General features: G+C 59.4%; 48 protein-coding genes and 2 pseudogenes. 27 read left to right on the plus strand and 23 right to left on the minus strand.

Annotated features, from left to right (window positions below):
• The first annotated feature begins 134 nt into the window (after window positions 1-134).
• The gene (locus ACSFE6_RS17385) at window positions 135-809 is read left to right on the plus strand and encodes a DNA-3-methyladenine glycosylase I (RefSeq protein WP_435428788.1); all 675 of its coding nucleotides are present in this window, start codon (window positions 135-137) and stop codon (window positions 807-809) included.
• Between the two features lie 100 nt (window positions 810-909).
• Here the strand turns inward: ACSFE6_RS17385 and ACSFE6_RS17390 are convergent, their stop codons facing one another.
• Genes ACSFE6_RS17390 through arsC form a run of 3 tightly spaced genes read right to left on the minus strand, consistent with a single transcriptional unit; the run spans window position 910 to window position 2,284 of the window.
• Entirely contained in the window at window positions 910-1,335 is a 426-nt protein-coding gene (locus ACSFE6_RS17390; protein WP_435428789.1) for a DUF2069 domain-containing protein, read from the minus strand.
• A 2-nt stretch (window positions 1,336-1,337) separates the two neighbouring features.
• Window positions 1,338-1,934: an NAD(P)H:quinone oxidoreductase gene (gene wrbA, locus ACSFE6_RS17395; RefSeq protein WP_435428790.1), complete on the minus strand. Its 597-nt coding sequence runs from the start codon at window positions 1,932-1,934 to the stop codon at window positions 1,338-1,340.
• On the minus strand, window positions 1,931-2,284 hold the full coding sequence (gene arsC / locus ACSFE6_RS17400) for an arsenate reductase (glutaredoxin) (RefSeq protein WP_435428791.1): 354 nt from the start codon (window positions 2,282-2,284) through the stop codon (window positions 1,931-1,933). The genes wrbA and arsC overlap by 4 nt, the downstream gene beginning before the upstream one ends.
• A gap of 114 nt (window positions 2,285-2,398) precedes the next feature.
• On the opposite strand from arsC, the gene ACSFE6_RS17405 reads away from it, so the two are divergent.
• A complete protein-coding gene (locus tag ACSFE6_RS17405) occupies window positions 2,399-2,866 on the plus strand; it encodes a redoxin domain-containing protein (protein WP_435428792.1) in 468 nt (155 codons plus the stop codon).
• A gap of 64 nt (window positions 2,867-2,930) precedes the next feature.
• Here the strand turns inward: ACSFE6_RS17405 and ACSFE6_RS17410 are convergent, their stop codons facing one another.
• The 4 genes from ACSFE6_RS17410 to ACSFE6_RS17425 all read right to left on the minus strand — a co-directional run bounded on the left by ACSFE6_RS17410 (window position 2,931) and on the right by ACSFE6_RS17425 (window position 7,770).
• Window positions 2,931-3,335, minus strand: coding sequence for an META domain-containing protein (locus ACSFE6_RS17410; RefSeq protein WP_435428793.1), 405 nt, complete (start codon window positions 3,333-3,335; stop codon window positions 2,931-2,933).
• Window positions 3,335-3,769, minus strand: a complete 435-nt coding sequence (locus ACSFE6_RS17415) for a hypothetical protein (protein ID WP_435428794.1) — start codon at window positions 3,767-3,769, stop codon at window positions 3,335-3,337. Before ACSFE6_RS17415 ends, ACSFE6_RS17410 begins: the two co-directional genes overlap by 1 nt.
• Before the next feature lie 77 nt (window positions 3,770-3,846).
• Window positions 3,847-4,839 (minus strand): 2-hydroxyacid dehydrogenase, encoded by a 993-nt coding sequence (locus ACSFE6_RS17420; protein WP_435428795.1) that lies wholly within the window; start codon window positions 4,837-4,839, stop codon window positions 3,847-3,849.
• A gap of 177 nt (window positions 4,840-5,016) precedes the next feature.
• Window positions 5,017-7,770, minus strand: coding sequence for a response regulator (locus ACSFE6_RS17425; RefSeq protein ID WP_435428796.1), 2,754 nt, complete (start codon window positions 7,768-7,770; stop codon window positions 5,017-5,019).
• 215 nt (window positions 7,771-7,985) lie between these two features.
• On the opposite strand from ACSFE6_RS17425, the gene ACSFE6_RS17430 reads away from it, so the two are divergent.
• The 4 genes and pseudogenes from ACSFE6_RS17430 to ACSFE6_RS17445 all read left to right on the plus strand — a co-directional run bounded on the left by ACSFE6_RS17430 (window position 7,986) and on the right by ACSFE6_RS17445 (window position 11,099).
• Window positions 7,986-8,705 (plus strand): response regulator transcription factor, encoded by a 720-nt coding sequence (locus ACSFE6_RS17430; RefSeq protein ID WP_435428797.1) that lies wholly within the window; start codon window positions 7,986-7,988, stop codon window positions 8,703-8,705.
• Window positions 8,695-10,116 (plus strand): histidine kinase sensor domain-containing protein, encoded by a 1,422-nt coding sequence (locus ACSFE6_RS17435; protein ID WP_435428798.1) that lies wholly within the window; start codon window positions 8,695-8,697, stop codon window positions 10,114-10,116. The genes ACSFE6_RS17430 and ACSFE6_RS17435 overlap by 11 nt, the downstream gene beginning before the upstream one ends.
• 92 nt (window positions 10,117-10,208) lie before the next feature.
• Window positions 10,209-10,406, plus strand: a pseudogene (locus ACSFE6_RS17440) (PDDEXK nuclease domain-containing protein); the annotation flags it as partial.
• Between the two features lie 192 nt (window positions 10,407-10,598).
• A complete protein-coding gene (locus ACSFE6_RS17445; RefSeq protein WP_435428799.1) occupies window positions 10,599-11,099 on the plus strand; it encodes a hypothetical protein in 501 nt (166 codons plus the stop codon).
• A 46-nt stretch (window positions 11,100-11,145) separates the two neighbouring features.
• Here ACSFE6_RS17445 and ACSFE6_RS17450 read toward each other — a convergent pair whose 3' ends face one another.
• On the minus strand, window positions 11,146-11,526 hold the full coding sequence (locus ACSFE6_RS17450) for a hypothetical protein (protein WP_435428800.1): 381 nt from the start codon (window positions 11,524-11,526) through the stop codon (window positions 11,146-11,148).
• Window positions 11,527-11,970: 444 nt separating this feature from the next.
• Here ACSFE6_RS17450 and cysM point away from each other — a divergent pair, with 444 nt between their 5' ends.
• The 5 genes from cysM (at window position 11,971) to ACSFE6_RS17475 (ending at window position 18,127) form a co-directional block, all read left to right on the plus strand.
• A complete protein-coding gene (gene cysM, locus ACSFE6_RS17455; RefSeq protein ID WP_435428829.1) occupies window positions 11,971-12,873 on the plus strand; it encodes a cysteine synthase CysM in 903 nt (300 codons plus the stop codon).
• Window positions 12,873-14,225, plus strand: a complete 1,353-nt coding sequence (rlmD, locus tag ACSFE6_RS17460; RefSeq protein WP_435428801.1) for a 23S rRNA (uracil(1939)-C(5))-methyltransferase RlmD — start codon at window positions 12,873-12,875, stop codon at window positions 14,223-14,225. Before cysM ends, rlmD begins: the two co-directional genes overlap by 1 nt.
• Before the next feature lie 123 nt (window positions 14,226-14,348).
• Entirely contained in the window at window positions 14,349-16,592 is a 2,244-nt protein-coding gene (gene relA, locus ACSFE6_RS17465) for a GTP diphosphokinase (protein WP_435428802.1), read from the plus strand.
• A 130-nt stretch (window positions 16,593-16,722) separates the two neighbouring features.
• Window positions 16,723-17,556, plus strand: a complete 834-nt coding sequence (gene mazG, locus ACSFE6_RS17470) for a nucleoside triphosphate pyrophosphohydrolase (RefSeq protein WP_435428830.1) — start codon at window positions 16,723-16,725, stop codon at window positions 17,554-17,556.
• Between the two features lie 28 nt (window positions 17,557-17,584).
• Entirely contained in the window at window positions 17,585-18,127 is a 543-nt protein-coding gene (locus ACSFE6_RS17475) for a DUF2058 domain-containing protein (RefSeq protein ID WP_435428803.1), read from the plus strand.
• A gap of 70 nt (window positions 18,128-18,197) precedes the next feature.
• Here ACSFE6_RS17475 and ACSFE6_RS17480 read toward each other — a convergent pair whose 3' ends face one another.
• The 6 genes from ACSFE6_RS17480 to ACSFE6_RS17505 form a co-directional block, all read right to left on the minus strand.
• Window positions 18,198-18,386 (minus strand): hypothetical protein, encoded by a 189-nt coding sequence (locus ACSFE6_RS17480; RefSeq protein ID WP_435428804.1) that lies wholly within the window; start codon window positions 18,384-18,386, stop codon window positions 18,198-18,200.
• 377 nt (window positions 18,387-18,763) lie between these two features.
• Window positions 18,764-19,984 carry a beta-ketoacyl-ACP synthase I gene (gene fabB / locus ACSFE6_RS17485; RefSeq protein ID WP_433736677.1) on the minus strand — a complete coding sequence of 407 codons (1,221 nt, stop codon included), beginning with the start codon at window positions 19,982-19,984 and terminating at the stop codon, window positions 18,764-18,766.
• 11 nt (window positions 19,985-19,995) lie between these two features.
• Window positions 19,996-20,511, minus strand: a complete 516-nt coding sequence (gene fabA / locus ACSFE6_RS17490; RefSeq protein ID WP_065258881.1) for a 3-hydroxyacyl-[acyl-carrier-protein] dehydratase FabA — start codon at window positions 20,509-20,511, stop codon at window positions 19,996-19,998.
• Window positions 20,512-20,758: 247 nt separating this feature from the next.
• Complete coding sequence (locus ACSFE6_RS17495) at window positions 20,759-22,660, minus strand: ATP-binding protein (RefSeq protein ID WP_435428805.1); 1,902 nt, start codon at window positions 22,658-22,660, stop codon at window positions 20,759-20,761.
• On the minus strand, window positions 22,657-23,589 hold the full coding sequence (locus ACSFE6_RS17500; protein WP_435428806.1) for an ABC transporter substrate-binding protein: 933 nt from the start codon (window positions 23,587-23,589) through the stop codon (window positions 22,657-22,659). Before ACSFE6_RS17500 ends, ACSFE6_RS17495 begins: the two co-directional genes overlap by 4 nt.
• Window position 23,590: 1 nt before the next feature.
• Window positions 23,591-25,714 (minus strand): TonB-dependent receptor plug domain-containing protein, encoded by a 2,124-nt coding sequence (locus tag ACSFE6_RS17505; protein ID WP_435428807.1) that lies wholly within the window; start codon window positions 25,712-25,714, stop codon window positions 23,591-23,593.
• 195 nt (window positions 25,715-25,909) lie between these two features.
• On the opposite strand from ACSFE6_RS17505, the gene ACSFE6_RS17510 reads away from it, so the two are divergent.
• The 9 genes from ACSFE6_RS17510 (at window position 25,910) to ACSFE6_RS17550 (ending at window position 34,065) form a co-directional block, all read left to right on the plus strand.
• Window positions 25,910-26,935 (plus strand): NAD(P)H-dependent glycerol-3-phosphate dehydrogenase, encoded by a 1,026-nt coding sequence (locus tag ACSFE6_RS17510; RefSeq protein WP_435428808.1) that lies wholly within the window; start codon window positions 25,910-25,912, stop codon window positions 26,933-26,935.
• 30 nt (window positions 26,936-26,965) lie between these two features.
• Window positions 26,966-27,313: a DUF4389 domain-containing protein gene (locus ACSFE6_RS17515; RefSeq protein ID WP_435428809.1), complete on the plus strand. Its 348-nt coding sequence runs from the start codon at window positions 26,966-26,968 to the stop codon at window positions 27,311-27,313.
• Window positions 27,310-27,765 carry a phosphohistidine phosphatase SixA gene (gene sixA, locus ACSFE6_RS17520; protein WP_435428810.1) on the plus strand — a complete coding sequence of 152 codons (456 nt, stop codon included), beginning with the start codon at window positions 27,310-27,312 and terminating at the stop codon, window positions 27,763-27,765. Before ACSFE6_RS17515 ends, sixA begins: the two co-directional genes overlap by 4 nt.
• 200 nt (window positions 27,766-27,965) lie before the next feature.
• The gene (locus tag ACSFE6_RS17525; RefSeq protein WP_435428811.1) at window positions 27,966-29,633 is read left to right on the plus strand and encodes an AMP-binding protein; all 1,668 of its coding nucleotides are present in this window, start codon (window positions 27,966-27,968) and stop codon (window positions 29,631-29,633) included.
• A 32-nt stretch (window positions 29,634-29,665) separates the two neighbouring features.
• Window positions 29,666-30,109 carry a hotdog fold thioesterase gene (locus ACSFE6_RS17530; protein WP_435428812.1) on the plus strand — a complete coding sequence of 148 codons (444 nt, stop codon included), beginning with the start codon at window positions 29,666-29,668 and terminating at the stop codon, window positions 30,107-30,109.
• A 233-nt stretch (window positions 30,110-30,342) separates the two neighbouring features.
• Window positions 30,343-31,146, plus strand: coding sequence for an alpha/beta fold hydrolase (locus ACSFE6_RS17535; RefSeq protein WP_435428813.1), 804 nt, complete (start codon window positions 30,343-30,345; stop codon window positions 31,144-31,146).
• Window positions 31,143-31,997 (plus strand): alpha/beta hydrolase, encoded by an 855-nt coding sequence (locus ACSFE6_RS17540; RefSeq protein WP_435428814.1) that lies wholly within the window; start codon window positions 31,143-31,145, stop codon window positions 31,995-31,997. The genes ACSFE6_RS17535 and ACSFE6_RS17540 overlap by 4 nt, the downstream gene beginning before the upstream one ends.
• Window positions 31,998-32,136: 139 nt before the next feature.
• On the plus strand, window positions 32,137-32,943 hold the full coding sequence (locus tag ACSFE6_RS17545; RefSeq protein WP_435428815.1) for a DUF4892 domain-containing protein: 807 nt from the start codon (window positions 32,137-32,139) through the stop codon (window positions 32,941-32,943).
• 69 nt (window positions 32,944-33,012) lie between these two features.
• Entirely contained in the window at window positions 33,013-34,065 is a 1,053-nt protein-coding gene (locus tag ACSFE6_RS17550; RefSeq protein WP_435428816.1) for an AI-2E family transporter, read from the plus strand.
• 183 nt (window positions 34,066-34,248) lie between these two features.
• Here ACSFE6_RS17550 and ACSFE6_RS17555 read toward each other — a convergent pair whose 3' ends face one another.
• Complete coding sequence (locus ACSFE6_RS17555) at window positions 34,249-35,568, minus strand: putative porin (RefSeq protein WP_435428817.1); 1,320 nt, start codon at window positions 35,566-35,568, stop codon at window positions 34,249-34,251.
• Between the two features lie 284 nt (window positions 35,569-35,852).
• Here ACSFE6_RS17555 and ACSFE6_RS17560 point away from each other — a divergent pair, with 284 nt between their 5' ends.
• Window positions 35,853-36,977, plus strand: a complete 1,125-nt coding sequence (locus tag ACSFE6_RS17560) for a GNAT family N-acetyltransferase (RefSeq protein ID WP_435428818.1) — start codon at window positions 35,853-35,855, stop codon at window positions 36,975-36,977.
• A gap of 136 nt (window positions 36,978-37,113) precedes the next feature.
• Here ACSFE6_RS17560 and ACSFE6_RS17565 read toward each other — a convergent pair whose 3' ends face one another.
• From ACSFE6_RS17565 to ACSFE6_RS17580, 4 genes and pseudogenes are all read right to left on the minus strand, one after another.
• Entirely contained in the window at window positions 37,114-38,946 is a 1,833-nt protein-coding gene (locus ACSFE6_RS17565) for an ABC transporter ATP-binding protein (RefSeq protein ID WP_435428819.1), read from the minus strand.
• Window positions 38,947-39,039: 93 nt separating this feature from the next.
• The gene (locus ACSFE6_RS17570) at window positions 39,040-39,597 is read right to left on the minus strand and encodes a peptidylprolyl isomerase (RefSeq protein WP_435428820.1); all 558 of its coding nucleotides are present in this window, start codon (window positions 39,595-39,597) and stop codon (window positions 39,040-39,042) included.
• Between the two features lie 3 nt (window positions 39,598-39,600).
• Window positions 39,601-40,406, minus strand: a pseudogene (locus ACSFE6_RS17575) (alpha/beta fold hydrolase).
• Between the two features lie 14 nt (window positions 40,407-40,420).
• Window positions 40,421-41,344 (minus strand): LysR family transcriptional regulator, encoded by a 924-nt coding sequence (locus ACSFE6_RS17580; RefSeq protein WP_175389166.1) that lies wholly within the window; start codon window positions 41,342-41,344, stop codon window positions 40,421-40,423.
• A 50-nt stretch (window positions 41,345-41,394) separates the two neighbouring features.
• On the opposite strand from ACSFE6_RS17580, the gene ACSFE6_RS17585 reads away from it, so the two are divergent.
• From ACSFE6_RS17585 to ACSFE6_RS17595, 3 genes are all read left to right on the plus strand, one after another.
• Window positions 41,395-41,709 carry a 3-phosphoglycerate kinase gene (locus ACSFE6_RS17585; protein WP_435428821.1) on the plus strand — a complete coding sequence of 105 codons (315 nt, stop codon included), beginning with the start codon at window positions 41,395-41,397 and terminating at the stop codon, window positions 41,707-41,709.
• Between the two features lie 150 nt (window positions 41,710-41,859).
• A complete protein-coding gene (locus tag ACSFE6_RS17590) occupies window positions 41,860-42,459 on the plus strand; it encodes an FMN-dependent NADH-azoreductase (protein ID WP_435428822.1) in 600 nt (199 codons plus the stop codon).
• 312 nt (window positions 42,460-42,771) lie between these two features.
• Window positions 42,772-43,638, plus strand: a complete 867-nt coding sequence (locus tag ACSFE6_RS17595) for a carboxylate/amino acid/amine transporter (RefSeq protein ID WP_435428823.1) — start codon at window positions 42,772-42,774, stop codon at window positions 43,636-43,638.
• 178 nt (window positions 43,639-43,816) lie between these two features.
• Here ACSFE6_RS17595 and ACSFE6_RS17600 read toward each other — a convergent pair whose 3' ends face one another.
• Entirely contained in the window at window positions 43,817-45,115 is a 1,299-nt protein-coding gene (locus tag ACSFE6_RS17600; protein ID WP_435428824.1) for a mechanosensitive ion channel family protein, read from the minus strand.
• A gap of 192 nt (window positions 45,116-45,307) precedes the next feature.
• On the opposite strand from ACSFE6_RS17600, the gene ACSFE6_RS17605 reads away from it, so the two are divergent.
• The 3 genes from ACSFE6_RS17605 to arfB all read left to right on the plus strand — a co-directional run bounded on the left by ACSFE6_RS17605 (window position 45,308) and on the right by arfB (window position 47,937).
• The gene (locus tag ACSFE6_RS17605) at window positions 45,308-46,654 is read left to right on the plus strand and encodes a DEAD/DEAH box helicase (protein WP_435428825.1); all 1,347 of its coding nucleotides are present in this window, start codon (window positions 45,308-45,310) and stop codon (window positions 46,652-46,654) included.
• 152 nt (window positions 46,655-46,806) lie between these two features.
• Window positions 46,807-47,502, plus strand: a complete 696-nt coding sequence (locus ACSFE6_RS17610; protein ID WP_435428826.1) for a pentapeptide repeat-containing protein — start codon at window positions 46,807-46,809, stop codon at window positions 47,500-47,502.
• 21 nt (window positions 47,503-47,523) lie between these two features.
• Window positions 47,524-47,937, plus strand: coding sequence for an alternative ribosome rescue aminoacyl-tRNA hydrolase ArfB (arfB, locus tag ACSFE6_RS17615; protein WP_435428827.1), 414 nt, complete (start codon window positions 47,524-47,526; stop codon window positions 47,935-47,937).
• Here arfB and ACSFE6_RS17620 read toward each other — a convergent pair.
• The 3 genes from ACSFE6_RS17620 to ACSFE6_RS17630 form a co-directional block, all read right to left on the minus strand.
• Window positions 47,934-49,127 (minus strand): MFS transporter, encoded by a 1,194-nt coding sequence (locus ACSFE6_RS17620; RefSeq protein ID WP_435428828.1) that lies wholly within the window; start codon window positions 49,125-49,127, stop codon window positions 47,934-47,936. The genes arfB and ACSFE6_RS17620 overlap by 4 nt on opposite strands.
• A gap of 103 nt (window positions 49,128-49,230) precedes the next feature.
• Window positions 49,231-49,413, minus strand: coding sequence for a hypothetical protein (locus ACSFE6_RS17625; protein ID WP_435428831.1), 183 nt, complete (start codon window positions 49,411-49,413; stop codon window positions 49,231-49,233).
• 75 nt (window positions 49,414-49,488) lie between these two features.
• Window positions 49,489-49,620 (minus strand): hypothetical protein, encoded by a 132-nt coding sequence (locus tag ACSFE6_RS17630; protein ID WP_433736653.1) that lies wholly within the window; start codon window positions 49,618-49,620, stop codon window positions 49,489-49,491.
• Window positions 49,621-49,901 lie beyond the last annotated feature (281 nt).

The following is a 49,901-nucleotide window of genomic DNA, read 5'->3' on the forward strand; positions in this document are numbered from 1 at the left end:
CCCCCCCTATCCCCCCCCCCCCCCCCCCCCCCCCCCCCCCCCCCCCCCCCCCCCCCCCCCCCCCCCCCCCCCCCCCCCCCCCCCCCCCCCCCCCCCCTCTCCCACAGTTTTACTTTTATTTCCCGGGAGAGGGCATGCGCGACTACAAGTGGCTGAATGAGTACTGCCTGAACCGCTTCGGTTCGGCGGCTGAGCTGGAAGCCCATTTGCCCGTTCCCAAGACCCCGGCGCAATTGCGTGACATCACCGACGATCGTTACCTGTCGACTATGGCGCTGCGTGTGTTCCGTGCCGGTCTCAAACACAGCCTGGTGGACGCCAAGTGGCCGGCCTTCGAAGAAGTGTTCTTCAAGTTCGACCCGGAAAAGGTTGTGCTGATGAGCGCCGAACACCTGGAGCGCCTGATGCAGGACGCGCGGATCATCCGCCACCTGGGCAAGCTCAAGAGTGTGCCGCGCAATGCGCAGTTCGTGCTGGACGTGGCCCATGAAAAGGGCAGCTTCGGCGCGATGATCGCCGATTGGCCAGTGACCGACATCGTCGGGTTGTGGACCTTTCTGAAGAAACGCGGGTATCAATTGGGCGGTCTGTCGGCGCCACGGTTTCTGCGAATGGTCGGCAAGGACACCTTCGTGCCGAGCTACGACGTGGTGGCGGCGTTGAATGCACAGAACATCATCGACAAGGTGCCAAGCAGCCTGCGTGACCTGGCGTTGGTGCAGGACGTGTTCAATCAATGGCATGAAGAAAGTGGCGGACGGCCGATGAGCCAGATCTCGATGATGCTGGCGTACACAGTGAATCATTGAGACCGAGTCAGTCCAATCGCCAGCAGGCTGGCTCCCACAGGGGACTTGTGTCACGGCACAGATCCAATGTGGGAGCCAGCCTGCTGGCGATTGCAATCTGTCAGGCGACGGAGATTTCACCTTCGCCAGCCAGCTTGCGATTCAACTGATACCGCCACCGCACATACAGCAGCGCCGAGCAGAACACCGCCAGGCTCGCCCCCATCTCCAGCAAGCCGAAGATCTGCCGGTTCGGGTCATACGCGGCCAATGCGCCCTTGATGAAATACAGGTTCACCACAAAACACATCCACGAATGCCCGCGCGGGTTGCCGATTATCATGCCAGGTGCCAACAACAGCAGCGGCACCAGTTCGATCAGCAATATCACCCAGGGCCGGGCGCCGTGCAGATCGGCGACCAGCAGGTAGTAGGTGCACAGCAGTCCCACCAGGCCGAAAAAACACAACAGACTGATCACGCGCATGGCCCGCACGCGAGGTTCAAGCCATTCGATGGCGTGCAGGATCTTCGGCTTCCTGGCCATCCTCAGCCCTCCAGTTTCTGTGCGGTCTTGGCCAGACGCATGCCCAGCGCACGGCACAGTGCTACTTCGTGCGCGTCCAGGCCGCTCTTGCCATCGGCCCCGGCGTGGTGGCTCGCGCCGTAAGGGGTGCCGCCGCCCTGGGTTTCCAGTAGCGCCGACTCGCTGTAAGGCAGGCCGGTGATCAGCATGCCGTGGTGCAGCAGCGGCAACATCATCGACAGTAACGTGGTTTCCTGACCGCCGTGCAGGCTGGCGGTGGAGGTAAACACGCCGGCCGGTTTGCCGACCAGGGCGCCGGTCAACCACAGGTTGCTGGTGCCATCCAGGAAGTACTTGAGAGGCGCCGCCATGTTGCCGAAGCGGGTCGGGCTGCCCAGTGCCAAACCGGCGCAGTTTTTCAGATCGTCTAGGCTGGCGTAGAGCGCGCCTTCGTCCGGAATGTCCGGCGAAACGGCCTCGCATTCGGTGGAAATCGCCGGCACGGTGCGCAAGCGCGCTTCAAGGCCGGCTTGCTCCACGCCCCGGGCGATCTGCCGGGCCATTTCGTTGGTCGAACCGCTGCGGCTGTAGTACAGCACCAGAATGTACGGCGCACTCACGGCAGCAGCTCCAGGATTTGTTCCGGTGGACGGCCGATGACCGCTTTGTCGCCGACTTCGAGAATCGGTCGCTCCATCAGTTTCGGATTCGCAGCGATGGCAGCAATCAGTTGTGCTTCACTCAGGCTGCTGTCGGCCAGGTTGAGGGTTTTGTACTCGTCCTCGCCGGTGCGCAGCAGCTGTCGGGCGCTGATGCCCAGTTTGCCCAGCAGGCTCTGGATTTGCTCGGCGTTGAGCGGGGTTTCCAGATAGCGGACCACGGTCGGTGTCAGGCCACGGGCTTCGAGCAATTCGAGCGCACCGCGGGATTTCGAGCAGCGCGGGTTGTGATAAAGCGTCAGATCGGTCATGAGCGGGTCGCATCTTGTGTGAGGTGGCGGCTATTCTAACTGTGCAACGCGTAATCCAGAACCTTGGGTGGCAATGGGTCGCGGCAGTATTCTTTTTTCGACAAGGATCACGACATGACAAGGCGACTGGCAGCGGCATTGGCGATCATCGGAACGTTGATGCTGGGGGGCTGCGGTAACGACTACGGGATCGATCAGTATGGGCAGAAAGTCGCTGCCGAGCGCCTGGACAAACAATGGCTGGTACTCAATTACTGGGCCGAATGGTGCAGCCCGTGCCGTACCGAAATTCCCGAACTGAACACCCTGGCCGAGCAGCTCAAGGGCAAGAAGATCGGCGTGTTCGGGGTCAACTTCGACAATGTGCAGGGTGAAGAGCTGAAGAGCGCCAGCGAGAAGCTCGGCATCAAGTTCACCGTGCTGGCGCAGGACCCTTCCGAGATTTTCGAATTGCCGCGTAGTGAGGCGTTGCCGGTAACCTACATCATCGACAACAAGGGCAAGGTGCGGGAACAGTTGATGGGGGAGCAGACTGCGGCAGGGGTGATGGCGAAGCTGGAGGCGTTGCAGGCCACCAACTGATTTGTAACTGATTTGTGGCGAGGGGATAAATCCCCTCGCCACAGGTTTCATCAGGCAGGGTTTATCAACCCTCTTCAAGCCACCAGCGCAGCGGTGCACCTTCGGCGGGCCAGAAGCGCATCTGCTCAACCTCCGAGACATCCCAGCGCTGCACCTGCTCCAGGGCTTGAAGGAAGCGTTTTTCCTGCTCCATCAAAGCAGGTGCACAGAGTTTGCGGGTGCTGCCGATCTTGCCGAAGCTCAATTTCCTGCCTTCCAGCGTGTACGGCGCAAACCAGTGATTGCAGCCGCCATTACCGTAGGCGCGACCGTCCTCACCGAGGGTGATGGTCAGGTGGCTGTAATCCATCAGCGGTCGTTCGCCGATCCATTCCAGGATATAGCTGCGATTTTGTTGCAATTGCACCGGTTCGGCGGCGCAGCCCACAAGGCCGGCGCCCGCCATCGCGGCCAGAGCGAGGCGTTTCATCACGCGGGCTCCTGGCATTTCGGGCAAAGGTGCTTCTCGTCAACGGACTTCCAGCCCAACTCGGCAATTCGCGCGGTGGCGGCAGGCTTTTCGGCCCTGTTGCCCAGTTTGGCGTCGACCGCGAACTCGAAGCTCAGCTCTTTGGCGCAGCTGTCGCAGTTCACTTTCCACGTATGGATCGCCAGTTCGCCGAATACCGGACCACTGGCCACTGCGACCCATTGGCCGGGCGGATTGATCAAATGGCGAACCGTTTCAACGGTCAGGCGCATGGACAGGTCCTTGGCACCTTTGAGGGTCACGACCAGCACGTCATTATTACGAATCGAGCCGCCGTTGCCGGTGACTTGATAACGCCCCGGCACCAGGGCGCGGCATTCGGTGAGGGTGTGTTGCGGGTTCATCAGGCTGTAGCGGAAATCGTGTTCGACCATGGGTCCTCCAAATATGCGCGATATGCTAGCACGGGCATACGCGCAGCATGGCGCGGGCAGATGACCTTCGATCAGGTTCAGTCGCTCTCGACACGATTCTCGGACTTGCCCGCCATCCAGACGGCGATATTGTGCAAGGTGGTCTCGGCAATCGCGCCCAGTGCTTCGCGTGTCAGGAAGGCCTGGTGCGCGGTGACAATGACGTTGGGGAAGGTCAGCAGTCGCGCCAGAACATCGTCCTGCAAGGGCAGGTCGGAACGGTCCTCGAAGAACAACTGTGCCTCTTCTTCATACACGTCCAGCCCCAGATATCCCAACTGGCCCTCCTTCAAGGCGTCGATCAGCGCGGGTGTGTCCACCAGGCCACCACGGCCGGTATTGATCAGCATTGCACCGGGTTGCATGTGCGCCAGCGATTCGCGGTTGATCAAGTGTTTGCTCTGTTCGGTGAGTGGGCAGTGAAGGCTGATGATCTGCGATTCGGCCAGCAGTTGCGGCAAGCTCAGATAACGGGCACCCAGTGCTTCTACCTGCGGGTTCGGGTATGGGTCGTAGGCCAGCAACCGGCAGCCGAAGCCGTTCATGATTTTGGCGAAGGTCGCGCCGATCTGCCCGGTGCCGACCACGCCGACGGTCTTGCCCACCAGATCGAACCCGGTCAAACCATGCAGGCTGAAATCACCTTCGCGGGTGCGGTTGTAGGCGCGGTGCAAACGACGATTCAGCGCCAGGATCAGCGCCACCGCGTGCTCGGCCACGGCGTGAGGCGAGTAGGCCGGCACCCGCACTACCGCCATTCCCAGGCGTTTTGCCGCTGTCAGGTCGACATGGTTGTAACCGGCCGAGCGCAGGGCGATCAGGCGGGTGCCGCCGGCGGCCAAGCGTTCGAGCACCGGGGCGCCCAGGTCATCATTGATGAAGGCGCAGACCACCTCGTGTTGCTGCGCCAGCGCCACCGTATCCAGGCTCAGGCGCGCCGCCTGGAAGTGCAGTTCGATGCCGGCCGGCAGGTCGGCGGCAAGAAAGCTGTCGCGGTCGTAGGTCTGGCTGCTGAAAAGAATCGTGCGCATGTGTCCTCCTGGCGAATCAATATTGAATGCTACCCCCAAACCCTGTGGGAGCTGGCTTGCCAGCGAAGGCAATCTCAAGAACAACGCAGGATTTGAGGGCCCCTTCGCTGGCCAGCCAGCTCCCACAGGGTTTGTGGTGAGCCTAGCGCTTCGGGTTCACAACATCATTGCGCTGCATCAGGCATTGATACGCGCCTGGGCGGCCAGGCGATTGATCGCCCGGTCGAGTTCTTCGAGCGCGCCAAAGGCTTTCGGGTCTTGTTGCTTGAGCAGGGTTTCGCTGCGCTGGCAGGCGGCGCGCAGTTGCGGTACGCCGCAATAGCGGGTGGCACCATGCAGGCGGTGAACGCGCTCGATCAACGCGTTGTGGTCACGGCTTTCCTGCGCCTGGCGGATCGCTTCGCGGTCGGCTTCCAGCGATGCCAGCAACATCGCCAGCATGTCCGCGGCCAGATCGGCCTTGCCGGCGGCCAGGCGCAAACCTTCTTCGTGATCCAGCACCTGTAGCTCATAGGCGCTCCCGTGGCTGTCGCCTGAGCGTTCCGGACCCTGGTTGCGCAACGCAAGCCCGGTCCATTTCAACACCACTTGCGCCAGTTGCCGCTCGCTGATCGGTTTGGTCAGATAGTCGTCCATGCCGCTTTGCAGCAACGCGCGTTTTTCGTTGGCCATGGCGTGGGCAGTGAGGGCAACGATCGGCAGCGGGGTGCAGTGCCGTTCGCTTTCCCACTGGCGGATCGCTTCAGTGCTCTGGCGACCGTCCATGCCGGGCATCTGTACGTCCATCAATACCAGATCGAACGTCTCGCTCTGGACCGCTTTGATCGCGGCGTAACCGCTTTCGACCGCCAGCACCTTGGCGCCCATGTCTTCGAGCAGGGTTTGCACCAATAACAAGTTGGCCGGGTTGTCGTCGACGCAAAGCACTTTCGGTGCGCGACTGGACACCGGTTCGCCGGGTTCGCTGCGGGGTTGGCGCGGGTTGACCAGATCGGACAGTGCACGTCGCAGCTTGCGGGTACAGGCCGGTTTGACCTGAAGCTGGCTGTGCGGGTTGGGGACCGAGAGGTGGAACAAGGTCTGTTCCGTGGTCGGGCACAGTACCAGCACTTTGCAGCCCAGATGTTCCAGGTCCCAGATGTACTGGTTCAGGCGTTCCGGTGGCATATCGTTACTGGTGACACCCAGCACTGCCAGGTCGATCGCCTGATCGGTCTGGTGGGCGCCGGTTACCCCATTGGTCAGGCTTTCCAGGGTATTGAACGGCGTCACGCTCAGGCCGCAGTCTTCCAGCTGGTGCTGCAGGGCCTGGCGAGCCAGTTCGTGGTTTTCCAGCACCGCCACGCGTCTTCCGGACAGTGGCGGGCCGGGCAGGTCTTCGGTGTCGTCGCGGGTTTTCGGCAGGCTCAGGCTGATCCAGAACTCCGAACCCTCTCCCGGTGCGCTGTCGACGCCAATCTCGCCTCCCATCTGTTCGATCAGTCGCTTGGAAATCACCAGCCCCAGTCCCGTGCCGCCAGGTTGCCGCGACAGTGAATTGTCGGCCTGACTGAAGGCCTGGAATAGCGCACGCACGTCCTGATTCGACAGGCCGATACCGGTGTCCTGGATGCTGATGCGCAGTTGCACGCTGTCTTCGTGCTCTTCTTCGAGCATGGCGCGGGCGACGATGGTGCCCTCGCGAGTGAACTTGATCGCGTTGCTGACCAGGTTGGTGAGGATCTGCTTGAGCCGCAGCGGATCGCCCACCAGCGACAGTGGCGTGTCGCGGTAAACCAGGCTCACCAGTTCCAGTTGTTTGGCGTGGGCGGCCGGTGCGAGGATGGTCAGGGTGTCCTGCAACAGGTCACGCAGGTTGAACGGAATGTGGTCGAGGACCAATTTACCGGCCTCGATCTTCGAGAAATCGAGGATCTCGTTGATGATCCCCAGCAGGCTGTCGGCGGACTTTTCGATGGTGCCCAGGTAGTCGAGCTGTCGCGGGGTCAGCTCGCTTTTTTGCAGCAGGTGGGTGAAACCGAGAATACCGTTGAGCGGCGTGCGGATTTCGTGACTCATGTTGGCAAGGAATTCGGACTTGATCCGGCTTGCCTCCAGGGCTTCCTTGCGCGCCAGATCAAGTTCGATGTTCTGGATTTCGATGGTTTCCAGGTTCTGGCGCACGTCTTCGGTGGCCTGGTCGATGCTGTGCTGCAATTCTTCCTGGGCGTTCTGCAGGGTGCCGGCCATACGATTGATGCCGGACGCCAGTTCATCCAGCTCCTGGCTGCCGAGGGGCGGCAGACGCGTTTCCAGATGACCGTCCTTGAGCTGGGCCACGGCCTGCTTGATCTGATTCAGTGGCCGGTTGATCGTGCGGCCCATGCGCAAGGCCAGCAGTGCCGCGCCTCCAAGGCCAGCCGCGATCATCATCAGGCTGGCGAACAGGCTGCGGTAACCGCGCAGCAACATGCCGCTGTGGGACAGTTCGAGTTCGACCCAACCCAGCAGGCGGTCGGCTTCATCGGGAATCAGGTCGCCAGCCAGGTTGCGGTGTTTGCCGAACACCGGCAGCAGGTAACGGGTTGCATCACTGCCACTGCGGCGCAGCATTTGCGAACCGTCACCCAGTGGTGCCTGATTGAGCATGGTCGGCCCGGCATGGGCCAGCGGCGTACGGTCCGACGCGAGGAAGGTCACGGCGCGCACGTCGGGTTGTTCCAGGGACTCGGTGGCAATGCGCTCCAGTAGTTCGGTGTTCTTGTGCCCCATGGCAGGCGCTACCAGCGGCGCCAGTTGCTCGGCGATCATTTCGCCGCGCTGCATGAGTTGGGTTTGCAGGTCGGATTGCTGCATCCAGGTAAAATAGCCGCCCAGGACCAACGCCATCAGGCTGGTCGGCAACAGGGTCAGCAACAGCACGCGGCCTTTAATTCCCAGTTTCTTGAGCACGCCTCTCTCCTGCATCCGGCAATCTATAGACCTGCACATGCGTCCGGCACGCGCCACTTGCGCAGTGTAGCGATTTGAAGGCGGGCAATCTTCGTAAAATTGATGCCGTCATTCGTCGGTCGGATCGGCACTTTCAAGTCACGGCCGGTCCCCAGCCTTGCCCTGGACGACGCAATCTTGAATACTTAACGACTGAGAATTATTTGCAGATACTCATGACTCCCAACACCGCCGGCCATCCCCGCATCCTCTCCATCGAAGACGACCTCGTACTCGGTGCCTATGTTCACGAGCATCTGGGTCGTAGCGGCTTTCAGGTGACCTGGTGCCAGAACGGCCAGGAAGGCCTGGACGCTGCCCGCCAGCAAGCCTTTGATGTGGTGTTGATGGACATCCTGTTGCCCGGCCTGGACGGGCTTTCGGTGCTGACGCAATTACGCCAGAGCCATTCCACGCCGGTGTTGCTCATGTCGGCGCTGGGAGCCGAGGCGGATCGCATCAGCGGCTTTCGCCTGGGGGCCGATGATTACTTGCCCAAGCCCTTCAGCATGGCTGAGCTGGGGGTGCGCATCGAAGCGATCCTGCGCCGGGTGGCACTGGATCGTCGACCGACGCCGGTGGCCATCGCCCCGGTACCGGACAGCCTGCTTTTCGACGATGAGCTGTTTGATGTGTTTTATGGCGATAAGGCGGCCGGCCTGACACGCACCGAGTATCGTCTGCTGGAAACACTGCACCGCAACGACGATGAAGTCTTGAGCAAAGCCTTCCTTTATCAGCATGTGTTGCAACGGGGTTACGCGGCCCATGATCGCAGCCTGGACATGCACATCAGCCAGATCCGCCGCAAGCTCAAGGCCATTGGCTACACCGAGCGCGAAGTGCGCACGGTCTGGGGCAAGGGTTACATCCTGAGTGCCGGCGATGAAATGTAAATTGCCGGGGCGGCATTCGCTGTTCTGGAAGCTGGCCTGTCTATTGGTCGCGTTCTGTCTGCTAATGATCTGGCTGAGCTGGTCCTGGGGCCGCTACATGGAACAGCGCAATCAGTTCCTGTCGGATGAGGCAAGGCGCACCCTGGCGCGTTATGCCGCCGAGGCCGAGCAGGCATGGCATCTGGGCCAGAGTGAGGGCGTCGATGGTTGGCTACAGGGCATGCAGCACCGGGAAAAGAGTTGGGTCGGTGTCATCGGCGGTGATTTGCAGTCCTTGGGCAGCCAACCGCTGACGGACAAGGACATCGAGCACCTGACCTTCCTGCGCGGCCTGGATTGGCCCATCCACAAAAAAGGCCGGCCGTGGATGCGTGTGCCGTTTCCCCATGATTCGTCTACCGGCAGCCTGGTGATCGAACTGCCCGAGCGCTTTGTGCCCGGGCGCTATCGGGTGTTCTGGCGCGTGATCACCAACGGCGTGATCCCCGGAATGTTCACCTTGTTGCTTTGCGTGGGCCTCTATCGGTTACTGGTGATTCCGCTCAACACCCTGCGCGAACAGGCCAATGCCTGGCGTGCCGATCAATTGAATGTACGGTTGTCGAGTCGTACGACCAACCGTAACGATGAATTGGGTGAACTTGGAAGAGCGTTCGACCACATGTCAGAACGCCTGCAAAATACCGTGGCGTTGCAGCAGCAATTGCTGCGCGACCTGTCCCATGAGTTGCGCACGCCGCTGAGCCGCTTGCGCGTGGCCAGTGAAAGCGAGCAGGGATTGGACGCCTTGCGCGAACGCATCGGCCGTGAAGTCGATGGCATGCAGCGGCTCGTCGAAGACACCCTGCAGCTGGCCTGGCTCGACACCGAGCGCACCCGATTGCCTGACGAAGCGATTCAGGTCCAGGCCTTGTGGGAAATGCTCACGGAAAACGCCTGCTATGAAAGCTGCTGGCCGGAAGGGCAATTGCAGTGCTCGGTGGACTCGTCCTGCTGGGTTCGCGGCCACCTCAACACCCTGGCCCAGGCACTGGAAAATATGCTGCGTAACGCGATCCGTCATTCACCCAAGGACGGCGTGGTCACGCTCGATGGAAGACGTGATGGCAAATATTGGCATCTGTGGCTGGAGGATCAAGGCGGCGGCGTGGCGGAGGAAGATCTGGAGAGGATCTTTTCGCCATTTACTCGCCTCGATGGCTCACGACCGGGAGATGGTGGCTTTGGCTTGGGCTTGAGCATTGCCAGGAATGCAGTACAGCGCCAGGGTGGGAAGCTTTGGGCGCAGAACACCGATCGCGGATTGCGGATGAATATGCGGTTGTTGGCAGATAGAGACGATGTCTGTGATGACGCCTTCGCGAGCAGGCTCGCTCCCACATATGATTCTTGCAGGCCCCAAGCTACCTGATCGCCCCGATCCCCTGTGGGAGATTCTATGTTGCAGGTAAATCCTGCAGCCTTGGTTTCGGCTGGTATTCGCTCTGATTTTTCATCAGGGCGCATCTGCGCCTGGCTGTGCAGGAAAAGTGGTCGACGCGTGAATTGGAGCGTCAGTTCAAAGCTGCGCTATTCGAACGCCGCGTGACCCAGCCGGCGAAAGTTTCCGCAGTTCTGAAGCAAACTCACCCCTCAGCACTTGAGATATTCCGTGACGCCTACATGGTCGAGTTTCTCGATCGGCCCGGCGCCCACGCCGAAAGACAAGGGGGCACGGTCACCCTTGGCGGACGAGAGGGCTAGGGTCCATCCATCGTCAATTTGGCCGATATCCTCAAATATCATTTAGAGATAATTCGCAACATCTTAATTGGGGTCGAGTGGATAAAGCGCTCAAGGTTTAAGTTTGAGTGGCGATAACTGGTTTGATAATAAAAGCAAGGAGAGTATTTGATGGATATTAAATTTTCAGTTCTGTCGATGAAAGCAGATGCCTATTTCGTCAAAAACCCGCTTGAGACAACCAATAGCTACACGAAGACGAATTTCAGTGATGCGGTTGATGCGTTGAAGTTGAACGGAAAACTTTCAGTTGAAGAGTTGAGAGGGGCCTTGAAAGGGTACGACTTCACGTCCGTCAGCACTTACGAACTCGCTCAAGCGGGTTCTTTGCTTTTTGAAGCTGGTTTGATCGGCCATGATGTGGCGCACTTCTTTACTTCGGGGAGAATGGCTTATGACGAAACTGGCTATCCAGCTGGAACAGATGTGAAATTCAATGCAATCGCCATGTTTAATCAAATGCTGGAAGAAAGGCTGTCACATAGCAGGTCGGAAGCTGCGGGCTTTCATGAAATAACCAGAGGGTTGACTCGAGCAAATCACGTGCTGGCTGCACTCTCTTATTTTGCCAATTCCGATCAAGACAGCCTAGCCATAAGCGTTGAAGCCTGAGTCGGCGGTGCCCGGCATGAAGCCTACGGACACCGCCGCTTAAGGGTTATCGACCGTAACGAGTGGTGCCGGAATATCCTCTGGGCACATTATGGTTATTCACATGGCGAACCCTGTATGTACCCAGCGGACCAAGAGCTGAAGCCGAACTACGATTGCCGCCGTCGATATGTTTCCAAATCGAGCCATCCAACCTTTCAATGACCAGGTTTGGAGGTGAACCGGAACCCAAAGCGGAAATAGTGGAGGAGATGTTGGCCTGTCGACATCCATTTGCACCTGTGATAGTAAAAGGCCCTTGCACAACAATATCGGCGTTGGCAGGAACGGTCCCAGTATAAGTGTTTTTAATATAGGTACATGCAGCAGAAGCTTGGCCGGAAACGAGCATCAGTGCGGCGAAGGGAAGTGCAAGTAAGGTCTTCATGTGTTTTCTTCCTTGGAATAAAGCTAATTGGGTAAAGAGGAAATACTGAACGCTGTGGAAAAACTGGTCGTGTTGTCCAGCACGCTATGTGCGGTCTTGTTTAACTGAACATTGAAAAGATTACGGGCTGCTGCCGATCAGGACTAGTTCAAGAATGCCGTCGCGCAACGCAGGAAACTTCCGATGAAAGCATTCCTTTTTTCTTTCAGAAATTACATTTCTGAAAGAAATTTCTGATGTCTGATTGTTCACATGTGCTTGGGCCTGAAAATGGCACCTGCTGATGTTTGATGGACTGTGGCTCGTCCGCGAACAGGTGCGCCTATTCACTTCAGGCTCATCTCTTATTCCTATAAACCATAAGCACCACACTTTGCGTGATATGGGCTTATGAGGTTTGCCGGTATGATAGGCGCCCCGGCAGTCTGGATTGCGAATTACGCCATGACCTTGCAGTACCCAACCATCGCCGATTGCGTCGGCAACACTCCGCTGGTCCGTTTGCAGCGCCTGCCCGGCGCCACCAGCAACACCCTTTTGCTCAAGCTCGAAGGGAACAACCCGGCGGGTTCGGTCAAGGACCGTCCGGCGCTGTCGATGATCACCCGCGCCGAGTTGCGCGGGCAGATCCACGCCGGCGATACGCTGATCGAAGCGACCTCGGGTAATACCGGGATCGCGCTGGCGATGGCCGCCGCGATCAAGGGTTACAAGATGATCCTGATCATGCCGGACAACTCCAGCGCCGAACGCAAGGCGGCCATGACTGCCTACGGCGCCGAGCTGATTCTGGTCAGCCAGGAGCAAGGCATGGAGGGCGCCCGTGACCTTGCCCAGCGCATGGAAGCCGAAGGCCGTGGCAAGGTGCTGGATCAGTTCGCCAACGGTGACAATCCGGAGGCGCACTACACCACCACCGGCCCGGAAATCTGGCGCCAGACCGAGGGCACCATTACTCACTTCGTCAGCTCCATGGGCACCACCGGTACCATCATGGGCGTCTCGCGCTATTTGAAAGAGCAGAACGAGAACGTGCAGATCATCGGTCTGCAACCCATGGAAGGTTCGGCTATTCCGGGTATCCGGCGCTGGCCCCAGGAATACCTGCCGAAGATCTACCAGGCCGATCGCGTGGATCGGATCGTCGACATGGCCCAAAGCGAAGCCGAAGACGTGACCCGTCGTCTGGCCCGTGAAGAGGGCATCTTCTGCGGCGTGTCGTCGGGTGGCGCGGTGGCGGCCATGCTGCGTCTGTCCAAAGAAGTTGAAAACGCGGTGATCGTCGCGATCATCTGCGACCGAGGCGACCGTTATCTGTCGACCGGCATTTTCGACGCGCCCAACTGATGGCCAAACATGAGAGAGGCCTGCGCTTCCAGCCCACGGGCGGCAGCAAGGCCCCGCAAATCCCGACCGGCAAAAAGCAGCGCCTGACTATCGAGCGCCTGGCTAATGACGGTCGCGGGATCGCGTTTTATGAAGGGCGTACCTGGTTTGTCATTGGCGCTCTGGCCGGTGAAGACGTCGAGGCGCGGGTGCTCGGTGCCCACGGCAAAGTGGTCGAGGCGCGTACCGAGCGGGTATTCAAGGCCAGCGAACTGCGTCGCCCTGCACCGTGCGCCCATGCCGGCCGCTGCGGCGGCTGCAGCGTGCAACATCTGCCTCACAACGAACAGCTCGCCCTGAAACAGCGCATGCTCGCTGAGCAATTGTCCAGGGTTGCCGGTGTCGAGCCCGAAGAGTGGGCCGCGCCATTGAGTGGTCCGGAATTCGCTTACCGTCGTCGTGCCCGAGTCGCAGTGCGCTGGGACATGAAGTCAAAGAAACTCGAGGTCGGTTTCCGCGCCGCCGGTAGCCAGGACATTGTCGCTATCGATGAATGTCCGGTGCTGGTACAGCCCTTGCAACCGATCATGACCCGCTTGCCGGAAATGCTGCGGCGCCTGAGCAAGCCCCAGGCGCTCGGACATGTGGAGTTGTTCGCCGGTTCATCGCTGGCGGTGTTGCTGCGGCACATGGCGCCGTTGTCCGACGCCGACCTGACGATTCTCAAGGATTTTTGCGCGTTCCATGAAGCCCAATTGTGGTTGCATGGCGACGGTGAACCGCACCCCGTCGAAGCCGATCAAGCGTTGGGCTATCGTCTGGAACAGTGGAAACTGGATCTGGCGTATCGACCGGGGGATTTCGTCCAGGTCAACGCCGGGGTCAACGAGGCCATGGTGGCCCAGGCACTGGAGTGGTTGAAGCCTTCCGCGAACGAGCGAGTGCTCGATCTGTTTTGCGGGTTGGGTAACTTTGCCTTGCCACTGGCGCAAACCGTTCGCGAAGTGGTAGCGGTGGAAGGGGTGCAGGTGATGGTCGAGCGGGCAGCTGCGAACGCCGTTAGCAACAATCTGCATAACGTACAATTTTTTCAGGCCGATTTATCCCAGCCTTTGACCGACGCCGAATGGGCGCGTGATGGCTTTTGTGCGGTACTCTTGGACCCACCGCGAGACGGTGCTTTCGAGGTGGTGCGCAAGCTAAAATCGCTGGGCGCCGAGCGCTTGGTGTACGTGTCGTGCAACCCGGCAACGCTGGCGCGTGATACGGTCGAATTGATCAAGCAGGGCTACCGGTTAAAACGTGCCGGGATTCTCGATATGTTTCCTCAGACGGCGCATGTCGAAGCCATGGCGTTATTTGAAGCGAGCTAGGATGGCTCGTCTGGTCCGACTGGCCCGCCCGTGCAGCCGCGCACCAGCCCTACGCGGGCGCACGGGCAACGAAGGTCAGCGATTCTGACGCATTGAATCTGCGTCGTAGGGAAGGTAAGCAAGATGGTACAGGTGAGAGCACACCAGCCGATCAACACCGACGGCAGTATCAATCTCGAGGCTTGGCTCGATCATGCGGTCAGTGTCGATCTGGCACTGGATCGCGAAGCCTTGAAAGAAGCCTGTGAGTACGCTCGCGAGGCCGAACAACAAGCCAATGCGGCGAACAATTTGTGGTCCGAAGGAAACTCGAGTTTCCGCTACGGTCTTGAAATCGCCGAGATCCTCGCCGACCTCAAGCTCGATCAGGATTCGCTGGTCGCCGCGGTTCTGTACCGTGGCGTGCGTGAAGGCCAGATCCAGTTGCCGGCCGTCAGCCAGCGCTTCGGTCCGGTGGTGGCCAAACTCATCGACGGCGTGCAGCGCATGGCGGCGATCAGTGACAGTTTGAGCCCCCGCAAATCCCTGGTGCTGGGCACTCAGGGGCAGGTGGAAAACCTGCGCAAAATGCTGGTGGCCATGGTCGACGACGTTCGCGTCGCCCTGATCAAACTGGCCGAGCGCACTTGCGCGATCCGTGCGGTGAAAACCGCCGATGACGAAAAACGCAACCGCGTGGCCCGTGAAGTGTTCGACATTTACGCGCCACTCGCTCACCGTTTGGGTATCGGTCATATCAAGTGGGAATTGGAGGACTTGTCCTTCCGTTACCTGGAACCCGACCAGTACAAACAGATCGCCAAGTTGCTCCACGAGCGGCGACTGGATCGCGAGCGTTTCATCAGCGACGTGATGAGCCAGCTGAAAAATGAACTGCAGGCCACCGGCGTCGAAGCGGACATCAGCGGTCGGGCCAAACACATCTATTCGATCTGGCGCAAAATGCAGCGCAAGGGTCTGGAGTTCAGCCAGATCTACGACGTGCGCGCCGTTCGCGTGCTGGTGCCGGAGATGCGCGACTGCTACACCGCGCTCGGCATCGTCCACACTTTGTGGCGACACATCCCGAAAGAGTTCGACGACTACATCGCCAACCCCAAGGAAAATGGCTACCGCTCGCTGCACACGGCGGTGATCGGTCCCGAGGGCAAGGTGCTGGAAGTGCAGATCCGCACCCACGCGATGCACGAAGAGGCAGAGCTCGGCGTTTGCGCGCACTGGCGCTACAAGGGCACCGACGTCAAGTCCGGCTCCAATCACTACGAAGAGAAAATTTCCTGGCTGCGTCAGGTGCTCGAATGGCACGAAGAGCTGGGCGATATCGGTGGACTGGCAGAACAGCTGCGGGTCGATATTGAGCCTGACCGCGTCTACATCTTCACCCCGGATGGTCACGCCATCGACCTGCCGAAGGGCGCGACACCGCTGGACTTCGCCTATCGCGTGCACACCGAGATCGGCCACAACTGCCGTGGCGCCAAGATCAACGGGCGCATTGTGCCGCTCAACTACAGCCTGCAAACCGGTGAACAGGTCGAGATCATCACCAGCAAGCACGGCACCCCGAGTCGTGACTGGCTGAACCCGAACCTGGGTTACGTCACCACGTCGCGGGCGCGGGCGAAGATTGTTCACTGGTTCAAGTTGCAGGCGCGGGATCAGAACGTTGCGGCCGGTAAAACCCTGCTGGAGCGCGAACTCAATCGCCTCGGCCTGCCGGTGGTGGATTTCGAAAAGCTGGCCGACAAGGCCAACATGAAAACTGCCGAGGACATGTTTGCCGCCCTCGGTGCCGGCGATTTGCGCCTGGCGCAATTGGTCAACCTGGCGCAGCAACTGGTCGAGCCTGAACGTGGCAATGAACAGCTGGAGCTGATTCCGCGCAAGGCCACCGGTTACAAGCCGGGCAAGCGTGGCGACATCCAGATCCAGGGCGTCGGCAACTTGATGACCCAGATGGCGGGCTGCTGCCAGCCACTGCCGGGGGATGCAATCGTCGGTTACATCACCCAGGGTCGAGGCGTGAGCATCCATCGCCAGGATTGTGCCTCAGTGCTGCAACTGGCCGGTCGCGAGCCGGAGCGGATCATCCAGGTCAGCTGGGGGCCGGTACCGGTGCTCACCTATCCGGTGGACATCGTCATTCGTGCCTACGACCGTTCGGGGTTGCTGCGTGACGTTTCCCAGGTGCTGCTCAACGAGCGGATCAACGTATTGGCGGTCAACACCCGCTCGAACAAAGAGGACAACACCGCGTTGATGTCCCTGACCATCGAGATTCCGGGGCTGGATGCGCTGGGGCGGTTGCTGGGGCGGATTTCCCAATTGCCGAACATCATCGAAACGCGCCGTAACCGTACGCCTTGAAGATGGCCGATATTATTGTGGGAGCTGGCTTGCCAGCGATGGCATCACTTCGGTTTTCCTGAAGAACCGAGGTGTCCGCATCGCTGGCAAGCCAGCTCCCACAGGGTTTTGTGGTGAGACATAAATAATGATGTACAGCCTTGAAGACCTGCTGCACCTGATGAACCGCCTGCGCGACCCGCAGTACGGTTGCCCGTGGGACATCAAGCAAACCTGGGCCACCATCGTCCCGCACACCCTTGAGGAAGCCTACGAAGTCGCCGACGCCATCGAGCGCGGGGACTTCGATCACTTGCAGGGTGAACTGGGCGATCTGCTGTTCCAGGTGGTTTATTACAGCCAGTTGGCACGGGAAGAAGGGCGCTTCGAGTTCGATGGCGTGGTCGACAGCATTACCCGCAAGCTGATCCGCCGCCATCCGCACGTATTCCCCACCGGTGATCTGTACGCGCCTCTGGATGTCCCGCGTCTGAGTGAAGAACAGGTCAAGCAGCGCTGGGAGGAGATCAAGGCCGAAGAACGCGCCGAGAAGTCCGCCGCGCCGCAACAGCTGTCCTTGCTCGATGATGTCCCCGCGGCATTGCCGGCGTTGTCCCGTTCGGCCAAATTGCAAAAGCGCGCAGCTCAGGTCGGTTTTGACTGGCCGGACGCCTTGCCGGTGCTGGACAAGGTCCGTGAAGAACTCGATGAAATACTCGAGGCGATGGCCGACAACGATTCGGCGGCAATTGCCGATGAAGTCGGCGACCTGCTGTTTTCCGTGGTCAATCTGGCGCGGCATCTCAAGGTTGATCCGGAAAGCGCGCTGCGTGGTGCCAACAGCAAATTCGAGCGACGCTTCCGTTTTATCGAACAGGCATTGCGCGACACCCACCGTCCCATGGAAGATTGCACCCTCGAAGAGTTGGACGCCTTATGGGGCGAAGCCAAACGCCAGGAAAAGAATGTGTCCAGCTGCGGTTGAGCAGTGGCCTAAGTGAGTAATAAGCACCATGAGCATTTCCCTTCGCGACCAGTTGCTCAAAGCAGGGCTGGTCAACCAGAAGCAGGCCAAGCAGGTCAGCAAAGAGAAGCAGAAACAACAGCGCCTGGCCCACAAGGGCCAGATCGAACTGGATGATTCCCAGCAGCGCGCAGCCCAGGAAGCCCAGGCCGAAAAGGTCAAGCGCGACCAGGAACTTAACCGCCAGCAGCAGGAGAAGGCCGAAGCCAAGGCCCGTGCTGCGCAGGTCAAGCAATTGATCGAAGCCACACGCCTGCCGAAGTTGACGACCGAGGATTACTACAACTTCGTCGACGACAAGAAGGTCAAGCGCATTTCGGTGAACACGCTGATGCGCAACAAGCTGAGCAACGGTTCGCTGGCCATCGTGCATCACGCTGGCGGCTACGAAGTCATCCCGCGTGAAGCGGCCCTGAAGATTCAGGAGCGTGATCCGCAACGCATCGTGCAGATGAACGTCAAGACCGAGGAGGTCGCTGCCGAGGACGATCCGTACGCGGCGTACCAGATTCCTGATGATCTGATGTGGTAAGCCACTGACGACTGCCACAACGACAAACCCCGCTCATGGCGGGGTTTGTCGTTTTCAATGCGGTCATTGTTCAAGCGGAGCGTAGTTCTCGTTGCCGCTCCAGTGTTTCCAGTTCGGCCTTGTAGTTGTGGGCATCTGTCTCGGAGTGGAACATCCCGACCAGCAGGTCTTGTTGGTGCACATCCCAGATCCGGATGCCGGCGGCTACGCCTTCGTGGGACATGTGTGAATCGTCGCGTTCAGTTACTTTTACAGTCATCTGCTAGCTCCAATCTCTGTTATCTGCAGCAAGGCATGTGCAGGACTCTGTTATAGGTTTTGTTAGCCTGCTAAGTAAATGATCAAGTTTTGAAAGGGTTTATTACAAAATTGGAAACAGTCCTGCAGCCCGCGAAATCCGCGACATTGCGTCGCAGGGCGTTGAGTTCCATGACAAAAGCTTCATGTTGAACAGGCACTTCGACCCTGTGGGAGCTGGCTTGCCAGCGATAGCGGTGTGTCAGGCGACGTTGATGTTGGCTGTGCCGACGTCATCGCTGGCAAGCCAGCTCCCACAGGGGCTGCGGTGATTCTTCAGGCAAAAAAAACGCCCCGAACCAGTCGGGGCGTTTTTGTGTGCAGCGAAGCAGCGGGGTATTACTTGCCCTGCCAGCGCTTCAGCACCAGTGTGGCGTTGGTGCCACCGAAACCGAAGCTGTTGCTCATCACGGTGTCGATCTTGGCGTTTTCCTGGGTCTTGGTCAGTACCGGCAGGTCAGCCACTTCCGGATCCAGCTCGTCGATGTTGGCGGAGCCGGCAATGAAGTTGCCTTCCATCATCAGCATGCAGTAGATCGCTTCGTGAACGCCGGCGGCGCCCAGGGAGTGACCCGACAGGCTCTTGGTGGAGCTGATGGCCGGAGCCTTGTCGCCGAACACTTCACGCACACCTTTCATTTCCGCGACGTCGCCGACCGGGGTCGAAGTGCCGTGGGTGTTCAGGTAGTCGATCGGGGTGTCGACGGTGGACAGCGCCTGCTGCATGCAGCGGATGGCGCCTTCGCCGCTTGGGGCGACCATGTCGTAGCCGTCGGAAGTCGCGCCGTAGCCAACGATTTCCGCGTAGATCTTCGCGCCACGGGCCAGGGCGTGTTCCAGTTCTTCAACCACGACCATGCCGCCGCCACCGGCGATGACGAAACCGTCACGGTCGGCGTCGTAGGCGCGGGAAGCTTGTTCCGGGGTGTCGTTACGCTTGCTGGACAGGGCGCCCATGGCGTCGAACAGGAACGACTGGCTCCAGTGCTCTTCTTCACCGCCGCCGGCGAAAACGATGTCCTGCTTGCCCATCTGGATCTGTTCCATGGCGGTACCGATGCAGTGAGCACTGGTGGCGCAGGCAGAAGCGATGGAGTAGTTCAGGCCCTTGATCTTGAACGGGGTGGCCAGGCAAGCGGAAACGGTGCTGCTCATGGTCCGCGTTACACGGTATGGGCCGACGCGCTTGACGCCTTTCTCGCGCAGGATGTCCAGCGCTTCCATCTGGTTCAGCGTCGATGCGCCACCGGAGCCGGCGATCAGGCCGGTACGCGGGTTGGACACCTGCTCTTCGGTCAGGCCGGAGTCGGCGATGGCGTCTTTCATGGCCAGGTAGGCGTAAGCCGCTGCGTGGCCGACGAAGCGATAAATCTTGCGATCGATCAGTTCTTCAAGGTTGAGGTCAATGGAGCCGGAAACCTGGCTACGCAGACCCATTTCGGCATATTCCGGGTTGAACCGGATGCCAGGGCGGCTTGCACGCAGGTTAGCGGAGACGGTCTCTTTGTCATTGCCCAGGCACGAAACGATGCCCAGACCAGTGATAACGACGCGGCGCATGCGGATAACCCTTAGAAGTTGTCAGTGGAGGTGAATACGCCAACCCGGAGGCCTTCGGCGGTGTAGATTTCGCGACCGTCGACAGTGACCGAACCGTCGGCGATGGCCAGGTTCAGCTTGCCCTTGAGGACGCGCTTGATATGAATGTTATAGGTGACTTTCTTGGCGGTTGGCAGGACCTGGCCGAAGAATTTCACTTCGCCCGAACCCAGTGCGCGACCGCGGCCCGGCAGGCCTTGCCAGCCGAGGAAGAAGCCGACCAGTTGCCACATGGCGTCGAGGCCCAGGCAGCCCGGCATCACCGGATCGCCTTCGAAGTGGCAAGCGAAAAACCACAGGTCCGGAGTGATATCCAGCTCGGCAACCAATTCACCTTTGCCATACTTGCCGCCGTCTTCGCTGATCAGGGTGATGCGATCAACCATCAGCATGTTCGGGGCGGGCAGTTGCGCGTTACCTGGGCCGAACAGCTCACCGCGACTGCAGCGCAGCAGGTCTTCCCGGGTAAAGGCGTTTTGTTTGGTCATGCGAGCTCCTCAATAGTCCCATGCGGCAGGTGGGGCAAATCTTCCCGGCCGATCGAAGCGTTCATGCCTCGAACCGGCAGCCTACTCATAGACTATTGCGTTGTGGTGAAAGTCACAGCACCAAGGACATGAAAGTACACTTGTGCACTGAAATTTTTATTCAAGCCCCTTTTTGGGCCTGTTCGGGTGCCTAAGACTGCCGCACTTTCGCCTTTCACGCCAGTCGCAGATGCTCGAAAGGCCTGTACTACTGCACCCATCGCTGCAGAATTTGCTGCAGATCAGTCCGTTTGAAGGGCTTGGCCAGGTAATCGTTCATCCCCGCCGACAAACAGGCTTCGCGATCGCCCTGCAAGGCATTGGCGGTCAGGGCGATGATCGGCAGGTCGGTGCAGCCGGGCAGTTGGCGAATCTGTCGGGTGGCTTCGTAGCCGTCGATGACCGGCAATCGGCAGTCCATCAGGATCGCTTCGAAAATCAGGCTCTCGGCACTGCGTACCGCTTGCGCGCCATCGACGGCGACGCTGACGGTAAAGCCCAGGCTGCGCAGCATGGCTTCTATTACCGTCTGATTGACCGGGTTGTCTTCGACCAGCAGCACATTGCGGCCGTCGCCATCGTCATTACTGGTTGGTGCCCTCGGCGCGAGCACAGGCAGTGGCTGTTGATAAAGCGCCAACGGGATTTCCAGGGTGAACTCCGAACCATAACCTTCTTCGCTCTGGGCGCGCAGGGTTCCGCCCATGCGTTCGGCAAGGGTGCGGGCAATCGGCAGACCGAGGCCGGTGCCTCCGTAACGTCTTGAAATAGAACTATCGGCTTGTTGAAACGCGTTGAACATCAATTCCAGACTTTCGGCAGCAATACCGATGCCACTGTCGCGCACGGTGCAGGTGAACCACAACAGTTCGTGATCCAGTGATTGCCATTGCGGTTCGATGGACACGCGGCCCTGTTCGGTGAATTTCAATGCATTTCCGATCAGGTTGACCAGAATCTGCCGGATCCGTGTTGGATCGCCCTGAACCTGCAACCCTCGCATATCCTCCGGAATCTGCAATTGCAGATCGAGCCCGCGTTGTGCCGCGCTGTGCTGGAACGACTGCGCACAGGCGCCGATCAGGTCGGCGAGGTGGAACGGAATGTGTTCCAGCTCCAGCTCCGAGCGCTCGATACGAGAGAAATCCAGAATGTCGTTAATAACCTTGAGCAGATGTTCGGTGGATTCCGACGCCAGTGCCGCGTATTCGACCTGCTCCGGGGTCATCTCGGTGGTTTCCAGCAACTGCAACATGCCCAGCACACCATTCATCGGCGTGCGCAATTCGTGGCTCATCATGGCGAGAAAGTCGGACTTGGCGTTGTTGGCCTTTTCCGCTTCTTCGCGGGTCTGGATCAACTGCGCCATGGCCTGATGCTGTTCACGACTCGCCTGTTCCAGCCCACTGGCAAGGTTGTTGATGTGTTGCGAGAGGGCGCCCAGTTCGGTGTCGTCGACGATGGGCAGCGGTGTTTTGTAGTCACCTCCCTGGATCGCCTTGACCGCGTTGCCGATATCGCGGATCGGTTGCGACAGGCTGCCCGCCAGCCGCCGGGCGAGCACGAAAGTAAACAGCAGGGCGAACAGTGCCAGTATCGCGGCCTTGAGCAGGATTTCCTGCTGGCGCTGACTGAATGCATCGTTGGACAAACCGACGATCACCCGTCCCAGGTAATCCTCGGCGGGGGCGCTGGAGGCGACTTTGCTGTCCTGGAAAAAATCATTGTGCAGCGGGATGCGCTGCAACCGTACCGGTGCCTGGAACACTTCAACCTGATGCGGTCGGTCATGGTTGGCCGAGGGGCGCTCGACGTACACCAGAATCCGGTTGGCACTGTCCTGTATTTCCAGGAACCGCACGTTGGGCGTGGCCAGCGTGGCCTTGAGCAGACTCTCCAGCACCTCGTTGTTGCCGGAAATCACACCGTATTCAGTGGCCGGCGCCAGTTGGTTGGCGATGAGTTGACCGGTGTGGTTGAGTTCCTGGCGCAAATCCTGGATCCGCACGAAGGTGAAGAAGCTGATCAACAGCAATGTCAACAGCAGGGCGGGGCCGAGGCTGATGAGCTGGGTCCGGGTGTTGATGTCCCAACGGCGTCGGAAGGTCATGGGCGGCGTTCTCTTTCAGCCAACAGTGTTGCGACAGATGCTTCGTTTATCTGTTCAATACCTAATGAACGAGCCACCTGCGGGTTGCTTGAGACTTTGAAACGAGGCGGGTAGTGGGTGCGTGGCCACGTGGTGGGCGGCTGGTCGAGCAGTTCATCGAGAATGGCCAGCCAATCGCTCTGATCGCTGTAGGTGCTGGCCAGGCTCCCGGCCTTGACGAACCCGGCGTTGGGACCGATCAATGCCAGCTGTCGTGAATAGCTGCTGAGCAGCAGGTTTTTGGCGGTTTTTGGGTTGTATAGATCGGGGTCATCAAGGCCCAGCAACACATCGCTGTTGTTCAGCAAGGTTTGCAATGGACGACTGTCATGGATGTTGTCCCAGCGCTCGGTCACCACTTCGAGCCCCAGGGGAAGAGCTGCCTGGCGCAGTTCTTTCAACAGGAATTCACTGTGGCTGTCGTACAGCACACCGACCCGCTTGACCTGGGGCAAGAGGATGCGGGTCAAGTGCAGTTGGCGCTCCAGTGGCGGATCGCTCCAGAGCAGGCTGAGGTGCGGTGGCAGGTGTTCCCCCAGATGCTGTCGCGCTTGCAGGCGACTGATGCGCAAGACCAGCGTCGCCGGGCCTTGGGGGTCTTGCAGGCGCCAGTCGAGGCTTGGCAAGTCCAGCAGAATAAGACGGATGTCACTTGCGAGTTTGCTTGGTGCCGGCAAGTCGGACAGTGGCTGGAAACGCACGCGATCGCCAGGGCGCAATTCGCGCAGGGCCTGGATGAAGGATTGCACGCCGGGGCTGTCGTCGGAGCCAGTCAGCAGAATGTCTTCGGCATTGGCCGACAGGCTGCCCAGCCAGCCACCGATCACCAGGCACAGCATCGCCAGCAGGTGGCCAACACCTGTTGTCTTGCGAGGCTGACCATAAGCCATCTTAAAACGCCAGCTCCGCACTGAAGTACATCACCCGGCGCTCGTCGTAGTTGTTGTCGATAAAGGTAGTGGGTTGATTGTCGAGGCGCTGCTGGAGCACGCCGGCCAGTTCCAGGCTGGCCTTGCCCAGGCCAATGCGTTTGGCGATGCGTGTGTCGACCCGCTCGAAGCGGTAACCGTTCAGGGCGTCGTCGCCATAGTAGAAGAGTGCGCTATTCCAGCCCTGGCCCCAGTCCCGCAGCCAACCGGCGGAACCGCTGTTGCGTGCAGTCTGTTGGGTATCTTGTGGGTTGCTTGTGTCCGCATCGACGTAGGCATAGGTCAAGCGCAGCCGATCGGCAAAGCCGATGCGCCAGTCGAGCTGGGTTTCCGCTCCGGAAAAGCGGGCTTTGTTGCTGTTACTGGCGATGAACTGATTGTTGCGCAGCGGTTCGCTGATCATGCCGGTGATTTCGTCGTAGAACAGCTTTACATCGACCGCTAGCCCCGCCTCGGCGAAATAGCCGTTGTAGCCCAGTTCCCGGGAACGCATATGTTCCTGGTCAAGATCGCCCGGGCCGCGTGTCTTGACGAAATAGCGGGCGCTGGAATGGCCGTAGGCTTGGGGCCGCAGGTTGGTGACCTGGTAACTCCAGTTGACGCTGTTCTCGAACATGTCCGGTGAGCGGACGGCTTCGGAATACACCGCACGCAAGCCATGGCGCGGGTTGATCAGATAGTTGACCGCCACCCGCGGGGTCAGCGAGCTACCGATCAACCGAGTGTCTTCGAACATGGCGCCGCCCTGCAGTAACCAGTGTTCGCTGGCGCGCCACTCGAGTTGGCCGAATGCCCGCCAGGTGGTGTCGTCGAGGGTGCCATTGAAGTAGGTCTCGGAATCTGCCCGGTCGTAACGATAGTTCAAGCCGCTGACCAGTCGCAGGCTATCGGACAGGCTCAAGGTGTCTTGCAGCTCAAGGTCGTACCGTGTCTCCCGGGTGCTTTGGTCGATATCGCCGCAAACGGTCTGCCGGGCGCCCTTGCGCCATTGTTCCAGTACCCGATTGGCCAATGTCTGCTGGACAGGATCACCGGCGGGGGCTCCGGGGCCGGTGAATCGCGCGATATTGCGTGCCAGGCGTTCGGTGTAATTGGGGTTGAGCTGCCACAACTCGGTCAATTGAGGGCTGAACGACACCTCGGCATCACAGGCCCGCCAGGTTTGCTGGCGGTCCCAATGCTGGGCCGATCCCTGGAGGTACAGACTGTGATCGGGGTTGATGTCGAGGTTCCAGCGCAGCGAGCCGGCGTAGTCCTTGGCGTTGACGTCGGAATTGTTCCCTGAACTGGTAATCCCGGAAAACACCGGGCGGTAGGTATACGGGCGCTGATTACTGCCTTCCTTGGCATTCAATTGCCAATCGATACTTTGCCGCTCGTTGAGTGTCTGGCTGACGGCGAGGTTAAAGCGGTTCAAACGCCGGCTGTCGCGATAATCCGCGCCGTTGCGGTCGGTGTCGAAACCATCGTCCTGCTGGCCGGACAGGGACAGGCGCAAGTCGCCATCATCCCAGCCCACACCCTGGCTGGCGTAAAAGTCGTTGATGCCGCGCTGGCCACGGGTGACCTTCATTCGCGTGCCATGGCTGTCGGCGGGATGGCGGGTGATGATGTTGACCACCGCCATCAAAGCATTCGCGCCATAGCTGACGGTGTTCGGGCCGCGGAACACTTCGATGCGCTCGATGTCCTCCATGGCCACCGGAATGTCGCTCCAGTCCACCGTGGACAGGCCTGCACGATAGACCGACCGGCCATCGATCAGCACCTGAAGGCGTCGCGCTTCGGTGGCATTGGTGCCGTGATAGTTCACGGCGGCCTGATTGCCGCTGATGTTGCCGACCATCATGCCGGGCACGAGCCGCAGCACTTCACTGATGTCTCGGGCGCCACTGGCGGTGATCAGGGCACTGTCGATCACGGTCATGCTCCCCGGTACGGCGGCCGGCGATTGCTTCAGGCGCGTGGCCGTCAGGACTTGCGGCAACGGGTCGCTGTCGAGAAACAAGTCATCGGCCAGCACTGGCGAGCTGAAGAACAGCGCCAGTACCAATGGCGAGCGGGGTGAAGGCGAAGCCAATGACACAACACATCCTTGTTTATGATCGATGGCGCGCATGTTAACCGAGCCGGATGAGTTTTCCAGTCACGATGTCAGCATTTTCCTCGGTTTTGTTGGACTTCTACACGCCTGTACGGGTAATTGACGCGGGGGCTGGCCGCCACTGGGGCGCTCCGTATAATGCCGGGATTGCCACTGGTATGGATTAACGGATTACATATGACTGAACAGCGCCCGATCGCGGTCCTGGGAGGCGGAAGTTTTGGTACCGCCGTGGCTAACCTGCTGGCCGAAAACGGACATCAGGTCCTGCAATGGATGCGTGACCCGGAACAAGCCGAGGCCATTCGGGTCAATCGCGAAAACCCGCGTTACCTCAAAGGCATCAAGATTTTGCCCGGCGTGACGGCGGTCACTGACCTGCAAGCGACCCTGGAAGCCTGCGACCTGAGTTTCGTCGCGCTGCCATCCAGCGCCTTGCGTTCGGTGCTGGTCCCGCACGCCGAGCTGTTGCGCGGCAAGTTGTTGGTGAGCCTGACCAAGGGCATCGAAGCCCACACCTTCAAACTGATGAGCCAGATCCTCGAAGAGATCGCCCCGCAAGCGCGCATCGGCGTGTTGTCCGGGCCGAATCTGGCTCGTGAAATCGCTGAGCACGCGCTCACGGCTACCGTGGTGGCCAGTGAAGACGAAGAGCTCTGCACGCGTGTTCAAGCCGTGTTGCATGGCCGCACGTTTCGCGTCTACGCCAGCGCCGACCGTTTCGGTGTGGAGTTGGGCGGGGCCTTGAAAAACGTCTACGCGATCATCGCCGGCATGGCCGTGGCGCTGGACATGGGCGAGAACACCAAGAGCATGCTGATCACCCGGGCACTGGCCGAGATGACCCGCTTTGCGGTGAACCAGGGCGCCAACCCCATGACCTTCCTCGGTCTGGCGGGCGTTGGCGATCTGATCGTGACCTGTTCGTCGCCGAAAAGCCGCAACTATCAGGTCGGATTTGCTCTCGGACAGGGCTTGAGCCTCGAAGAGGCAGTCAATCGCCTGGGCGAAGTGGCCGAGGGTGTGAATACACTCAAAGTGCTCAAGGCCAAGGCCCAGGAAGTCGGCGTGTATATGCCGCTGGTCGCCGGGCTTCACGCGATCCTGTTCGAAGGGCGCACGCTTGAACAGGTCATCGGATTGCTAATGCGCGGCGAACCGAAGACCGACGTCGACTTTATTTCCACCAGCGGCTTCAACTGAGCCCTCAACGCAATAGGAACGGAGCGAGACATGAGCGATCAAAAAGTAGAAGCCAAATACGAGTCCATCGTGCTGCGGGTGTTGTGGATGATCGTCTTTGTGCTGGTCTGGCAAGTGGCGCAATTCATCCTTGGCGCCGTGGTGCTGGTGCAATTGATCTATCGTTTGATCTATGGCGCACCGAGCGCCAGCCTGATGAACTTCGGCGACAGCCTGAGCCAGTTTCTGGCTCAGATCGGTCGTTTCGGCAGCTTTCACAGCGACCAGAAGCCCTGGCCGTTCGCCGATTGGCCAGCGCCGCGTACGCCGGAAGGTGAAGCGCCGCACGTCGTGGCGCCGGCTCCGCACCCGGCCCGAGATGAGGAACCCAAGCTATGAAACTCTGGGTATTGCGTCATGGTGAGGCTGTACCGTACGGCTCCACGCCCCACGATTCGGAGCGGGAACTGACGGCCAACGGTCGTGAAGAGGTGCTGCGTGCCGCGGCCAATCTGGTTGGCCAGCCACTCACCGCAATTTATGCCAGTCCTTACATGCGAGCGCAGCAGACCGCGCACCTGGTGAAGGATGTCTTGGGATTCGAACCGGAAATTCGCACCGTTGAGTGGTTGACGCCGGATGTCGATCCCGACAGGGTCACCGATCAATTGAACTCAGTGACCAACGTCTTGCTGGTTTCTCATAATCCGCTGGTGGGGCACCTGATCAGCTATCTGCAACATGGTGCCGGCCATCCACCGGAAAGGGTCAGTACCGCTGGCCTGGCCGAGTTGGAACATGATGAGCTGGTGATCGGGGCGATGAAGCTCAACAGCATCAAACACCCTTGACGTCGGTGAACTGTGGGAGCGAGCCTGCTCGCGATGAGGGAGTATCAATCGCCATCAATGCAGCCTGACACACCGCTATCGCGAGCAGGCTCGCTCCCACTGGGCTATTGGTGTTTGAAAAAAATTGTATGAAATAGCTAACCAAGCACTTGCTTGGTTAGCTACGCTTGCTCCACAACAAAAATAAAGGAGCGAGTCGCATGTCTGCTGCTTTTCGTTTGCCGCTGGACGTTTTCTACGAGCGTGAGACCCGTCATCCCCGTCAACGCTTCATGGTCCAGCCCATCGGCGGCGGGCAGGTCGAAACCCTGACCTGGGCCGACGTTGGCCATCAGGCCCGTTGCGCAGCGCATTGGCTGCGGGCGCGGGAATTGCCCCAGGGCAGCCACATTGCCCTGATCTCGAAAAACTGTGCGCACTGGATCATTGCCGATCTGGCGATCTGGATGGCCGGACATGTGTCGGTGCCGCTGTACCCCAACCTCACCGCCGAGTCCGTGGCCCAGGTGCTGGACCATTCGGAAGCGGCGCTGGCCTTCATCGGCAAACTCGACGACTGGCCCGGCATGTCCCGCGGGGTCAGCCCGGACCTGGTGACCATCAGTCTGCCACTGCATCCGCCGGGCGACTTCAATTTCAATTGGGCCGATCTGCAACGTAGCTCGCCGATCCAGGACGACCCTAGACCCGGCCCCGATCAACTCGCGACCATCATCTACACCTCCGGCACAACCGGCATGCCCAAAGGGGTGATGCACAGTTTCGGCAATCTGGGGTTCGCCACCACTCACGGTACGCAATTGTTTGGCCTCAATGAGTCGGATCGCCTGCTGTCTTATCTGCCGCTGTGCCACGTTGCCGAAAGGATGTTCGTCGAACTCGCCTCGATCTATACCGGACAAACCGTGTTTTTTGCCGAAAGCCTCGACACTTTCCTCGACGACTTACGCCGTGCCCGGCCGACGGCAATGTTTGGTGTACCGCGCATCTGGACCAAGTTCCAGATGGGCGTGTACAGCAAGATCCCGGCGAAACGCCTCGACTTCCTGCTTGGCCTGCCCATCATCGGCAAGCGTGTCGGGCAAAAAGTCCTTGCCGGGCTGGGGCTCGATGCCTTACGCGTGGCGTTGTCCGGCGCCGCGCCAGTGCCGCTGACTTTGTTGCGCTGGTATCAGAAGCTTGGGCTCGACGTGCTGGAGGTTTATGGCATGACCGAAAGCTGCGGTTATTCGCACATCTGCCTGCCAGGCCAATACAAGGAAGGCTGGATCGGCAAGCCATGCCCGGAAGTCGAAGTGCGGATCGACGACGCAGGCGAAGTCCAGGTGCGTAGCGGTGCGACCATGCTTGGGTATTTCAAGGAACCGCAGAAAACCGCCGACACCATTACCGAGGATGGATTCCTGCGCACCGGCGACAAAGGCGAGCAGGATGCCGAAGGTAACCTGCGCTTGACCGGGCGCTTGAAGGAGATTTTCAAGACCAGCAAGGGCAAATACGTGGCCCCGGCCCCCATCGAAAATCGCCTGGCGGTGCATTCATGTATCGAGCAGGTGTGCGTGGTGGGCGATGGTTTGAGCGCGCCGTTGGGCTTGTGTGTGCTCTCGGCTGTGGGGCAGCAGGACGCGGGGGGAACCGCACGGGCCGGGCTCCACTCCAGCCTGGAAAAACTCCTGGAGGAGGTCAATGGCGCCCTCGATAAACACGAACGCTTGCGGCGCCTGGTGGTGGTCAAGGACAGTTGGGCCGTGGAAAACGGCTTCCTTACGCCGACCCTGAAGATCAAACGCAACGTGATCGAAGCCGCCTACGGCGCCCGCTTCGAAGAATGGAGCGAGCGCAGCGAATCGGTGCTGTGGCAGGATTGATCCACGAATAAAACCAACAAGGAAAATCTGCGATGAGTCTGTGGCGTACCACTCCCAACATCGAACAGTTGAATGCTTTCCAGAAAAACACCATCGGCGAAGTGCTGGATATCCGCTTCGAGGCTGTCGATGATGACTCCTTGACCGCCAGCATGGTCATCGACCACCGCACCCATCAACCTTATGGTTTGCTGCATGGCGGCGCTTCGGTGGTGCTGGCCGAAACCGTCGGTTCCATGGCCAGTTTCCTGTGCATCGATTCCAGCAAGTTCTACTGCGTGGGCCTGGAAATCAACGCCAACCATCTTCGCGGCTTGCGCAGTGGACGGGTGACGGCGGTGGCCAAGCCGATCCACATCGGCCGCACGACCCATGTCTGGGACATCCGATTGACCAGCGATGAAGGCAAGGCCAGCTGCGTGTCGCGCTTGACCATGGCGGTGGTGCCGTTGGGTGAAAATCCGCCGGTGCGTTGAAACCGATCCCTGTAGGAGCGAGCTTGCTCGCGATGGTCGTTAACGATAACGCTGAGAGCCTGACACCCCGCAGCGTTCTTGAGTCCATCGCGAGCAAGCTCGCTCCTACAGTAAAGGGATCTGTATTCGCATGGCCGGACTGTCATCATTCCTGTCAGTTACGGTCATTGCTGTAGGGCGCCGTCTTACCGACAATCAACGCCTGTTCTTTCTTGCTCATGGATTTGCCGGTTATGTCGCAACAGATATTTTTCGCTCACGCCAATGGATTCCCCTCGGGCACCTACGGCAAGTTGTTCGCGGCGCTGGCGCCCGAGTATCAGGTGACGCATCTGGAGCAACATGCCCACGATCCGCGTTTTCCGGCGGACGATAACTGGTACAACCTGGTGGATGAACTGATCCATCACCTGGAGCAGCAACCGGAGCCCGTGTGGGGCGTGGGCCATTCCTTCGGCGGCGTACTGCACCTGCACGCCGCGTTACGTTGCCCCGAGCTGTATAGAGGCGTGGTCATGCTCGATTCCCCGGTGCTGACCCGTACTGATCAATGGGTGATCCGTGCCGCCAAGCGTTTCGGCTTCATCGATAAATTGACGCCGGCGGGCCGTACGCTGGGGCGACGGGAAGAGTTTGCGGATCTCGACAGTGCCCGTCGCTATTTCTCCGGCAAAACCCTGTTTAGCGGCTTCGATCCGGAGTGTTTCGACGCCTACCTGCAATACGGTTTGCAGCAGGTCGGCGACAAATTACGCCTGCGTTTCGATCCAGCCACCGAAATCAGCATTTACCGCGGCGTGCCCCATACCAGCCCTGGTCGCACCGGGCAATTGAAAGTGCCGCTGGCGCTGGTTCGCGGACACAAGAGCCGAGTGGTGATGCGCCATCACGCGAGTTCGGTCGGGCGCATGCCCCGGGGCGAATCCCTGACCATGCCCGGTGGCCACATGTTTCCCCTTGAACGCCCTCAGGACACGGCAGCGATGCTGAAGAGCCTGTTCAGTCGCTGGGACGGCCGCCAGCAGGATTGCGCATGAGCAACGTCGTCGAAGAAGTCCGCCTGAGCCTGCCGCACATCGAGCTGGCGGCACACCTGTTCGGTTCCGAAGACGGTTTGCCGGTCATTGCCCTGCATGGCTGGCTCGACAACGCCAACAGCTTCGCCCGACTGGCGCCGAAGCTCAAAGGCTTGCGCATCATCGCGCTGGACATGGCCGGACACGGCCACTCCGGGCATCGCCCGGCGGGTGCCGGCTACGCGATGTGGGACTATGCCCACGATGTACTGCAAGTTGCCGAACAGCTGGGTTTGAAACGGTTTGCGCTGATGGGGCACTCCATGGGGGCGATCGCCTCCCTGATCATTGCCGGGTCGCTGCCGGACCGTGTCACACACCTGGCGTTGATCGACGGCGTCATTCCGCCTACCGACAAAGGTGAAAATGCTGCCGAGCGCATGGGCATGGCCTTGCAGGCGCAGCTGGATCTACGGGACAAGCGCAAGCCGGTCTACACGACGCTGGAACGGGCCATCGAGGCGCGAATGAAGGGGCTGGTGGCGGTCAGTCGCGAAGCCGCCGAACTGTTGGGCCAACGTGGCTTGATGCCGGTGTCGGGGGGATATACCTGGCGCACCGACAATCGCCTCACGCTGCCGTCGCCGCTGCGCATGACCACTGAACAAGCCATGGCCTTCGTCCATCGCGTCACCTGTCCTGCAAAACTGGTGGTTGCCGCTGACGGCATGCTCGCCAAACATCCTGAATTGCTGGAGCGTCTACCCTTTAGTCGTGAACAGCTGCCAGGTGGCCATCATTTGCACCTGAATGATGAGTCCGGTGCCGATCTTGTCGCAGACTGTTTCAATAGGTTCTTCACCGTTCCTTGACTTGCAACGGGCAACTGTCGAGGCTGGGTGGGTTGAAACGGGAGACAACCATGACGGATCCATACACCTCTGCAACCCCCAATGACCACAAGGTCATTTCTGATAACGCCCAAGCCATCCTGACCCGATGAGTCTATCGATGCGTTATCTCAGTCTGTTGGCGCTGTGCAGTTTCAGTTCCTTATCCTTTGCCGCTGATGTACCAGGCAGTCAGGACCTGCCGATCGTGCCGCGCATGGTCGATGCACAGATCGTCGACTATCGCCCCGCGGCTGAACTCGAGCGGATTTATCCGCTCGGTTCGATCCGCAAGATCAGCGGCCAGTTGCGCTTCGATGGTCAGGTCAATGCCCGTGGCACTGCCACGTCAGTGACCTATGAGTTGCCGCCGGAGCATTCTGCGACGCAAGCCTTCACGGCGGCCCGGGAAGCCTTGCAAAATCAGGACGCACAGTTGCTGTTCTGGTGCCAGGCCCGTGATTGCGGTGAAAGCAGCCTGTGGGCCAACGAGGTATTTGGCAACGCCAAGCTCTACGGCGCTGACAATGAACAAGCGTATCTGCTGTTGCGCCTGGCGGCGCCGAAAGACAACACATTGGTAGCGCTTTACAGCATCACCCGTGGCAACCGCAAAGCCTACCTGCACGTTGAACAGTTCGATGCCGCCGCTCCACTGGGTGATTTGCTGCCGACCTCCGCAACCCTGTTGCGCGAACTCAAAAGCACCGGCGAACTCGACTTCCCCAAGCTGATCAATGCGCCAGATGACACCTGGCTGCGATTGATTTCCCGTGGCCTGAACCTGGACACGACGCTGCGGGTCAGTGTTTCCGGGCCGAATGCCGAAGCCTGGCGGCAGGCATTGATCGACCAGGGTGTACGTGCGGCCCGGATGGAAACCGGCAGCTCCGAAGGCTCTGGCCTGCATATCCAGCTGCTGCGATAAGCGTTATCAGGCGAGCGCTTTCCATGCGTTCGCCTACTCTTTTGCTGACTGATTTATTAGAGATTTCAGATGATCAATAACGATCGGCTATTGGTGCAGATCCTGCTCCTGGTGCTGTTTGGGGCAAGCTTCTGGGTGATGGCGCCGTTCTGGTCGGCGTTGTTCTGGGGCGCGGTGCTGGCGTTCGCCAGTTGGCCACTGATGCGCTTGCTGACCCGTTGGCTCAATGGACGTGAATCCCTGGCGGCAGCGGTGTTGACCGTAAGCTGGATGGTCCTTGTGGCGGCGCCATTGGTGTGGCTGGGGTTCAACCTGGCGGATCACGTGCGCGATGCCGTGGCGTTCATCAAGGATGTGCAGGTCGAAGGCCTGCCGGAAGCACCGGCCTGGCTGGCCAGCATTCCGTTGGTGGGCGGGCGATTGACGGCGATCTGGAACAGTGTCGATCAGCAAGGCGCGGCGATGATGGTGTCGCTCAAGCCCTATTTGGGTCAGGTCGGAAACTGGTTGCTGGCGCGTAGCGCTCAGATTGGCGGCGGCATTCTCGAACTCACCTTGAGCATTGTCTTCGTGTTCTTTTTCTACCGTGACGGGCCTCGGCTGGCGGCGTTTGTCCAAAGTTTGCTGGAGCGCCTGATCGGCCACCGTGCCCGCTATTACATCGAACTGGTGGCTGGCACCGTGCAGCGGGTGGTGAACGGAGTGATCGGAACGGCGGCAGCACAGGCCGTCCTGGCGCTGATCGGGTTCCTGATTGCCGGAGTGCCGGGGGCGCTGGTGCTCGGCATCGTGACGTTCATGCTCAGCCTGATTCCGATGGGGCCGCCGCTGGTGTGGATTCCCGCCACGGCTTGGCTGGCCTGGAAAGGCGAGTATGGGCTGGCGGTATTTCTCGGCATCTGGGGCATGTTCATCATCAGTGGCGTGGACAACGTCCTCAAGCCTTACCTGATCAGTCGTGGCGGGAATTTGCCATTGGTGATCGTGCTGCTGGGGGTGTTCGGCGGGTTGATCGCGTTCGGTTTCATCGGCCTGTTCATCGGTCCGACGTTGCTGGCGGTGGCGTACAGCTTGTTGACCGACTGGAGCAAAAGTCAGAAGCGGGTCGAAGACCGTCGCTGATATCAGGCGGGATTACGCAGGGGATGAAAACAGACTCGCGTTGGTCCGGCGGACGGATGATGGGGACCGTCGGACCAACGCAAGGCTGAATGGAAGCAGCTTCAAGCGGCAAGCTACAAGCTGAAAGTAGTGCGCGTGAGCTTTTAGCTTGTGGCTTAAAGCTTGAAGCTTGTTGCTGCCACTTTAGAACTTCGCTTCGGCATCCAGTTGCAGGGTGTCGATGTCGGAGTCCTTCAGGTTGGCGTTGGTGAAGTCGGAGTTAGCCATGAAGTAAGTGGCGCCGAGGGTGAAGTTCTTGTCCAGCTCGTAACTCACTTTCAACTTGCTGCCGCGCGATCCGGTGAAACCGTTGGCGAAGTCGGAGTCGGTGAAGGCACCCACGACCGAGTTACGCTGCACGTCGCGGTAGTTGTAGTCCACGCCGAAACCGTAGATTTTGGTCTTCACACCGGCCAGCCAGGCAGTGTCCTGATCGTTGCTGGCATCCTTGTTGTTGACGTACTGACCGTACAACGAGAGCGGTACTGCCAGGCCACTGATATCCAGTTGACCGAAGCCTTCGTACAGTTTGAACTGCTCGTTCGGGCTGTTGCCGTTGATGGCCAGTTGCCCTGGAATGACGCCGGCGACCGGGGTGATGTCGTTGTCGTTGTCGTAGCCGTAGACGCTGCCGCCCAGTGTCAGTTTCAGGTTGTCGGTGATACCGAAGCGTGCACCCAACTGACCGGCGTACAGACGCAGGTCGTGCTTGAACTGCACGCCGTCGCCGTCGACGTTGTCCTTGAGGGTGTAGTGACCGGCGCTACCGAACAGTTCGGTGCTGCCACCGCCCAGCGGGTACTTGTACGATACCGACAGACCTTCCGGGCTGATGTCGCTATCCCAGATGACGTCGCCCATGCTCACCCATTGCTGCGGCATCTTGCCGCCAACGATGTGCAGGTTCTTGATGGCGTCGGGGTGGTAGTCGACGTAACCCTGGTCCAGCCAGATTTGCTTCTTGTCGAAGTAGTTGTCCAGGCTCTGGTTGGTGGAGCGCGGGTCATCGTTGTTGCCGGTGGCGATACGGATACCGGTGTCGACCTGCGGGTTGATTTCGGTGTAGGCACCCAGGCGGGCACGAATGCGCTGACGATCCTGGTCTTTATTGTTCGATACGCCATCGTTATGGACGTTTTCCTGACGGAAACGCACATCGCCCTTGAATTGGGTCTTGGCGGCCCACGCCAGTTTCTGGTCGAAGGTGCTCAGCTCGTTGGTTTTCTTCGCGGTGGCCGCGATCTGCTCGTTGGTCTCTTGCTGGGCCTGACGGGCGATTTGCTGTTCTTTCTGATCCTTGGCCAGCTCGGCTTGCAGTTCGCTGTACTGCGCGTTGGTAATCGAGCCGTTTGCCTTGAGCATGTCGAGCAGTTTGGCGTCGACTGCGGCGCTGGCCGGAACGCTCATGGCCAGCAGCAGGCCACCGCACAAGGCCGCCGCAGTTTTCGTGGAAGCAAGACGCATATCAATCTCCGAAGATGAGAGTGGATGACTGAGCCATCCAGGGCACAACCGACCATTGACGGACGGAAAACAGTGGCCGGTGCTATAACCCGGCGCTCTAAAAACAGGCGCCAGTATCGCGATGGTTTATTACAGGGCAGTGGCAATGTGATGGCATGTCAATGACGATACAAAGTCTTCGCGAACTATTGAGTTAGAGCGCTGTCGTCGATTTTCGGGTGTGTAAAGGAGGGTGATGGGCGATACTCGCGGGGTTTTCACGCCATGCATGAGTGAGAGTGGTGATGCCGTTGCAACGTCTGCAAAGCTTGTCCGAAATCGACCCGCAAATCTGGGATGCCCTGGTGCCCGAGACGCAGCCGTTTCTGTGTCATGCTTTCCTGAGCGCGCTGGAAGACAGTGGCAGCGTCGGCCCCCATTCCGGTTGGCAGCCCGAACATTTGCTGCATGTCGAAGGTGACCGGCTGATCGCCGCATTGCCCAGCTACCGCAAATGGCACTCCTATGGCGAATACGTGTTCGATCACGCCTGGGCCGATGCCTGCGAACGCGCCGGCATCGACTACTACCCCAAACTCTTGACTGCCGTGCCGTTCAGTCCGGTCAGCGGCCCGCGCTTGCTGGCCGCCAATGTCGAAGATGGTTTCGAACTCTTGAAAGGCCTGCCGGGCTATCTGGAGATCGAACAACTCTCCAGTGCCCACATCAATTTCACAGATCCGTTTACCGATGCTGCGTTGGCCGAGCAACCGGGTTGGTTGCAACGCATTGGCTGTCAGTACCATTGGCAGAATCGTGGTTACCGGGACTTCCAGGATTTCCTTGACGCCCTGAGTTCGCGCAAGCGCAAGCAGATGCGCAAGGAGCGCGAGCAAGTGGCGGGGCAGGGGTTTGAATTCGAATGGCTTGAAGGTCGGCAATTGACTCAGGAGCAGTGGGATTTTGTCTATGCCTGCTATGCCAACACTTATGCGGTGCGTCGGCAAAGGCCCTACCTGACGCGGGAATTTTTCAGCCTGCTGGCCGAGCGCATGCCGCAATCGATTCGTGTGGTGTTGGCCAATCAAGGCTCACGGCCGGTGGCGATGGCGTTCAGTCTGGTGGGGGGCGACAGTTTCTACGGCCGTTACTGGGGCTGTCTGGCGGAGTTCGATCGCCTGCATTTCGAGACCTGTTTCTACCAAGGCATGGACTACGCGATTGCCAACGGCTTCCAGCGTTTCGATGCCGGTGCCCAGGGTGAGCACAAGTTGATTCGTGGGTTTGAACCGGTGATTACCCATTCCTGGCATTACCTGCGGCATTCGGGGTTGAAGGCGGCGGTCAAAGACTTTCTCCATCAGGAGCGGGCCGGGGTGCTGGCATATGCCGAAGAGGCGAGGATAGCGTTGCCTTATCGACAGGCTTGAACGCTATCCCCTTGTAGGAGCGAGCTTGCTCGCGATGAACCTGAGATCACCATGGGGTGTCAGGCCCCCCGCGTCATCGTTGACGACCATCGCGAGCAAGCTCGCTCCTACAGGGGAATTGCGATGAACATGAGATCTAGTCGATCCCGACAAACCCTCCCGTCTGATGCTGCCACAGTCGCGCATACAAGCCGCCCAACGCCAGCAGCTCGGCATGGCTGCCGGTTTCGGCGATCTTGCCGTTCTCCAGCACCACCAACCGGTCCATCCGGGCAATGGTCGAGAGGCGGTGGGCGATGGCAATCACGGTTTTGCCCTGCATCAGGGTTTCCAGGCTTTCCTGGATCGCCGCTTCGACTTCCGAATCCAGCGCCGAGGTGGCTTCGTCCATGATCAGGATCGGCGCGTCCTTGAGCAGCACGCGGGCGATGGCGATCCGCTGACGCTGGCCACCCGAGAGTTTTACCCCGCGTTCACCGACATGGGCATCGAACCCGATGCGGCCTTCGGCGTCCGATAGCGTGGGAATGAACCCGTCGGCCCGCGCCTTGTGAACAGCCTCCCAGAGTTCGCTGTCGGTCGCGTCGGGCTTGCCGTAAAGCAGGTTGTCGCGGATCGAACGATGCAGCAGGGATGTGTCCTGGGTGATCATGCCAATGCGTTCGCGCAGGCTTTCCTGGCTGACATCGGCAATGTTCTGGCCGTCGATGAGGATGCGTCCGCTTTCCACGTCGTAGAGTCGCAGCAGCAGGTTCACCAAGGTCGATTTGCCGGCACCGGACGGGCCGATTAGTCCGATTTTCTCTCCGGGCCTGATGGTCAGGTTGAGGTCGTCGATGACCCCGCTGTGTTTGCCGTAATGGAAGTCCACGTCTTCGAACCGCACTTCGCCCCGGCCCACGGCCAGTGGCTTGGCCTGGTCGCGGTCGGTGACGCTGACCGGTTGCGAAATGGTTTGCAGACCGTCCTGAACCATGCCGATGTTTTCGAAGATGCCGGTAACCACCCACATGATCCAGCCGGACATGTTGACGATACGGATCACCAGGCCGGTGGCCAGGGCGATCGCGCCCACGGTGATCAGCGATTGCGTCCACAACCACAGGGCCAAGCCGGTGGTGCACACGATCAGCAGGCCGTTCAGGCTGGTGATGACTACGTCCATGCTGGTGACGACGCGACCGGCCATCTGGGCTTTTTCCGTTTGTTCCTTGATCGCTTCGCGGGCGTACTGCTGCTCGTAGTTGGTGTGGGCAAACAGCTTCAGGGTGGTGATGTTGGTGTAACCGTCGACGATCCGCCCCATGAGTTTTGAGCGGGCATCGGAAGACCTCACCGAGCGGTCCTTGACCCGTGGTACGAAGTAGTAGAGGGAACCGATAAAAGCGGCGATCCAGGTCAGCAGTGGAATCATCAGGCGCCAGTCGGCTTCGGCGAACAGCACCAGCGAGCTGATGGCGTAGATCAGCACGTGCCAGAGGGCATCAACCGCCTGTACGGCAGAGTCGCGCAAGGAGTTGCCGGTTTGCATGATGCGCTGGGCGATGCGCCCGGCGAAATCGTTCTGGAAGAAATTCAGGCTCTGCTTGAGCACGTAACTGTGGTTTTGCCAGAGGATCATGCTGGTCATGCTGGGACTGAGGGTCTGGTGCACCAGCAAGTCATGGAGGCCGACGAAGACCGGGCGCAGGATCAGCGCCACCACTACCATCCAGGTCAGTTCGAGGCCGTGTTCCTTGAAGAAATCGGTATTGGGTGTGCCTTGGGCCAGGTCGATGATGCGGCTCAGGTAACTGAACAGCGCCACCTCGACCAATGCGGCGAACAGGCCGACCACCAGCAGGGCGGCGAAACTCGGCCAGACCTGCTTGAGGTAATAGGTATAGAAAGGCCAAACCCGATTTGGCGGTGCGGCGCTCGGGGCGTCGCGGAAGATGTCGATCAGTTTTTCAAAACGGCGATAAAGCATCGGTTTTCCACCCGCGAACGGGCACTCCTTTAAACGGTTTGAGCGTTGCCGGCAGCACCGGCAACGGCTCGGACATCCCTGTCCAGCTTAGTCTCAGTCGATGCGCTTGGCCGACTTGATGAACACCGGGTCGGCCGGTACATCCTTCATGCCGCTGCGTACAGTGGTTGGCGAGTTGACGATGATGTCGACCACGTCCATGCCTTTGACCACTTTGCCGAACACCGCGTAGCCGTCACCCTGGTCAAGAAAGTCGTTGTCCTTGACGTTGATGAAAAACTGGCTGGTGGCCGAATCCGGCACCGAGGTGCGGGCCATGGACAAGGTGCCGCGAACGTTGTGCAGGCCGTTCTTCGATTCGTTCTTGATCGGCGCCTTGGTGTCTTTTTGCTGCATGGTCTGGGTAAAGCCGCCGCCCTGGACCATGAAGCCCGGAATCACCCGGTGGAAAATCGTGTTGTTGTAGAAACCGCTGTCCACGTACTCAAGGAAGTTCTTGGTACTGATCGGGGCCTTGACCGGGTCCAGTTCGATTTCGATCTGGCCGTTGGTGGTTTCCAGCAGAACATGCGGCGCCTTGGCAGGCGTTGCCGCCATCAGGTTGGCGGCAAACAGAACGGAACCGGCGGCGAGGGCGATTTTTTTCAGCATGGGTCAGTGATCCTGAGTGGGGTGGTGTCGACTGCGGTGAGAAACTCGAGCAGTGTCTGGTTGAAGTGTTCGGGCTGGTCCAGCGGGGTGGCGTGACGCGAATCGGCGATCACTACCAGCCGCGCATCGGGCAGCCGTTTTACGTAGTTTTCCTTCAGCGAGACCGGTGTGTAGTCACGGTCGGCGCTGACGACGAGGGTTGGACAGGACACTTTTGAAAGTCGTTCCTGAACGCCCCAGCCAACGATGGCATCGAAGCTGGCGAGATAAGCATGTTTGTCGTTTTTTGCCCAGCGCTCGGCCATCTTTTGACGCAAATCCGCCTGCTCCGGTTTGGGGAACAATTTGCCTCCCAGGGCTTTGCCGATGGTGTGCAAGCTGAGGACCCGCATCAGGCTCCAGCGTTTGAACCACTGCCAGTAATCGTCGCGGCTGCGCAGTTTGACCTCTGGCGCGCTGTTGACGATGCACAGGCTTTTGAGCAGCTGCGGCTGATCCACCGCCAATTGAAAACCGATCATGCCGCCCATGGACAGGCCCACGTAATGGACCGGACCAAGGTTCAGATGCTCGATCAGCGCGACCAGATCGGCACTGAAACCGGCGATGCTGTAGCGCTCGCGGGGTTTGTCGGAGCGTCCGTGGCCACGCACATCGGGAACGATCACCCGGTAGCGGGTCGCCAGCGCGGGAATCTGTTTTTCCCAGTCCAGGGTGCTGGAGCCCAGGCCGTGGACCAGCAGCAACGGCGTGCCGTGGCCATATTCCTCATAGTGCAGGTTGCAACCTTCGTGTTCGAAATACGCCATGAATACACTCCGTGTCAGGCTTGTTCGGGGGCGGCGAAAGGTGCGTCCAGCGGCGCGGTGTCGAAGGTGCGCAGCAATTCGACGAGAATCTGCGTCGCCGGGCCCAGGGGCTTGTCCTTGTTCGAATACAGGAAAAAACTCGGGTTACGGCTGCCGCCCTGGTCCAACGGTAGCAGCTTGAGCGTACCTTCCCGCAATTCCCGTTCGATCATGTGCCTTGGCAACCAGGCGAAACCCAGGCCGCTGCTGACGAAGGTGGCGGCGGTCGCCAGGCTGCCGACGGTCCAGCGTTGTTCGGCACCGAGCCAGCCGACATCCCGTGGCTGTTGGCGACCGGAGTCGCGGATGACCACTTGCAACTGGCTTTCCAAATCCTGGAAGTTCAGTTCGCGGTTGAGGCGGTGCAAGGCGTGTTCGGGGTGGGCGACGGCAACGAATTCTACGTCGCTCAATTCCGCGCCCAAATAACCGGGAATGCTGAAACCGCTGATGGCCAGGTCGGCCACGCCTTCGAGCAGCACTTCTTCCACGCCCGACAAGACTTCCTCACGCAGACGCACCCGGCAGCCACGGCTTTGCGGCATGAATGCGGTCAGCGCGCGGACGAGGCGGGCGCTGGGGTAGGCGGCATCGACCACCAGGCGTACTTCGGCTTCCCAGCCTTGTTCCATGTGATGGGCCAGGTCTTCCAGCTGACTGGCCTGTTTCACCAGTTGCCGGGATCGACGCAGCAATACGCCACCGGCTTCGGTGAGTACCGCTTTACGGCCATCGATACGCAATAGCGGCACGCCGAGCTGGTCCTGCATGCGCGCCACGGTATAGCTGACGGACGATTGCGAGCGGTGCAGCGCTTCGGCGGCCTGGGCGAAACCACCGTGGTCGACCACGGCCTGAAGCGTTCGCCATTGATCAAGGGTCACGCGGGGCGCTTTCATGATGGACTCCTGTTGTCCTAAGCTGCGCAGTTCTTATTGGAGACTGCTGCATGAAAAAAATCGTTTGTTTAATGCTGGCGATGTTGCCGGTGACGGCGTTTGCTTATCCGATCGACGTACAAAAAGAACTCAATGGCCTGAAGATCGACTACACCACCTACGCCTCCGATTACGACATGGGGTCGATGACCGTGAACAACTACGGTGACACGGCCGCCGAATGCGCGGTGGTGTTTCGCAATGGTCCCGAATCGCCAAAGACCCGCCGGGTCAATCTGGATGCCGGTAAAAGCGCCAACCTTTCAGCCAAGTTCAATCGAAAAATCATCAAGCTGTACATCAGCATGACCTGCAAGCCGCAATGACCGCCAGCGGAGCAGGCCAATCGGCCATGCTCCGCTTATAAACGAATTTATTGATCGGTTATAGCAGTTTTTTGTGCTTTTTGATCGATTCAATCCTGTTTAACCTTCACTCCATCGACTTACAGCCTTCTCAGATGGAGCCTACATCCCATGTCCCGTGTTCTGATCATCGAAAGCAGTGCCCGCCAGCAAGACTCGGTTTCCCGTCAACTGACCCAGACCTTCATCAACCAGTGGAAAGCCGCGCACCCGAAAGACGAAATCACCGTGCGTGACCTGGCTGTCAATCCGGTGCCGCACCTGGACATCAACCTGTTGGGCGGCTGGATGAAACCCGCCGATCAGCGCAGCGACATCGAACAGCTTTCCCTGGAACGCTCCAACCAGTTGACCGACGAATTGCTGGCTGCCGACGTGCTGGTGATGGCGGCGCCCATGTACAACTTCGCCATTCCGAGCACCCTCAAAGCCTGGCTCGACCATGTGCTGCGGGCCGGCGTGACTTTCAAGTACACCGAAACCGGTCCCCAGGGTTTGCTCAGTGGCAAGCGTGCGTACGTGCTGACGGCCCGCGGCGGCATCCACGCCGGGGCTCCATCGGATCACCAGGAACCGTACCTGCGTCAGGTCATGGGCTTCATCGGCATCCACGATGTCACCTTCATTCACGCCGAAGGCATGAACCTGGGTGGTGGCTTCCAGGAGAAAGGCCTGAACCAGGCAAACGCCAAGCTTTCGCAGGTGGCCTGATGTTAATCGCCAGATAATCGCTGGATGGTCTAGTGACCTGGCGCAACCCTTCAAGCCTGTACGCGCATCGAACCTCCCTTTGCACTTTTTGCTCCTGAGTGCTGTAGCCCGATTGAACGCTTTAGCGAGATCGGGCTTTTTTTTGCCTGCGATTTGATGAATATGCACAGACCTTTGTGGGAGCGAGCCCGCTCGCGAATGCGGTGGGTCAATCGACATTGATGTCGACTGGCATTCCTTCTTCGCGAGCCGGCTCGCTCCCACAAAAGCAGAAAACCCGCTATCGTCGCCGCCATCCAAAATGAGGCGAGCATGGGCTATCTACTTTTTGTCACGCTGATCCAGGCGTTTTCCTTCAGTTTGATCGGCGAATACCTGGCCGGTCATGTCGACAGTTATTTCGCGGTGCTGGTGCGCGTACTGCTGGCGGGACTGGTGTTCATTCCGTTGACGCGCTGGCGTTCGGTGGAACCGGCCTTCATGCGCGGCATGTTGCTGATCGGCGCGTTGCAGTTTGGCGTGACCTATGTCTGCCTGTACTTGAGCTTCCGCGTGCTGACGGTGCCGGAAGTGCTGCTGTTCACCATTCTTACGCCGTTACACGTGACCCTGATCGAAGACGCACTGAATCGCCGTTTCAATGCCTGGGCGCTGATTGCCGCGTTGGTGGCCGTAGCGGGCGCGGCGGTGATTCGCTACGACCGCATCAATCCGGACTTCTTCATGGGGTTCCTGTTGCTGCAACTGGCCAACTTCACCTATGCCTCCGGGCAAGTGCTCTATAAGCACCTGGTGGCGCGGCACCCGAGCGACCTGCCGCATTACCGGCGCTTCGGCTATTTCTATCTGGGCGCGTTGGCGGTGGCATTGCCGGCGTTCCTGCTGTTCGGCAAACAGAACTTTCTGCCTGAAGCACCGCTGCAATGGGGGGTGTTATTGTTCCTCGGTCTGGTTTCGACCGCGCTGGGGCTCTATTGGTGGAACAAAGGCGCGTGCATGGTCAATGGCGGAACGCTGGCGGTGATGAATAACCTGCATGTCCCCGTGGGATTGCTGGTCAATCTGCTGATCTGGAATCAGCATGAGGAGCTGGGGCGGTTGTTGCTGGGCGGATCAGTGATTCTGCTGGCGGTGTGGATCAGTCGGTTGGGTATCCGCCAAACCGCAATCGCACACTGAATCCCCTGTGGGAGCGAGCTGTGGCGAGGGGATTTATCCCCGTTGGGTCGCGAAGCGGCCCTGAACCTGTGAAAGCAATGTCTCAGATAATTCGCGTTCACCTGGTTTGCGACTGCTTCGCAGCCGAACGGGGATAAATCCCCTCGCCACAGCTTGCTCCCACAAAGGGGGCATAGGATTACATGATGTGCTTTTCGGCTTCGGGAATATGGCTCGCACCCAGCACCGCCGGCAACAAACCGGCGCGTAGATCCGTACCACTGGGCTGCTGATAAAGGCTCAAACCAAACTCCGGGAGCACCGCCAGCAAGTAATCGAAGATATCCCCCTGAATCCGCTCGTAATCAGCCCACGCCGTGGTGCGGGTAAAGCAGTAGATTTCCAGGGGGATGCCCTGGGCCGTGGTCTGCATTTGTCGAACCATGCAGGTCATGTTCGGCTGGATCTCCGGGTGGCTCTTCAGATACGCCAGCGCGTACGCGCGAAAAGTCCCGATATTGGTCATGCGTCGACGGTTGGCCGACATGGCCGCGACATTGCCTTGGGCTTCATTCCAGGCCTTGAGCTCGGCTTGTTTGCGAGTGATGTAGTCCGTCAGCAAATGCACCTGAGACAGTTTCTGTTCTTCGTCATCGCGGATGAAACGCACGCCGCTGGCATCGATGAACAGGCTGCGCTTGATCCGTCGGCCACCGGACTGCTGCATGCCGCGCCAGTTCTTGAACGACTCGGACATCAGGCGCCAGGTCGGGATGGAAACGATGGTCTTGTCGAAATTCTGTACCTTGACCGTGTGCAGGGTGATGTCCACCACATCGCCATCAGCGCCCACCTGGGGCATCTCGATCCAGTCGCCAACCCTCAGCATGTCGTTACTGGTCAGCTGCACACTGGCGACAAACGACAGCAGCGTGTCCTTGTAAACCAACAGGATCACCGCCGACATGGCACCCAGACCCGACAGTAGCAACAGTGGTGAGCGGTCGATCAGGGTGGCGACGATGATGATCGCGCCAAAAATGTACAAAACCATTTTCGCCAGTTGCACGTAGCCTTTGATCGAGCGGGTGCGGGCGTGTTCGGTGCGGGCGTAGATGTCCAGCAAAGCATTGAGCAGCGCGCTCACCGCCAGCATCAGGAACAGAATGGTGAAGGCCAGCGCCACGTTACCGAGGAAGATCAGCGCGGTTTTACTCAGCTCCGGCACCAGGTGCAGCCCGAACTGGATCACCAGCGACGGGATGGTCTGCGCCAGGCGCTGAAAAACCTTGTTGTGACGGAAATCGTTGATCCAGTGCAAGGCTGGTTGACGGCCCAGAATTTTGCTGGCGTGCAGGACCAGGTAGCGTGCCACTCGTCCGAGCAGCAAAGCGATCACCAGAAGTACCACCAGCGCCAGGCCGGAATGCAGGAGCGGGTGCTGATCGAGGGTGCCCCAAAGGTCTTGGATGTTGAGCCAGAGCTGTTTGATATCCATGGGTAGAAACGATTCTTCTGTAAGACGCGACAGGCGATTAGAGCATTTAAGACGCTTTGTATTACGTTCGATGACAAATCAGGCAACAAAAAAGCCACTGTTTACGCTCGATTGCATAAAGAAACTCGGCCTTCGCGCTCGAAACCGTTACCCTATGCAGCTGATTTTTTGCATTTCTTCGAGGTAGCACCCGTGTTTTCCGAATTCGCCCTGCACGAACGCCTGCTCAAAGCCGTGGCCGAACTGAAATTTGTCGAGCCAACGCCTGTGCAAGCAGCGGCTATTCCGCTGGCGCTCCAGGGGCGTGACCTGCGGGTGACTGCGCAAACCGGTAGCGGCAAGACCGCTGCTTTCGTATTGCCGATCCTCAACCGCCTGATCGGCCCGGCCAAGATCCGCGTCAGCATCAAGACCCTGATCCTGCTGCCGACCCGTGAGCTGGCCCAGCAGACCTTGAAGGAAGTTGAACGCTTCTCGCAGTTCACCTTCATCAAGTCCGGCCTGATCACCGGCGGAGAAGACTTCAAGGTCCAGGCCGCCATGCTGCGCAAGGTGCCGGACATCCTGATCGGTACGCCGGGTCGGATGATCGAGCAACTGAACGCTGGCAACCTCGACCTGAAGGAGGTCGAAGTACTGGTGCTGGACGAAGCCGACCGCATGCTCGACATGGGGTTCGCCGAAGACGTGCAGCGTCTGGTGGACGAATGCCCGAACCGTCAGCAGACCATGCTGTTCTCCGCCACCACCGGTGGTTCGGGGCTGCGCGAAATGGTCGCCAAGGTGTTGAACAACCCTGAGCACCTGCAACTCAACGCGGTCAGCCAACTGAACGAGACCACTCGTCAACAGATCATCACCGCCGACCACAACCAGCACAAAGAACAGATCGTCAATTGGCTGCTGGCCAACGAGACCTATCAGAAGGCGATTATCTTCACCAATACCCGGGCCATGGCCGACCGTATCTACGGCCGACTGGTGGCACAGGAATACAAGGCATTCGTGCTGCACGGTGACAAGGACCAAAAGGATCGAAAACTGGCGATCGACCGTTTGAAGCAGGGCGGTGTGAAGATCCTGGTGGCAACCGACGTTGCCGCTCGCGGTCTGGATGTCGACGGCCTGGACCTGGTGATCAACTTCGATATGCCGCGCAGCGGCGACGAATACGTACACCGCATCGGTCGTACTGGCCGTGCCGGCAACGATGGCCTGGCCATCTCGCTGATCTGCCACGGCGACTGGAACCTGATGTCGAGCATCGAGCGCTACCTCAAGCAGAGCTTCGAGCGTCGCACCATCAAGGAAGTCAAAGGCACCTACGGCGGACCGAAAAAGGTCAAGGCCTCGGGCAAGGCCGCTGGCGTGAAGAAGAAAAAGACTGATGCCAAGGGCGACAAGAAAAAAGTCGCCGCCAAGACCCCGACCAAGCGCAAGAGCGCCAACCGCCCGAAGGCCGACGCTCCGTCGCTGGTCAGCAAGGATGGCATGGCCCCGCTCAAGCGCCGCAAGCCACAGGCGCCAGCGGCTGAATAAGCACTGGAGCTGAGAAAAAATGCCCGTATCGCAAGATGCGGGCATTTTTCTTATTGTGTTACATCCAGTTGAAAACCGGTTTCTTTGCCTGCGGTCCTACGCGGGCGCGCGATAGACTGCCCGCCGACAATTCACTCAGGCAGGAGCCAGATATGAACGAAGGGCAAACACCCTATGAAATCGAAGGCACAACGCTCGGGCGTGAAGACGTTCAGGCGTTGATCAAGCAGCACAACAGGCCGTTGCGTTTCATCGGTGTCGATTTCACCGATGCTGACTTGTCGAGATTGGCGCTCGATGGTTGCGAATTCCAGCGTTGCATCCTGCTGCGTAGCCAATTTCTCGGCGCGCGGTTGGAAGGCACGCAATGGACAGGGTGTCGGGGGGCGCACGCGGTTTTCGAAGCAGCGCATCTGCTGGAGGCAGCATTCAATAACTGTGATTTGAACAACACGCGATGGCAGCGAGCCAGGTTGGCGCAGGTTGCTTTCAATGGATGCAAACTGACGGGCGCCAATTTCAGTCATTGTTCTAGCCTGGGGCTTTCATTCAATGAAACCCGGCTTAACAGCGCCTTTTTGCCGGGAATGTCCTTCGCCAGAAGTACACTCAATAGCCTGGACTTTTCTGAGGCAGACTTGAGCGACGCTGATTTTCGAAAAGCCGAGTTTGTCGATTGCAGCCTGGCCCATGCGCGTATCAATGGGGCGACATTCGTCGGTGCGGACTTAAGAGGAGCCGATTTGAGCGGTTTCCGGCTCAATGATGCCAAACTGTTCAAGGGGGCGGTGATTTCCCGCGCGCAGGCGTCAATGCTGTTGTCGGAACTGGGGTTATCTGTCGCATAGCGGCTTGAGGTAGTGATTTCCATGCTGGTGATTTCCAACAATGTGCAGCTGCCGGATGCCGAAATTGAGTTAACCGCCATCCGCGCCCAGGGCGCTGGTGGGCAGAACGTCAACAAGGTCTCCAGTGCCGTGCATTTGCGCTTCGACATACCGGCTTCGTCCTTGCCCGAGTTCTACAAGGAGCGGCTGCTGGCGCTACGCGACAGCCGCATCACCAGCGACGGCGTGCTGATCATCAAGGCTCAGCAATTCCGGACCCAGGAGCAGAACCGTGCCGATGCGCTTGAGCGTTTGGTCGAGTTGATCCTCAGTGCCACCAAGGTGGAAAAGAAACGCCGTCCGACCAAGCCAACCCTCGGTTCGAAAACCCGGCGGCTCGAATCCAAGAGCAAGCGCAGCAACATCAAGGCCGGACGTGGCAAGGTGGATTTCTAGCCCCGGGCTTCGCGGTTCTTCGGTGCTTGCTGGTACAGGTAAATGCAGAGCGTCAAGCTGCTGACCGCAGCCAACGCGGCAAACAGGAAGATCGACGCAAAACCGAACCCCGCTGCCACCGCGCCGGCCAGTGGCCCGGTGATTCCCAGCGACAAATCGATGAACAGTGAATAGGCCCCGACCGCTGCGCCGCGACTGGAGGCCGGCACCAGATTCACTGCTTCGACGCCCAGCGCCGGAAACACCAGGGAGAAGCCGAATCCGCTCAACGCCGCGCCGGCCAATGCCCAATGGGCGTCCGGTGCCAGCCACAGCAGCAACAGGCCCAGGGTTTCCACCGACAAGCAGGCAATCGCCACGCGAAAGCCACCCAAGCGGTTGATCAGGTTGCCGAACAACAATCGCGCACCGATGAAGCTGGCGCCGAACAGGCTCAGGCACAACACCGCGTTATCCCAATGTTGAGTGGCGTAATACAAGGTGATGAACGTGGCGATGGTGCCGAAGCCGATGGAGCCCAACGCCAAGCCACAGCCGTGAGGCAAGACTCGCCCGAGCACGTGCATGAACGGCAAGCGTTCACCTGCGACGATTGGCGCGGCGGTTTTCGGCCAGGCCAGCAGCAGGCCGAACAGCGCCAGCATCACAATGCTCACGCCCATGCTCCACAAGCCCAGTTTTCCGACCAGCCACACACCCAGCGGAGCGCCGACCGCCAGTGCGCCGTAACTGGCGATGCCGTTCCAGGAAATGACTTTCGCGGTATTCGCCGCACCGACCCGGCCGATGCCCCAGCCAATGGAACCGGAGCCTACCAGGCTTTCCGCGCTGCCCAGTACCAGCCGGCCGATGAACAGGCTGATCAGGCTCAACGTTGGCAGGCTTTGGGTCCAGGCGGAAATCAGCATGAACACGCCGCTCAAACCGCAACCGGCCAGGCCATACATCACCGCCAGTTTGCTGCCCTTGTTATCGATTATTTTCCCGGCGTAGGGACGGCTGAGCAGGGTAGCGAGGTATTGCACGCTGATCACCAGCCCCGCGATCACTGCGCCGAAGCCCAACTCGCTATGGACGTAACCGGGCAATACCGCCAAGGGAATGCCGATGTTCAGATAGCCGATAAAGGTAAACAGGACGATAGAAACAACTTGCAGCGTGACCGTCAGGGGGCGCTGGTTTTCAGGCATGGGTAAAGATCCACGGGAAAGCAGGATTAGATAGGCTGCTTATGATAACGGCGCTAGCGTGCGTGGGTTATGAAAAAGTAAAACTATTTACCGGGCGGGGCCGTCAAGGCTTGGCAGGTGCTACCAGTTGCGTGGTGACCAAGGCGGCCAAAGCATTTTCCTCGCTGCCGAAACGGGCCAACAATGCGGCTTGTTTCTCGGGGGGCAGGCGATTCCAGATCTCGATCATTTTTTCGGCGGTGCCGATCAGGACGCTGGCTTGCTCTTCGCTGAATTCATCGGTCATGGGGTGGGACTCAGGGTTCAGGCAGTGTGGAAAGCGCATGTTAGCGCTTTCCACACGGTCTGTACGGCGGGTGTTTCAGTCTTCGCTGTCGGCCTTGCGGCTGTCAGTGGCTTCTTTCGGCTGGGGCTGTTGGGCACCGGCTTGCTGCGTGGTCGTCTGCTCAGGTACGTGCAGGCTTGGGAAGGGGAGATTAGGAATCTCGTGCATAGTCGCGCTCCTCGCTAAGTCTGTTGATAGATCTGGTAGATCCGCGCTTTCAAAAAGCCTGGGAAGGATACAGCACGGGAAATGACAATCAGACTTTTATATCCATTTGTTTCGACGAATGGGGTTGTCTAGACAGGATTGTATGGGGCAAATAAAGCCAATGTGGGAGCGGGGGGGGGGGGGGGGGGGGGGGGGGGGGGGGGGGGGGGGGGGGGGGGGGGGGGGGGGTCGGGGGGGGGGGGGGGGGGGGGAAAGGAGGGGGGGGGGGGGGGGGGTGGGTG

Origin of the sequence: Pseudomonas baetica, assembly GCF_051216495.1 — a bacterium.
Taxonomy (GTDB): Bacteria; Pseudomonadota; Gammaproteobacteria; order Pseudomonadales; family Pseudomonadaceae; genus Aquipseudomonas; species Aquipseudomonas baetica_B.

Bases quoted from the DNA above. Each gene is read 5' to 3' on its own strand.
- ACSFE6_RS17385 (WP_435428788.1), top strand. From the start codon at position 135: ATGCGCGACTACAAGTGGCTGAATGAGTACTGCCTGAACCGCTTCGGT.
- ACSFE6_RS17390 (WP_435428789.1), bottom strand. From the start codon at position 1,335: ATGGCCAGGAAGCCGAAGATCCTGCACGCCATCGAATGGCTTGAACCT.
- arsC (WP_435428791.1), bottom strand. From the start codon at position 2,284: ATGACCGATCTGACGCTTTATCACAACCCGCGCTGCTCGAAATCCCGC.
- ACSFE6_RS17405 (WP_435428792.1), top strand. From the start codon at position 2,399: ATGACAAGGCGACTGGCAGCGGCATTGGCGATCATCGGAACGTTGATG.
- ACSFE6_RS17410 (WP_435428793.1), bottom strand. From the start codon at position 3,335: ATGAAACGCCTCGCTCTGGCCGCGATGGCGGGCGCCGGCCTTGTGGGC.
- ACSFE6_RS17415 (WP_435428794.1), bottom strand. From the start codon at position 3,769: ATGGTCGAACACGATTTCCGCTACAGCCTGATGAACCCGCAACACACC.
- ACSFE6_RS17420 (WP_435428795.1), bottom strand. From the start codon at position 4,839: ATGCGCACGATTCTTTTCAGCAGCCAGACCTACGACCGCGACAGCTTT.
- ACSFE6_RS17430 (WP_435428797.1), top strand. From the start codon at position 7,986: ATGACTCCCAACACCGCCGGCCATCCCCGCATCCTCTCCATCGAAGAC.
- ACSFE6_RS17435 (WP_435428798.1), top strand. From the start codon at position 8,695: ATGAAATGTAAATTGCCGGGGCGGCATTCGCTGTTCTGGAAGCTGGCC.
- ACSFE6_RS17445 (WP_435428799.1), top strand. From the start codon at position 10,599: ATGGATATTAAATTTTCAGTTCTGTCGATGAAAGCAGATGCCTATTTC.
- ACSFE6_RS17450 (WP_435428800.1), bottom strand. From the start codon at position 11,526: ATGAAGACCTTACTTGCACTTCCCTTCGCCGCACTGATGCTCGTTTCC.
- cysM (WP_435428829.1), top strand. From the start codon at position 11,971: ATGACCTTGCAGTACCCAACCATCGCCGATTGCGTCGGCAACACTCCG.
- rlmD (WP_435428801.1), top strand. From the start codon at position 12,873: ATGGCCAAACATGAGAGAGGCCTGCGCTTCCAGCCCACGGGCGGCAGC.
- relA (WP_435428802.1), top strand. From the start codon at position 14,349: ATGGTACAGGTGAGAGCACACCAGCCGATCAACACCGACGGCAGTATC.
- mazG (WP_435428830.1), top strand. From the start codon at position 16,723: ATGTACAGCCTTGAAGACCTGCTGCACCTGATGAACCGCCTGCGCGAC.
- ACSFE6_RS17475 (WP_435428803.1), top strand. From the start codon at position 17,585: ATGAGCATTTCCCTTCGCGACCAGTTGCTCAAAGCAGGGCTGGTCAAC.
- ACSFE6_RS17480 (WP_435428804.1), bottom strand. From the start codon at position 18,386: ATGACTGTAAAAGTAACTGAACGCGACGATTCACACATGTCCCACGAA.
- fabB (WP_433736677.1), bottom strand. From the start codon at position 19,984: ATGCGCCGCGTCGTTATCACTGGTCTGGGCATCGTTTCGTGCCTGGGC.
- fabA (WP_065258881.1), bottom strand. From the start codon at position 20,511: ATGACCAAACAAAACGCCTTTACCCGGGAAGACCTGCTGCGCTGCAGT.
- ACSFE6_RS17495 (WP_435428805.1), bottom strand. From the start codon at position 22,660: ATGACCTTCCGACGCCGTTGGGACATCAACACCCGGACCCAGCTCATC.
- ACSFE6_RS17500 (WP_435428806.1), bottom strand. From the start codon at position 23,589: ATGGCTTATGGTCAGCCTCGCAAGACAACAGGTGTTGGCCACCTGCTG.
- ACSFE6_RS17510 (WP_435428808.1), top strand. From the start codon at position 25,910: ATGACTGAACAGCGCCCGATCGCGGTCCTGGGAGGCGGAAGTTTTGGT.
- ACSFE6_RS17515 (WP_435428809.1), top strand. From the start codon at position 26,966: ATGAGCGATCAAAAAGTAGAAGCCAAATACGAGTCCATCGTGCTGCGG.
- sixA (WP_435428810.1), top strand. From the start codon at position 27,310: ATGAAACTCTGGGTATTGCGTCATGGTGAGGCTGTACCGTACGGCTCC.
- ACSFE6_RS17525 (WP_435428811.1), top strand. From the start codon at position 27,966: ATGTCTGCTGCTTTTCGTTTGCCGCTGGACGTTTTCTACGAGCGTGAG.
- ACSFE6_RS17530 (WP_435428812.1), top strand. From the start codon at position 29,666: ATGAGTCTGTGGCGTACCACTCCCAACATCGAACAGTTGAATGCTTTC.
- ACSFE6_RS17535 (WP_435428813.1), top strand. From the start codon at position 30,343: ATGTCGCAACAGATATTTTTCGCTCACGCCAATGGATTCCCCTCGGGC.
- ACSFE6_RS17540 (WP_435428814.1), top strand. From the start codon at position 31,143: ATGAGCAACGTCGTCGAAGAAGTCCGCCTGAGCCTGCCGCACATCGAG.
- ACSFE6_RS17545 (WP_435428815.1), top strand. From the start codon at position 32,137: ATGCGTTATCTCAGTCTGTTGGCGCTGTGCAGTTTCAGTTCCTTATCC.
- ACSFE6_RS17550 (WP_435428816.1), top strand. From the start codon at position 33,013: ATGATCAATAACGATCGGCTATTGGTGCAGATCCTGCTCCTGGTGCTG.
- ACSFE6_RS17555 (WP_435428817.1), bottom strand. From the start codon at position 35,568: ATGCGTCTTGCTTCCACGAAAACTGCGGCGGCCTTGTGCGGTGGCCTG.
- ACSFE6_RS17560 (WP_435428818.1), top strand. From the start codon at position 35,853: ATGCCGTTGCAACGTCTGCAAAGCTTGTCCGAAATCGACCCGCAAATC.
- ACSFE6_RS17565 (WP_435428819.1), bottom strand. From the start codon at position 38,946: ATGCTTTATCGCCGTTTTGAAAAACTGATCGACATCTTCCGCGACGCC.
- ACSFE6_RS17570 (WP_435428820.1), bottom strand. From the start codon at position 39,597: ATGCTGAAAAAAATCGCCCTCGCCGCCGGTTCCGTTCTGTTTGCCGCC.
- ACSFE6_RS17580 (WP_175389166.1), bottom strand. From the start codon at position 41,344: ATGAAAGCGCCCCGCGTGACCCTTGATCAATGGCGAACGCTTCAGGCC.
- ACSFE6_RS17585 (WP_435428821.1), top strand. From the start codon at position 41,395: ATGAAAAAAATCGTTTGTTTAATGCTGGCGATGTTGCCGGTGACGGCG.
- ACSFE6_RS17590 (WP_435428822.1), top strand. From the start codon at position 41,860: ATGTCCCGTGTTCTGATCATCGAAAGCAGTGCCCGCCAGCAAGACTCG.
- ACSFE6_RS17595 (WP_435428823.1), top strand. From the start codon at position 42,772: ATGGGCTATCTACTTTTTGTCACGCTGATCCAGGCGTTTTCCTTCAGT.
- ACSFE6_RS17600 (WP_435428824.1), bottom strand. From the start codon at position 45,115: ATGGATATCAAACAGCTCTGGCTCAACATCCAAGACCTTTGGGGCACC.
- ACSFE6_RS17610 (WP_435428826.1), top strand. From the start codon at position 46,807: ATGAACGAAGGGCAAACACCCTATGAAATCGAAGGCACAACGCTCGGG.
- arfB (WP_435428827.1), top strand. From the start codon at position 47,524: ATGCTGGTGATTTCCAACAATGTGCAGCTGCCGGATGCCGAAATTGAG.
- ACSFE6_RS17620 (WP_435428828.1), bottom strand. From the start codon at position 49,127: ATGCCTGAAAACCAGCGCCCCCTGACGGTCACGCTGCAAGTTGTTTCT.
- ACSFE6_RS17625 (WP_435428831.1), bottom strand. From the start codon at position 49,413: ATGACCGATGAATTCAGCGAAGAGCAAGCCAGCGTCCTGATCGGCACC.
- ACSFE6_RS17630 (WP_433736653.1), bottom strand. From the start codon at position 49,620: ATGCACGAGATTCCTAATCTCCCCTTCCCAAGCCTGCACGTACCTGAG.